Raw genomic sequence first — 57671 nt, forward strand, 5'->3', positions numbered from 1 at the left:
TCCTGTAAGGGGCGTATAAACTCGCCGGTCCTTAGGCCGCGTATTTTGCGGCCTTAGTACCGCTGCGTGTTTATCCGAGCGAAAGCGTCCCCTTTAAGGATTCCTGCATGGCCGGTGCAGAGGGAAGGGGTTCCAAACCGGGCCGACGCCACGAAAACAGGGGCCGGTAGGGACAGGGGCATGTGCGAAGTTTGAGTAAGTAGATTTAGTATTGTGCAATAATAAAAAAAAGATACTGCCAAACGGAGCTGACTGTATCTTTTTCATTAAGGAAAAGTGATATATGTGATATGGTATCAACATCTGATAATCGCATTATCCGGTTTTCTTATCAATCAAGAAGGTCTCTCATTTTTCTCGCAAGGTATAGCGGCATATTGGTAATCAGACCATTTTTGAGGTAACCACGCTTAGAAAAGCGAATAGCATGTTCAGGCTTTTTCTCTATTATATAACGTTTAAAAGACGGCGCAGATTTATCCTCTCCTCCCTTTGTTTCAATGGGAATGATTTCAGTGCCATGCTGGATAATGAAGTCAATCTCACTGTTCTTGTCGGAATAATATCTCGGCTCAATATCAAATTGTCCTCGAAGCTGCTGCAGGACATAGTTCTCAGTTAGCGGCCCTTTGAACTGATAATCATTTTTTAAGAGAATCGCACTGTTGTCCAATCCGGCCATATGCTTGAGAAGTCCGGTATCAAAGACAAAAAGCTTAAAATTATCCAGCTTGTCAAAAGCAGAAAGCGGATGTTCCATCTTGGAGACATTATACACACGGTTTATCATTCCTGCAGAAACAAGCCATTCAATCGCTTCCTCAAAATCTCTGGCTCTCCCGCCTTCGCGGACAGCACCGTACATAAACTTCTCGTTAGGCTTTGCAAGCTGAGAGGCAATGCTTCGAAACACCATAAGGATGCGTCCGCTGTTGACCTTTCCGTTGTGCTTTGAGAAGTCGTTCTCATAGACCTCTATGAGTTCTCTTTGTATCCGGGCTATCCTGGCCGGATCCTTATACTTAACCCATGATGTAACACATTCAGGCATACCGCCAATAATGAGATAATAGTTATAGGCTTCGAGTAAACGATTATGGAATATTTCCTCAATATGCTGTTCCTTTTCAATACTGCAATAGTAGGCATATAAGGGCTCATCAAGCGCCTCCAGGAATTCATCAAATGTCAACGGGAAGATGTCAAGAAGATTGACCATGCCTACCGGATATGACTTCGGCTTTGCAAGCAGTGTTCCAAGAAGGCTTCCGGCGGCAATCACATGATAATCGTTTGCTTTTTCTTTAAAATACTTCAGAGAGTTCAATGCTTCCGGACATTCCTGGACTTCATCAAAGATAACCAGAGTTTCACCTGGAATAATCTTCTCTCCGGCAATCATGGACAACAGTTCAATAATTCTATAAGGATTTTTATTTACCTCAAAAATAGACTTGAGTTCGTCTTCTTCATCAAAGTTGAAATAAACATAGCTATTATAATAATTCTTTCCAAACTCCTTCATCAGCCATGTCTTGCCAACCTGTCTTGCACCTTTTAACACCATCGGCTTGCGTTCTTCACTGGATTTCCATTTTATCAAATCCTCAATTGCATTACGCTTCAAAATTATCACCACCCTTTTTAATCCACATATAACATAACACATTTTTCTGACTTTTTCAATAAAGTTATTTCACATTTTTACAGCAAAATCAGCCATTAAATTCACATTTTTCCGATTTATATATTTAAGCAGATGCGACAGCGCGGTGGTAATCTCCGCAATTCCAGGTGCAATCTGATTTTACCAATATTATTCCCCACACATGCAATATTTTTTTGTATCCAATATCTTTGTATCCACAAAAAAGTCTGTTTTTTCCATATATTCCTCGTTTTTATACATTCTCTTTTTCCAGAAAAGTGTTAAACTAAGTTTATCACCAAAAGGAAAATGGTATAAAGGGGAATTGGTTATGGAACATAAATTTATAACTTTTCAGAATACTCAGCAGATTATTCAGTTCGTCAATATGGTAAACAAGCTGGATTTTGATGTGGATGCCAAATACGGGAGCCGCGTTGTGGATGCGAAATCCATCCTGGGAGTGATATCTCTGGCTTCGTACAAAACCATTGAAGTGATCTTCCACTCTGACGCTGATTGTATCCCGCAGATAAATAAAATATTTGATTTAGCTTCATAAGGTAGATTATATGACTCCAGAAAAAATACATCTGATCATGTTTATGGGCCAGAGTAATATGGCCGGAAGGGGAACTGCCGAACAGGCCCCGGCAGTGCCGGATGGTACCGGATATGAATACCGTGCCGTTACTGCCCCGGATTGTCTGTTCCCGCTGACAGAACCCTTCGGAAAAGAAGAAAATAATATCGCCGGTGTATATGAACCCGGAATGAAAACCGGATCTATGGTATCAGCATTTGTCAATGCTTATGTTGAAGAAACCAAAGTTCCGGTTGTCGGCGTGTCCTGCTCCAAAGGCGGTTCCGCCATCGCAGAATGGCTCCCCGGGACTCCTTACTATCGGGATGCGGTATGCCGGATGAAGCGCTGCGAAGCCTTCCTTAAGAAGCAAGGGATTCTGATCGTACACCGTTTTATGGTGTGGTGCCAAGGATGCACGGATGGGGATCTTCATACGAATCCGGAAGTGTACCGAATACAGACCGCTGACATAATTCAGGCTTTTCAGAAAGAATGCGGGATAGAGAAATGCTTTTTGATTCAAATCGGTAATCACCGTGATGATCCGGATCTCTACCTTCCTGTTCAGGAGGCTCAGCTGCGATTGGCGGAGCAGGAACCTGATATAATTATGGTAAGCCGTCAGTTTGCCTCGTTTGCTGAACGGGGACTCATGAAGGATGAATTTCATTACTGTCAGGAAGGCTACAATCTGGTCGGGGCGGAAGCCGGGAGAAATGCAGGGCGTTATGTGACGCAAATCAAATAAAAAACAGACTGATAAACAGAAAGAGGCCCTCGCTGATTCAACGAGACGGCCTCTTTCCTTCCTTACCTGTTATTCTCCAAATCCAGCAATTCATTCCCTGCAAGCAGGACAATCCCAATCCCATGATTATCATTCACTACCCAAAACAATTCATCTCGGTAATATTCCTTCGTAAATGAAAATCCCGAGCCCTTACACACTCCGTAGACTGACCCGTCTTTATCAATACAGTATTCCGTCAGTCCCTTAAATCCTTTCTCCGCCGCTTCTCTGTAAAGGAACGCCTCTTCCCCATACCACCCATTCTTAACGCCTTTGGAAAAAGCATATGTAAACATAGCGGTGCAGGAAGCTTCTTCATAAGATGAGGAATCCGTAAGCACCTGATGCCACAATCCTTTCTCTCCCTGGAGCCTTCGATAAGAACCGCTCAGCGTCAGGAAAAGCTTCATGAGCTCATTATAATTCTCCAGTTCTTCTGTCAGTCCATCCAGAAAATACGACAGTGAAAACAATACCCAGCCATTCCCGCGTCCCCACGGAATCCCCGTCGCACATTTCCTGTCCAGATCATAAACATGGGAAAACACACCTGACTCCGGCAAAAATAAGTAAGAGGAAAACTTCAGGAACTGCCCGGCAGCCAGCTCCAGCGCCTCCGTATCGCCGGTTATATCATAAAAACACCTTAAAAACGGCGTGCTCATATATAAATCGTCGGCCCAGATTGTTGCTGTACCATGCGGACCGGCGGCAGGGCGGTAAAAGGTTCCATCCTCCAGCTTTGTTAGCTTATGAACGATAAATTCCCTTATCCGGCCGGCGATTTCCAAATATCCTTCATCCGGATCCAGCTTATAGCTTTCCAGCATGGCAAGCCCCATGGAACCGCAGTCATCCAGGCATTCCAGCCTCACTAAATTTTGATCATATGCCGGAGCGCCGTTCAGATCTTTATCAAGAACCGCTGATTCATACAAGGTTACACACGTTTTTATATGATGCTCCACATAGCTTTTAAGTTCTTCCTTTCCCAGGCTCACTGCCGTCCTGAGCAGGCCAAAGAGTGTTACCCCAAGCGGATAATCCCATCTTCCGAAAGCGCTTCCTCCCTGACTGACCCAATACTTATCACCGTAAGAGCCTTCAAAAAAAGTACGGAGGCACATATTTTTTCTGTCAAGAAGCCAGCGTTTTCCGCCCGGCATAGTCAACAGATTAAACAGCCCTTCCCTTTCTGCTTCCGCCTCTGACCCGAAGCATCCCGCATAAACCCAGCTTTCATCCGTTCCATTTATTTGCCCCGGCGGAAGAAGCTCACAGCCTTTTACCTGCACCACAGCGCCATAAGCCGTTCCGCCGCACCTGCTTATAACCGTCAAATCCATACTGCAGCATGGCGGGACAGCAATTGCATGGGTTCCCGTTTCACACACAAGCTGCAGTTTTCCTCCCAGATATACTTTATTATGCCCGAAACTCTCAATTACCAAGGAATACGCATCGTCCCCTCCCGCTCCGGTCCTCAGCTTACACCAGGCAATACAGTATCCTTCTTCTTCAGGAAATATCCGCTGCTGCGGAGTGGCTGCTCCAATCGTTTCTTTTTCCGCATCCGGGTTCCAGTGAATCCTGTCTGCTTCTGCCGAATCCCAATCCAGGCCTTCCGCTGTGCCGTTCCCCCACACAGGCTTTGTCTCCAGCAGATCCGACCATACCCATCCTGCCTGCCCTTGTCTTCCTCTCAGCGGAGACAAAACCGCTGTCCGAGGCAGGGAAAGCTGACAGCCGAAACCGGCAGCCGTCCTTCTGCATATCACAGTAATCATATTTCTTCCCGGTTTCAGCTCCGCATCAATCGAATGCCACAGCTCCTGATTTATTTCATCCGTAAACGTCGACCGGAATAACAGCCCTTCATTCAAATAAAGTTCTGTCGGGGAAAAGCAGGAAATCCCTATCGTCACCGTTTTTTCCAGGCCGCTCATCAGCATGCCGCCGACTATGGAATATCCGTCCGTGCCGGCTCCTGATGCAGAAGCCAGATCAATCTTCCAGCTTCCATCAGATGTTTGTTTAAACTGTTCCGTACTGACCGCACGCACCCGGAAGGCTGCAGGCGGATTCGCCCCCACGTACCGGTCTGCGATTACCGACAGCCGGGATTCAAGTGTTCCGGTATCCTCTGCCATACTCCATTCAGGATCGAAATAGGGAAGCTTCCTCATTTTATCTGATCTCCTTACCATTGAAATCCACTGTCATCGTTTTTCCATGATATGAAATTACATACTCATTTGTATCAAATTCCGCCTGGCAGTATGGATTATCATATCTCTTATAATGATCCAACTTAATCTCACGGCCATCCACAGTAAAAGGCTTATCCCATCCGGACGTGACAAGTCCAAGGGACGGCGACTGATAACGGATGTCAAATGTGTCTCCTTCAATATGCGACGCCGACACCGCCTCCGCAAACCTTTCAAAGCTGCCGTAGGTTTTCTGATCACCCATTTCACAGATCCATACATTGGCATGGCCCGGAACCCAGTAATCATAGGGAAGTGCCCTTTCGAACTCCTCTTCCCAGCTGTCCTTATAAACAGAGCGGAATAATTCCGGATCCTTATCGTTCCACCATCCCTTTTTCAGAGAGTAAAGCGCTGCGTATCCTTCTTCTTTCCTTCCGATAATCCAGCCGTTTTTCATTACAACCTCATCGAATTCCCGCTGCGGGAAATAAGCATGCGTACAGAGGCCATGCGCGCTGTCCGCCGGAATACGGTGAATGGAGATCAGCACATTTTTGTATGCGGCCGCCTTCGGCATACAGCCGTTCCCCACAAAATAATTGGGCCTTCCCTTATATTCCCCGGAACCGGGATGGGTTGCAAACACAATAGCCCGTCCGCCTAAGGATGCCTGCCAGATATGCTGCTGAAAGTTTCCTCTTCCCTTCCTGTAATTCTGGGCGCAGCTTAACATATAATCCTTCGTTTTATAGGAGTAAATCTCCACCTGGGTCAGCGCCGATGAATTGGGATCGGGGTCCGTATATACCCCCGCCGCATCGCACATCCTGAATTTTTCCAAATTAGCCGTAACCGCCGCATCTATATTATACCACTCCGGACAGAATTTTCTGGAATTATTTATAACCGACCGGTGATAAAAGGTATGCAGGCTCCAGTACAGCATAATATTATCAAAATCAGCCGGATCGATGCCATATCGCTCGGAATCCTCCACATTCAGGCTCATTCTCTGCCTGTTTTCTGATTCTTCAGGCGGATTCAGCGCAATCTCACAAATAACGTCACTGCACTGGTAATCATAAACCGCCAGAAGGATCGCCGCAGGCTCCAGCCCTCCGTCCACATAGCCCTTTCCCCATTGTTCTGCCGCCATCGCATTCGCAGAAGAGAAATCCGGATTCATAGTAGGAGCATTGTACATTCTTCCGTTTGTCGCGCAGAAATTTCCTTTCAGGGAATGTACGGCAATATCAAAGAACAGAAGCTCTGTCAGCCCCTCCGCCTGGCTGCGTATTTCCTCCTCTTCAGCAAGCTGGGATAATATCAGGAGTCCCAGCATATCCTCCGCATAATACCCGTTTGACAGCCACTCAGAGAAGCCGAAGCGCTTCCTCCATGTAAGCCATCGTTTCAAATAGGTGCGGCCATGCTCTCTGTGCCACTCTCCGTTTTCTCCATTATTGGTAAAAATCCTGTCACGGTAAAGCTGACCTGCCAGATACTCAATAGAATGGAATAAAACCTGATGGTTTTCCGTAAAATAGCAGGGCAGGTGGATGTCCTCGCCTGGCTCATCAATCCAATATTTAAAGTTGAGGACAGCATCCTCCAGCTCTTGCAGCAGCTCCTCCGTCAAAAGAGAGGAATCCCGGTAACGGTATAATATGGTCAGAAAAGCCGGTATCACAAAATCACCGCAGTCCAACCTTTCATTTACCCGGTAAAGCGACTGTCTGATATAGGGAAGATGAATCGGCCCGGTTTTAATTCCTCTGTTTAAAAGCTCAAGCCTCGCCAGTTCAAAATAAACCGTCTGAAAATTATTCATCAAATCATACTTCAGATACTTATTCGACTCCCCGCCTTTTACAATATGTTCCAGATACGCTGTTGATTTTTTCTTTCCATTCCGAATTTCTTCAAAATAATCTGTTTTCATAATATAGTCCACCTCATATTGTAACCATTCGTAAGACGGTGCGCCCGGAAATGAATCGGGCGCACCGTCAGCTGCATTATTTCATTTTGCCGTTCTCTTCCGGGCTTCAATAATCTGTTTTTATTTATTGCTGAAATAAGCGGTACGTTCTTCATTTACCGTTTCAACACCCGCATCCTTCAATGCCGCCATAAAGGAATCCCAGTTAGCCTCAAATTCACCCTCCGGACATGTTATGACTTTTACCAGCCATTCATCCCTGACAAGGTTGATATCCGCTGCAAGCTTAGCCTGTGAAGGAGATGTGTAAAGGGAATCATCGATATCCTCAATGTGGTCTCCCACTAAAGCATATTCCTGATCTGCGATGAAATGATCTTCATACCCGGGATACTGCTTTGCAGTCGCTTTATTGAAGTCATCCACTGTCTCAAAATAACCCGCATTGCCTGTAAGGAACAGGTCTCCGCGAATCCAGTCTTTATCAGCGGTGTTATAATCAGGGTCGATAACAACAGGAACCCCGTCTTCATCATATTCAAAATGTTCCCCTTCAAAACCGTGATAAAGAGTAAAGCCGCCCTCTTTTGTACACATCCAGTCAAGATAGGTAACACAGGCCTCCACTGTTTCTTCATCTGCCGTCTTAGGGCAGAACGCGATCAGGCCGCCTTCCGAATATGTGGTGGAATACTGCTTGTTGTCCCAGATATTCTTCAGAGGAGGGATTGCCACAAGATCAGCATCCGGGTAGTTCTTTCTCAATGTGGGCAATGCATAGCCTAACCGGGAATCGATATTAGCACCCACATGATCTTCAAACGTTGCCATATTGCCGTTTACAATATAACTGATATAGTCATCCGTGGGCAGTGCATAATATTCAGGATGGACCAGGCCGTTGTTATAAAGCTTATTCCTGAAACGGTAGAACTCCTTCATTCCTTCATCATAGTAATCCCTTGTAAGCTTACAGGAAATAAGGGACTGCAGAGGATCCGACGCAAGCTTTGAAAACGCCGCAAGGAAATAGCCGTCATCCCATGCCGTGGTTCCGATGATATCCGTCCTTCCGTCCGGATTGTTTTTAGTCATCTGTTCAACCAGATTATACAGCTCGTCAACCGTGGTCGGCACACTGAGGCCGAGGGCATCCATCCAGTCCTTTCTGACAAAGAAGTTACTGCGGGCGGTCGTTGCACGTCTGGCCACGATTCCATACAGCTCATTCCCGTTCGTTCTTCCCATATCAATGACGCTTTCCCCAAGATATTTCTTTAAGTTGGCAGCCTGTCCCTCACCGTCAACAAACTCCGACAGATCCCATACGCCTCCCTGATCATAATAATCTTTCGCTTTGGAATAGGTATAGGTCAATACAATATCAGGGGCAATCCCGCCCGCCATCATACTGGTCATCTTGTCAATTTCGTCTGATCTGGGAACAGCAATGAATTCAACATTAATGCCGACCTTTTTCATTTCCTCCTGTACATAATTCGTCCATTTGTTGTCCGTAATGGTTGACCCTGAAGGCGCATTTTCCCGGTCAAACAATTCAACCTGAATCGTTACGTTATCAAACTGCTTCGAACCATATGTAGTCTGATAACCACTGGAGGATGCCTGCTCCTCTCCCGCCCCTTCACTTGCGGCCGCAGCCTCGTTTCCGCCGGCCTCCGCGGAAGAACCGCCCTCAGCGCTTGTTCCTGCCGCTTTTCCGCATCCGGCAAATAATGACGCTGTCATTGCCAACGCGAGCAGACCTGAAAGAACCTTTTTCTTTTTCATAAAATTTTCCCCTTTCTACTATTTCGTAAATCTATATTTTATGACCGTTTCCGGTCAGATTTACCCTTTCACAGAGCCAAGCATGACACCCTTGACAAAGTATTTCTGAAGCCATGGATAAACAACCAGAATCGGAAGCGTTGAAACTACTACTATCGCCATTTTCAGGGACTGCGTCAGTACCATGGTACCCGCAATATTATCCGCGGAATTGGTGGTCAGCTCGCTTCCAAACAGCAATGATCTCAGCCTGAGCTGAAGGGTGTATTTATTAACGTCCTGAATATAAATCAATGCTTCAAAATATGAATTCCAGTACCCTACCGCATAAAAAAGCCCCATGGTTGCAATGATCGGCAATGACAGCGGAAGAATGATTTTAACAAGGATCTGCATATAGGAGGCTCCGTCTATCCGGGCGGCATCCTGCAGGCTTTCAGGCAGTTCCCTGAAAAAAGTCCTCATGACTATAAAATTAAATACACTGATCGACTGCGGAATAAACAGAGCCCCGAGCGTATCGTACAGCCCCACATTCTTTACCACCAAAAAGGTGGGAATCATACCTCCCCCGAAATACATCGTGAACAGGATCATGCCCGTGAGCACCTTTTTGCCCGGCAGATCATTTATGGACAGCGCGTATGCCGCAAACGTAGTGAGCACCAGGCTCAGGGCCGTGCCTAAAAGGGTGATGATAACTGTCGTTCTCATGGAAGTCCAGATCGTACTCCTGCCCAGAATCTGCTTATAGGCCTCCATCGAAAAATCAATCGGATAAAAGGTAACCTTTCCGGAAAGCACCGCATCATAGCCGCTGAAGGAGATGGACAGCACATTCAAAAAAGGATACAGACAGACAAAAGTCAAAAGAATGATCAGAAGATAATTCAGCGCAGTACCTATCGTTATTTTTTTCTTTACCGCTTTTTTCACAGACATGCTCTTCATCCTTATATAATCCCTTCCTCACCTATTAATTTTGCGAACCGATCCGCACCCAGCAGGATAATAATATTTACAACCGACTGAAACAATCCGATAGCCGTTGACTCACTGTACAGAGCCTTTTCAATACCGATCCGGTACGTATAAGTACTGATTACCTCCGACACTCCCATCACCTTGTTATTTCCCAGAAGCAGAGGGGCGTCCAGGCCGATTGACATCATCTTGGACAGAGAAAGAATAAGCATAGTTACTATGACAGACTTAATGCTCGGCAGTGTTATATAAATCAGACGCTGGAACCTTGACGCCCCGTCCAGATAAGCCGCCTCATATAAGCTCTCATCAACTCCGGTAAGCGCCGCCAGATATATGATTGTCCCCCATCCTATTTCTTTCCAGACGTGGCATACAATATATGTAAAAATCCACCATCCTTTTTCGCTCAAAAACGGAATCGCATCAAATCCCAGTCTTTGCAGAAGCATATTAATCGTTCCGTTCTGCAGGGCAAACATATTGGTCGCTATTCCGGCAACAACCACCCATGATACAAAATGCGGCAGGTAAAGGATGGACTGCGTTACCTTCTTGAATTTTGCACTTCCCAGCTCGTTCAGCATCAGGGAAACAATAATAGTCAACGGAAAACTGACTGCCAGTGATGTCAGATTCAGAACAAATGTATTTTTAATGGCAAGCCAGAAATTCTTATTTGCAAAAACTTTTTCAAAAACTTTAAATCCGATCCAGGGGCTGTCGAAAATCCCCTTGAAAATGTTGTAGTCCTTAAACGCAATGGTAATCCCGTACATCGGCGCATATCGGAATACCAGAAAATAAACAACGACAGGCAAAAGCATCAGATAAATCCATTTATAATTCCACGCCTTCACCAATGTCTTTTTTATATCCTTTCCCATCATATCCTCCTCTTTTTTCCATAAAATATTGCACGAACTTTTTATACGCATATCTGTTTTTACAACATATTTTTATAAACCATGCCTCCATTTCATAATTTCATTTGTGCACTATTTATCATTTTTTTCTCAAGGACATTCGAATTATATCAAAAAGGAATATATATGGACATAGAAAAAGTAAAGATAATTTGTAATTATCATTGCCCGTTTTATCATATAATGTTATACTGTAAAAAATAAATAATCGATAGGAGTATTTATTTATATGAGAAGAATAATTTACCCTCTCCCGCACACCCACTCAGATTTCAATATAGATAATGCTTATAACGATGAGTTTACTGTCGATTTAATTTACTATAACCACCGGTATCCAACTCCGGAATGGACTATCCCGCAGAGTATTATTGACTTTACGGATGTTACATATATCCTGGGCGGTGAGGCCGAATATTCTGTCAACGATGAAGTTTATCCCGTGTCGGCAGGAGATTTGATCTGTATCCCGCACGGAAGCAAACGAAGCGCAAAAACCTTTCCGAACCGCCTTATTGAAAGCCAATGCCTGAATATCGTCGTCCACACTCCCAAAGGGGCGCCGTTTTCCCTGCCCTTTCCACTCATCTGCAGGATTGGGAACCACCCGGATCTCTCCTTTCTGTATGACGAAATCCAAAAGGCTGTTTTATTAAAAAAGCCTGGCTGCAGGCTCCATGCCCAGGCCTACATTCTGCTCATTTTAGAAGAATTTTATCAGCTTCTCTATACGAAAAAGGAAAACAGAATAACTGATTTCCGGGTGAGAAAGATTATGGAATATGTGGCTGTCCATTACAATCAGTCGCTGAAGCTTTCCGACGCCGCCAGGATCGTGGATTTAAGCCCTGTCTATTTCGGCAATTTGTTTAAACAGCAGACAGGTATGTCCTTTCGGCAATATATCACCACCATAAGACTTAACCAGGCGGAAAACATGCTTCTGAACGGAGAAAATACAGTGGGGGAGGTTGCAGAATTATGCGGATTCTCAGATGCGTTTTATTTCAGTAAGGTATACCGGGAGCAAAAGGGAATATCACCATCTAAGGTTTCACGGTTTCATGATAACAGATGACCGGCTGTTCCTACTGGGATTCAGATAATCAGTATTCCGCAGCAAAGAAAAAGGTATGGCCTGCGCCATACCTGTCCTTACTTTCTTTGCATGCTTTATGCTATTTCTTCAATTTAGATCCGTTCCACCAGCGCTTTAAATTCCAGTGCCGCCGCAGTCAGGCGCCCTCAATACCAATCATGCTTCTCCCTCCGGTCGAGGGCATTCATCCGCTCCATCTCCTCCTCTGAGAGCGAAAATCCAAAAAGATCCAGGTTTTCCCTGATATGCTCCGGATTGCCGGAACCTGGAATGACCACAACACCCTTTTGCAGATTCCAGCGCAGAATGACCTGCGCAGAGGACACACCATGGGCTGCGGCAATCGCAGAGATGGTTTCATCCCCCAGCAGTTCACTTGTGTGCCCGCGTCCGCCCAGCGGATACCAGCCCTGTACGACAATGCCCAAATCCTGGATAAAGGGAATCACATCATTTTCCTGGTAATAGGGATGTATTTCATTTTGCACCAATGCAGGGGTGACTTTCACTTGCGGCAGGAACTCGGTCAGTTCCTCCACATACCAGTTTGACAACCCGACAGAGCGTATTTTCCCGTCAGCTGCGGCCTGCTCCATTGCTTTATAGGCGTGTACATCATTTTCCCCGGGGTGATGGAGAAGCATCAGATCAATGTATGTAAGGCCCATTCTCTGTAAAGCCTCGTCAATAGCTTCGGCGGCATTGGCGAACTGGTTCGGATAGAGCTTTGTTATGACGAAAATTTCATCTCTCGGCACACCGGATTCGCGGATGGCCTTTCCCACAGCCGCCTCGTTATGATACATATAAGCAGTGTCAATTAATCTGCCGCCCGCTTCCAGCAGGGCGCTGACGGAACGCGCACACTCCTCGTCCGACAGGCTGTAAGTACCAAGCCCCATGATGGGCATCTCATAACCGCTGTTTAGCAACACGGTTTTTGTTTCAAAGTCAAAATACCCAACTGTGTTTTCTGCTGAAATATCCAAGTTATCAATCCACTCCTTTACGCTTTCTTTTGTTGTCCCAGCCGGAAACCGTTCACCCGGCCTCCATGCAGCGGTATCCGGACAGAGACTATGCAGATTGGTATCGCTGGAGCCTATGCCGCTGCTATGGGAGGTGCAAAAAGGAACAATGGTTTTTCCGCTGAAATCATAGCTTTCCAGAAAGGTACTGATTATCCTCGGCGCCTGTCCGTGCCAGATGGGGTAAGCGAGAAACACAGTATCGTAGTTTTGCATATCCCCGACCTCACCTGAAATTGCAGGGCGGGCGGATGGGTCGCTTTGTTCACGATTCGCGCGGCTCGATGAATTGTTATAATCCAAATCCTCCTGTGTATAGGGCGTTTCAGGGACTATCTCATAAATATCGGCCTCTAAAATATCAGCCGCATATTGGGCAATCTTTTCTGTTGTTCCGGAAGCGGAAAAATAGGCGACTAAAATTGTGCTCTGCTTTTTCATATTTGATGTATCCAAAGTGTCGTCATCGGGGATTTCCGTTGGCAGCTCAAGCGCGGTCTGTAAGGCAGCTGATGGTTCCGGCTGCGGTACCTGCGCTCCCTTACAGCAGGCTGCCAGCCCGGGTGCCGTCAGCAGCACACAAAAGCAGGCAATCACTCTCTTCATCCTTGTTCCAAAATCCATATCTCCGAGATTTGCGCTCCGCTTGGAGAGACGTTTCTTATCAAAGCCATGTTTTTTCATACTAAACTCCTTTCCGGCCGGAAATCTGATCGGCTTCAATGAGCCGGATAATTTTAGCCGGCACTCCGCATCATTTTTTTATCTGATAAATCAGGTAATCCAGGCAGGAAATTTTCTTTTCCTCTTTATGTATCTGTGTTAAGAGTTGGTTTCGGTGAATTTCCAGCAATTCTAACTGCTTCTCTTTTTGATTTTCATCAAAATACCGAAGAAAATTCTCTATTATTCCTGCACTGCATCCCGCATCCTTCAGGTTTTGAACAATCGCATCTCTGTAATCCGGATTCATCATTACTTCATACCTCATTATCAATCACCAAACATCGGTTGCTCCTTCTTACCAAATATGTGTTTTTACTTCACGCTTATTATAAAATGGGAAAAGAATAATAACAAATACTTATATTTAATTTACTTGCATAGTTAAATCCTATTGCCATTCGTGTCAGACTTATTTTATGGTTTATTTCATACCTATCCTTTAAGTCGTTTTTTCAGCAATATTCTGAGATACATGAACTGACAAAAAACGGATTACGGATTAGGAGAGTGTCAAACGGAACTATGGGTACTTCAATATTTTCTTGCAATTGCAAGGGTGCAAAGCATTATACGGGCTGCCGAATCAGCTGTCGCTGTCCATGGAAGCATGTTCGGAAGCCCCCTGTTATAACGAAGATTATCCTTCTGATATATATGAGTATAAATGGCAGAAGCTGTGGCCATTACCACTCTCCAGGGGATTATGGCTGCCGGCGCGGAATTTATACGCCTGATTTCTGGCAAAACGGCCTGACCCCGTATGGGAAACTTGTTACATGGGAAATCAATCAGGAAGGTACTTTTATTAATGGAGAAAGAGTCAGTAATCTTAGAATTGAAGAATTGCAGGTAGAGACCGGAGATTATATTAAGTTCAGAATAGAATGCCGTGAAACCAGCAAAAACTGCGGAGGATTTAATTTGTTTGGAGAAAAAGCCGGGGATTATGATCAGCCTATTATACTTAATTTGGAGCATTAGGTTTCAAATTATCGCACATTCGCTTCATTCTGCTTTCATCCACAATCCGGTCCAAAATAAATAAAAGGTATTAAAAAAACAGTAGATGATAACAATATTCATCCACTGTTTTTTAAATATTATTAAATATAAAAACCATATGACACTCTTACTCTCTGTTAAACAGATACAATACATCACTGTTAAAATCATGTACAGTTATTATTGTTTTTCCATTCTTTTCATAGTACACCGGAACCCCAATATTATGCTCCTCTAAAATAATCATCCGCCCATGCCATTTGCTAACATCCACATTAAGGATGACCTCACTGTTATAAGGAAGATAAACTGCAACTTTCCCCTCTGCCTTACAACAATAACAGCCCGGAATAGGATTTTCCAGCAATTCCTGTGCTGGTTCTGTATCATACAGCTTAGCTTCTTCAAAAACAGACTTTGCAAACGAATAATCCCATGCTCCGGGAAAACGAAGAGCTGTTCCAAAATCATAAGGTATCCCGGAAAAAGAAGCATTATTAAAATGATTTTTTCTCCTGTGACATGACCAGATACCATGTGCCCCATAAGTAATTCCGGCTTTGGCACCCGTCATCAAGCTGCTCCATGCATTCCGCCGCACATCTTCCGCCCTGAAACGTCCCTCCCGAAAACCATCCTTATGCCCTTCATAAGAAGGTTCTGTATTAACAATAGGCCGTTTCACAGGCTGCCTTAAAAACTGGGCAGAATATTTTTCCGGATTATCCTGATCTAAAAAACTGTGACCGGACTGATAAGAATAAAAACTCAGGCCGGGATTATAAATCAAACAGTTATCCGGCTGCTCCCCCGGAGCTATATGCAGAGTCGTCAAGGCTCCATTATCCAGTTCATTAATAATTTTCAGTACTTCCATGCAGTAATCAGTAACTGCCTGATTTTCAAAACGAACATCACCTGATATTGCATAAATTGGATGATACTTTTTCACCCGCTCTACTACATAGCTATATATCGGATATAATTGTCTTTTAGGTATTACACGCTCTTCATGCCCCTTAGATGCCCAACTGTCAGGAATGTGGTGTGCCCAAACCAAGTGAAGGGCAACTGTTATCCCATATTCCTCTGCAACTGCAATCATCTTTTCCACCTTATTAAAATAGGCATCATTCCGCAGATAATAATTGGGAGTACCATCCTTATTTTTCATAAAAGGCAATAATTCATTAGCATCTGCACTATTGTCATGATCCAATGGGAAAAGACTAACCTGGACTACATTGAATCCCTGTACTTTTCGGTAATGTAAGTAATCCCTCCATTCGTCTTCACTTAATTTTGAGAATGCCATCCAGATTGTATCAGCAAGATAGAAAAAGGGCTTCCCATCCTTTAAAAAATAATCTTTACTTTCAGAAACAGTAATTTTAGGCATAAACATCCCTCAATTTCTACAATTTATTTTTTTTTAAAGCTTCATGCGCACTGACAATATTTTTTTTAAGATTCAAATCTTTACGGTTAAGCAAATTAATATACAAACTCTCTACAACACACATCTGCGTAATACGTTTTGAAACTATTTCTCCGCTTGAATGTTTGGAAAAAGCGGCTGTAAGAAGCAGTATGTCAGAATTTTTAGCCAACGGAGAAACAGGAAAATTGGTTATTGCGATCACAATAGCTTCCTTCTCTCTTGCATACTTAACAAGATCTACAATATTCTTTGTCTTACCCGAATAAGAAAAAGCAATTACCACATCACCTTTTTCCAAATGACTGATTGAAAGCAGCTGCAAATCCTGATCAGAACTTTCGTATACATTAAAACCTGCCAAAAAAAGCTTTTGATACGCAGATTTTACAACTGCATAAGCATCTCCCACACCGCATAGTACAATCTTTTTTGCGCTGGATATCGCGTCAACTGCCTGCGTATATTGCTTCTCATCTATCAATGCCAACGTATCTCTGAGAGCTGCAATGGAGGATTCAAAAACTACGGCGGCAACTTCTGATGTAGTGCTGTTTTCGTCTATATTATCATAAAATCCTGATTGTTCATCACTATTTTCCTGGTTTCTCAAATATTGGGACATATCAGCCTTCATTTCATGAAATCCACTATATCCCAAACGTTTGGCCAGACGAAACCATGTCGTTTCACTGCAGCCTGACACAGAAGAAAGCTCAACGATAGTATTGGAAGCCACATACTCCGGATTCTCCAGCATGACATCTGCCGCTTGCTTTTCCGCCCTTTTTAATGTTGGATAGACTGCCTGCATCTTCACCAGGCAAGCTCTGGGTAACTTATTTGCATTTGGTAGGCTGAACAAATCAGACAATTGGGAACCTCCTTTTATCGTTATCACGATACTAAATATCATTTCAGATCTATTAAATCACAATTTCCATATTTTGTATATATTTACTATTATCAGGGTATAGAAAGCAGCGGAAACAATAATTTCCTTATGTAACTCCGCCGCTTTCTATATTTAAAACTTATTTTTTATTTTCTGCAAGCCATGTATCAAGCTGTGTTTGAATTTCTCCGACTATTTTTTCAATACCCGCCTCTTTCAATTTCTGCCGGAACATTTCCAACCCTCGTTCAGGATCATCAGGATCTACAAGTCCCTTCTCAAGAGGATCTCCATATTCAGCAGCCACATTTGCCACATTTGCCATTTCAGTTTTTACCGGCTCTGTATCGGCAATAAAACCCATAATTGGTGAAAGTACTGCATTGGACTCCAGCATTTCATCCGTCTTTTCAGCAGTTGCAATATCTCCCTCTGAACGGAAATATTGTAAATATCTATTACCAAACTGCCATGTAGTATTAGGATAGTAACCAACTGTATCAATTGTCTTTCCATCCGCAAAATCAATTACCTTCTTGTCTTCATTCACCCATTTCCAGTGAACATCTTCAATCCCCCAATTAAGAAGGTTATGTACATATTCATTGGTATGCATTTCCTGAATAAACTTAATTGCTTCCTCAGGATGCTGTGAAGCTTTAGTAACCGCATTCCCGGAGCCGGTTGAACCAATTATACTCGGATGCCCCTGAAGAATACACTGCAAAATAGTATCTCCTCCCCATTCTGCCTGTCCCATAGCCGTAGTATCCCATGTGCTTGACATACAATGCAGGAAAGCTGCCATTTTACCTGTAGAACGCAAATTACCCATCTCTTCCTCCGTAGGCGGAGTCTTCAGTACATAACCTTTTTCATACCATTTTCTCATCAGTCGAATAGATTCTTCATATTCTTCTCCAAAAGGTGCTGCAAAAACGTCTGTCTTCCCATTAACCGCATCAATACAGACAAGTCCCTGTCCTTTAGGTGATTGTACATTTCCAACGGATTCATAACCATAATATCCGGGAAACCAGAGCCGTCCCCAGTATTCATCTGATGAAAGAATAGGTGTCACGCCTTCCTCATTCTCAAGAATCGCATCAAAATAAGGTTCATAATCCTCCCATTTCGAACAATTTTCCCAGTCAAATCCATATTTATCTGTTCTCTCTTTTGCGGTCCACATTCCAGGATAGCTGACACCGGGGTAATAGCAAGGTACCATATAAATATTTCCCTTGATTTTTTCAGAATCCCATATTGTTTCATCGTACATCTTATATAACTCAGGCGCTTCCTTCTGCAGAAGATCATCCAAGGCAAGCAAGCCTCCTGTTTGGTAACTGGTTATATAAGGCGCAAACTGGGATATTGAGATTACATCAGCATCATCACCAGTGGTCAGGATCAACGGCAGCTTTGTTGTCACCTCAGCAAAGGATAACGGATTCAATTCTACTTTTGCTCCAATTTTAGAAGCTATCGCTTCATTTAATGCATCTTGTACAAGTTCCACATCTTCCGGATTAGCCTTATCAGCCACAAAATAATACTTTAATGTAGGCAAATCAGCTACATCCTCCTGCTTACTCTCCTCCTGTACTGCCTGCGTATCTGCCCCTCCACCGTTTACCTCAGGCTGTTTGCTGCTTTGGCATCCTACCAGAGAAACGCCCAGCATTGTAACAGAAACAATTACCGCCAACCATTTGTTCATTTTCATAGCCACCTCTCCTTTTCTTTCTTTTTTTGTTTTAAACCCTGCATCCCTTTAATCAGCAGGTTTTATTATTAATCCCCTTTAATACTTCCAAGGGTTATTCCTCTCACAAAATATTTCTGGACAAATCCAAAGGAAAACATAACAGGCAGTAATGCCAATGTTGCGAGTGCCATCCGCAGTGTCAACGGAGACGTGGTTACCCCTGTATACTGCGCGCCTCCCTGTGGAATAATATTGGCATTATAGGTAAGTTTATATAACAAATACTGCAATGGATATAGCTTCTGTTTATCCACATACAAAAGTGCAAGCACCATATCATTCCAATATCCCAACAATGTGAACAAAGCCACTGTTGCCAGGCTTGGCTTTGACAAGGGCATAACAATAGAGAAAAAAATCCTGAATTCCCCGGCCCCATCCAATTTTGCTGATTCAGTTAACGAAGCCGGCAACCCTTTAAATTGGGAACGAAGCAGAAGTACATGAAAGGGTGCAATCATCATGGGCAGAATCAAAACCCATATTGTATTTTTTAAGTGCAGATACCTTGATATCAAAAGATACGTAGGCAGCGTCCCTCCATTAAACAGCATTGTAAAAAAGATAAAAAAATTAAGTTTACTGGCCATTTTAAATCCAGGTCTTGAGACAACATAAGCAAACATCGATGTAATGAATATGCTCAATACGGTACCTACCGCCGTCACAAAAATCGTAACTCCATAAGCTCTCACCACAAAAGCAGGCTGAACCAAAATATACCGATATGCATCTAATGAAAAGTTTTCCGGCCATATCTGAAATCCATTAGATGCCAAGGCTTCTTTATCCGCAAAAGAGGATATAATCAACAGCCAGATTGGTAATAATGCTGCCAGGCATAACGGAATAAACAATATAATAATCGAAGCAGTAAGTTTCTTTTTCCATAAAATATGTAATATATCCCGCATCTTTTCCTCCTAAAACAATGCATTCTCCTTATCAAAGCGATCCACCAGCCAGTTTGAACCCAAAATCAAAATAAAACCACATATTCCCTGGAACAATCCTGCCGCTGCCGCCATATTAAAGTCTCCTGTAACCAGTACAGACCTCATTACATAAGTATCTATTACATCTGTTGTTGACATAATTTGTCCCGTATTCCTTACTACATTATTAAAGAAATCAAAATTCGCATAAAACATTCGTCCCAATGCAAGAAATACATTTGTATAAATCAGAGGCTTTATCATTGGGAATGTAATATAACGCATCTCATGATATTTATTTCCGCCATCCAGTCTGACTGCCTCATATAATTCCGGATTAATAGTGACCATCCCCGCCAAATATATGATTGTAAAATATCCAAGACCTTTCCATACACTAATAATGGTAAGTATGACGGGCCAGTATCCCGGTTCTGCATACCAATTTATTTCTTTTATCCCCATACCATTCAACAGGTTATTAACAAGACCATTATCTGCATTTAAAAAAGCATAGGAAAAGTATCCGACAATAACCCATGAAATAAAATGTGGAAAAAAGAGCACTGATTGATATACTTTGGCGACTTTATACTTAAATATCTCATTTAAAAACAAAGCTGCCAATATTCCGAGAATTTGAACTGCCAGTGCAAACAGGGTATTAAGAAAAACCGTATTGAATACAAGACGTCCCGCCACCCCTGATTCAAAAAAGAAACGGAAATTATCAAATCCTACCCAGGGGCTTTTCAATACACCATCGGAAAAGTTATAACTTTTAAAAGCGAGTATAATTCCTCCCATTGGTATATAGTTAAAGATAATAACCACTACAATGCAGGGCAGCGCCATCAGATAAAGCTCCCAATCTTGCCACCAATGCCTCCCGGTGCCCCTCTTTTCTTTTACCATATCTTGTCACTCCAATCCAAATTTTTGTCCGCCTTCAATATAATTTAGTTCTTCGGGTTTTAAAATAAGATTCCCACAGGAAAAGTTATCAATCACCTGTGCTATTTTATGGGAACCAACAATAGGGAATGTTACAAAATCCGGATTACTGTACAGATAAGATAATACTAATTCAGATATGGATACTCCATATTCATCAGAAACTTGTTTCATACGTTCAAATCTTTCATAGCTTTTTTTCTCATAATAAAAGCTCCGGAACCCCTCATTCATTTGTTCCACCGTTCCTTTTTCAAAACGATGGAATAGTCCAAACGCAGTTGATTGATAAGAAAGCCACGGCAATTTTTTATTCTTATGATAATTAAAACGTGCGGTATTCATATACGCATTCTGAGGATCTCCATAAGGAAATTTTTTTAGCAAAGCGGCGTTCCACAACCCTTGCACTGCACAGAAGGTATTTATACCCTTTTGTTCCGCAATTTTATCTGCTTCTATAATCCTGGACGATGACATGTTTGAAGCAGCAAAATATCTTATTTTTCCTTTCTTTTGCAGATTATTTAATTCTTCAAGAATTCCCTCCATGGGTTCTTTGGGATCATCTCTGTGGATATACCATAAATCAATACAATCTGTACGTAATGTCTGCAAACTCCATTCCACATGTCTTCGTATTGTTTCCGGGCTGCAGCAATTGTTCTCTGCAGTTTCTTCATCCGGCATGCATCCTTTTGTCGCAATTACTACTTTTCCCTGCATGTTACGTTTTTCCATCCATTCGCCGACAGTCTTTTCACTGACGCTGCGTTCTATACCCGGGACCCAATTACCATAGTCCTTAGCGGTATCAATAAATGTTCCTCCATGCTCATACATGGCATCAAACAATTTGAACGATTCTTCTTTGCTGACGCTGCTGCCGATTTCTCCTGTTCCCATACAAACCACTGATACCTCTAAATCAGTTCCTGGAATTTTACAATATCTCATATTTACCTCCTCCTATTAATTAATTTCATTTTTATATTTACTCATCACATAATTTTTGTATTCTTTTATTAAATCCGAAAATTATTTTCTTTTTGCAAATATTTTTTCGAAATTTTTATGACTCATCTGTTGTTTTCAACATAGCATTATTTTTTTAAAAAGTAAATGTTTTTTTGCATTTTCTACATATTATCCAAATTTATCTCTCTGTATTTATTCACTTTTGCTTAATACATTGATTTTTTCATTATATATTTCACTACAAATTATTTTCATTTTAATTATTAATATATTGCTTGACATTTTTACTTTTTAGTTTTAATTTTAAAATATATTCTCAATAAAAACATTTAATGAATGGAGGTAACATATGGAACAAAACTTAATTGTTGCGGAAATAGAACGAACTCTTCGTATAGAAGCTTCTTCTATTTCTTCCTTGGAGAACAGACTGGATATGGACACAATGTACCGCATTGTTAAGGCTATTGCAGACTGCCGGGGAAAAATTATTGTTTCTGGCTGTGGTACTTCTGCAATGGCCGCCAGGAAAGTCGTTCATTCCCTCAACTGCATTGAATGCCCGGCTCTTTTTCTATCTCCTTCAGATGCAGTTCACGGAGGTCTTGGAGTTTTACAGAAAGAGGATATTCTTATCTTAATATCTAAAGGAGGGAATACCACCGAACTATTGAAAATTATTCCTGCCTGTAAAACAAAAAAAGCAGTTTTAATCGGCATATCTGAAAATCCCGACTCTGCTATAGCCAAAGCAAGCAATATTTACCTGAAAGTAAGTATTGACAGCGAACCCTGCCGGTTTAATATGCTTGCTACAGCAAGCACCTTATCTGTCATTGCAGTATTTGATGCCATATGCATTGCACTTATGCAGGAAACCGGGTATACCAAAGAACAATTCGCAATAATTCATCCGGGGGGAGCCGTAGGAGAAAGACTTACAGGAAAGGAGCAAGGATAATGAAAGGAACCATGAAGGCAGCTGTCTTTAAAGATATAGAAAAAATTATTCTGGAAGATTTACCCATACCAGATTGTCCGGCGGATGGAATTCTGCTCAAAATACATGCATGTGGGATCTGCGGCAGCGATGTCCGCAATTATCATAACGGATTAAAGGATGGGATTAAAAACCAGATTCCAGGGCACGAAATAGCTGGCGAAATCATAGAAGTCGGAAAGAACACAACAAGATATGAAATAGGGGATCGTGTCGCCTTAGCACCCGATGTCAGCTGTGGTTCCTGCTGGTTCTGTAAACACGGCTTGGTTAATTTATGTTTAAATCATAAAATGCTGGGAACTCATTATCCGGGCGGTTATGCACAATACATGGCTGTCCCCGGTGAGGTACTGACAAATGGCTTTATAGAACTTATACCTGAAGACATGTCGTATGAACATGCCGCTTTTGCAGAAACTGCTGCTGCTGTTGTAGCATGTCAGAAAAGGATCAATGTGTCGCTGGGTGATCGAGTCCTTATTATAGGCGATGGTCCGGTCGGATGTCTTCATGCTGAAATTGCAAAAGCACATGGTGCCTCACTTGTTATGATGGCTGGTATGGACAGACTTACTCTGGCAAAAAAAATGGGCTGCGAACTTCTGTTAGACAACAGAGAACCTTCTAAAGTAAAAGAGAAAGTTATGGAGGCCACAAACGGACTGGGGGCCGATATTGTCATCTGTGCTGTTCCTACTATTTATGTGCAGCAGCAGGCATTGGAGCTATGCCGAAAACGAGGTACTGTGGTTATTTATGGCGGCGTTCCCAAAAGCAATGAGATGTCCCCCCTGAACTCAAATCTTATTCATTATAACGAACTAACTGTGACTGGATCCTTTTCTTATCCGGCCATCGGCTTGTCAGATGCTCTTGATGCAATATACCATAAGCACATCCATGCAGAATATTATATTAACAAATTTGTCCCTTTAGACAAAATCAAAGAAGGTATCGAAACAATAGAAGCCGGGGAAGCCCTCAAGGTTATCATATCTCCATGGATTCAGTAAATAGAAAACAAAAAAGGAAGGAGTATTACACATGTATGAAATTGATCGGAAATTAAAAGAACTGTCACAGGCAGGAACTCCTGTACGTATTGCCCTCATCGGAGCCGGCCAGATGGGAAAGGATATTGTGTCCCAAATCAGTAAAATGGAAGGAATCATATGCGATATAGTTGTTGACGTTGATTCCTCAATAGCACTGGAAGCCTATCATCTCTCCGGTAATTATGACAATATTGTCACTACAGATTCTTTAGAAGAAGCTGAAGCAGCAATAAATTCCGGTAAAAAAATCGCCTCTTCCAGCTACATTATTGCAACTCGTTTATCTTCTGTACAATGTGTAATTGATGCCACCGGTTCTCCTGAAATGGGCGCCAGAATTACTATGGAGTGTATCTTTTACAAAAAACATATTGTAATGATGAATGTAGAATGTGATATCACCATAGGCCCCATTCTCAGAAAACTATGCGAACAGGCTGGTATCGTTTATTCCCTTACTGCAGGTGATGAACCCGGTTCTATTATTGAAATATACCGTTTTGCCAAAGCACTTGGTTTTGAAGTTATTGCCGCAGGAAAAGGGAAAAACAATCCTCTTGACATTTATGCCAATCCTTCAATGCCCGAATGGAAAGAGAAAGCTGAAAAACGTGAAATGAACCCGCGCATGCTTATAGAATTTGTAGACGGTTCCAAAACCATGATTGAAATGGCAGCCGTGTCCAACGCGACCGGATTATTACCTGATATTCGCGGCATGCATGGCCCTAAATGTAATGTGAAGGATCTTGCAAAAGTTTTTTCCCTGAAAAGCCAGGGGGGCATCCTGGAGCATACCGGAGTTGTTGACTTTGGCATTGGGGATATTAATCCTGGTGTATTTGTAATCGTAACTACTGATAACCAACGTATCATCGATGGCCTTGTACAAAGAGATATGGGAACCGGGCCTAATTACCTGCTTTATCGCCCTTATCACCTCTGTTCCATTGAAACCCCTATTACTGCTGTTCAGGAAGTGGTCTATGGAGAGTCTACTGCCCATCCTATGGATCATCTGACTTCCGAATGCATCACTATTGCAAAGAAAGACCTCAAAAAAGGAGAGATTCTTGATGCAATTGGAGAATATTGCTATCGTGCAAGCATTGATTCCCATGAAGTAGCCAAAAGGGAAAATATGCTTCCGATAGGCCTGGCCAAAGGGGCAGTATTAAATTGTGATGTGGATAAAGATGAAGTCATCACCTATGATATGGTATCACTGGACGACAATTCGGTGCTGCTGCAGCTTCGCAGACTGCAGGATCAATTATTAGGTTAATTTACAGGAGGAATCATTATGGATTATAAAGTTAAAATTGGTTTTGCCCCTACCAGAAGAAGAATATTTTCAGTAGAGGATGCTTTAAAATATAAAAAGCTCATCGCTGATAAGCTCAAATCGCTCGATATCACCTTCGTTGATATTGAAGATATTAATGAAGAAGGGCTGCTGCGGGGCGCTGACGATGTCCAACCAATTATAGACAAATTCACGAGAGAGAAGGTGGACGCTCTTTTTATTCCCCACTGCAATTTTGGTTCTGAACATTCATGCGGTAAACTGGCACGGGCTCTCCAGGTACCGGTTCTTCTCTGGGGTCCCCGTGATGAAGCCCCCCTTCCTGACGGAAGCCGCCTGAGAGACAGCCAATGCGGCCTTTTTGCAACAGGTAAGGTATTACGGCGTATGCAAGTACCTTTTACATATTTACCTAATTGCAGCGTGGATGATTCCTGTTTTACAGAAGGTATTAGAAGATTTGAAGCAACAGCAAATGTAGTACGGGAATTCCGTCGGGCAAGAATTCTTCAAATCAGCACACGACCGGCCGATTTTTGGACCATGATGTGTAATGAAGGTGAATTGCTGGAACGCTTTAATATTCAGTTATTCCCTATTTCTATGACCGAGCTTACTGATCGCGTCAGGCAGCTGGCTGAATCTAAGGATGCACAGGTAACAGCTACAATCAACTATATCTATGCACATATGGATGTTTGTATCAGCGAAGAAGAAGTAAAAAAAGTAGCTGCGCTAAAAACAGCTATGAAATATTATGCAGAAGAAAACGGCTGTAATGCAATTGCCATACAGTGCTGGGATTCTCTTCAGCAGGCACTGCATGTTATGCCCTGCTGCGCTAATGCATTGCTGACCGAAGAAGGTCTCCCTGTAGCCTGTGAAACGGATATTCATGGTGCCATTACTTCTATTCTGGTTCAGGCCGCGGGAATGGGGAAAAGTCCCAGCTTTTTTGTAGACTGGTCCATACGTCATCCCCAAAATGACAACGGGGAACTCCTTCAGCATTGTGGTCCCTGGCCGCTTTCCCTCGCAAAAGAAAGGGCCCGGCTGGACAGACCTTTTGCCTTTCCCGAGCATTGTCCCGGAGCGGTTGTATCTGAAATACGCGGCGGCGAAATCTCTATATTCCGCTTCGATGGAGACAATGGCGAATATGGACTGCTCATGGGCACTGCGACAGGAATTGAAGGACCTAAAACTCAGGGAACGTATCTATGGATAGAGGTTCCTGACTGGCCCAGGGTCGAAAGCATGATCGTGCGCGGCCCATATGTCCATCATGCAACTTGTATCCACGGAAACCTTCTCCCCGTAATATATGAAGCCCTTGCCTATTTGCCTGTCATCAAAGCTGACTTCTTTGATGACAGTCAAAAGAAACAGACGCTCGACACTCTTCACAGATAAGGGAGGAATTTTTATGCTTGTTATGGGAATCGATATCGGAACAACAGGTGCCAAGGCGGCGGTTTTTGATTCAGTCGGGAAACAGTACGGTTATGATTTTGCTGAATACAGTGTACTTACCAGGGCGCCGGGGATTGCAGAACAGGATGGAGAAGACATATGGCGAATCACAAAGAGGGTAATCGCAGGCGCCGGCAGGGAATGCGGAGGAGACATTATTGCCCTAAGCCTCTCTGTTCAGGGTGACGCAGTGACGGCCGTAGACACCTCTCTGCGTCCTCTCATCCCATTCCTGTTGGGTATGGATTATCGCTGCGCATCACAGGCAGCTGCATTTGCCTCGGAGTATGGAGAAGAATATTTATTCCGCCATACCGGCATGTCTCCTCATCCAATGAATACGATTTGCAAGATACGTTATATATACGAGAACATGCCTGATATCGCTGCTAATACCTATAAATTTATGACTTATTCCGATTTTCTGCTTTCAAAACTCGGAGCCGATTCCCCTTCAATAGATTATACGATGGCAAGCAGAACTATGGCTGCCGACATTTTAACTTTGGATTGGATTCCTGAGATCCTGTCTTCCGCAGGCATCACAAAAAATCAGTTATCCGAACCGGTTCCCTGTGGAACTGTTGTGGGCCGTCTGGCAAAAGAACTTTCAGAGGAACTTGGGATCCGCCCGGGTGCATTACTTGTCGCAGGCGGTCATGATCAGGCTATGGCTGCTCTTGGCGCTGGACTTTTATATACCGGTACTGCCCTCGATTCCCACGGAACAGCAGAAGTAATTTCTACTCCCCTTACTGTTCCTAAATTAGATATAGATATGCTAATGCATTCTTTTCCCTGTTATTCCTATGCTCTACCCGGAATGTATTTTACGTTTTCCCTAAACCATACCGCTGGGATTCTTTTGAAATGGTGGGCTGAAGGCTTTTGCCAACAGGATTATACAGCTGCTTCAAAATTAGATAAATCCATTTACAGCTATCTCATTGAACAGGCTGACGAAAAACCATCCCAACTCTTAGTACTTCCCGGATTTCAGGGAAACGCAACTCCAAACTGTGACTTAAATGCCAGAGGAGCTATCCTGGGCCTGACGCTCTCTTCTACACGGCAGGAAATTGCCAAAGCAATTTTAGAGTCATTATGTTTTAATATGAAAGAAAATATAGCTGCGTTGCACTCCTCCGGCATTCCCATTGAGGAGTTAAGATGTGTTGGCGGAGGAGCGCGTACCCCATTTGGTCTTCAATTGAAAGCAGATATATGCGGATGTCCTATTTATACTCTGCGTATTCGGGAAGCAGCCTGTTTAGGTGCCGCTATACTTGCCGGAACCGCAGCTGGCGTATGGAAAACCCCACAGGAAGCTTCAGAAATTATACATCTGGATCATGAATATCTTCCCGATCCGGATAAAGGGAAAATTTATAATGCACGTTACCAATACTATCTGGAGGCAATACAGGCTAACAGGAAAATCTTTCACTATTTATCAGGTTGCACCCCTGAAAATGCATAAAGGAGATATTTATGAACAGTACTGATTTAAAAATGGAAGTAATCGAAGCCATAAATAAAATGACATTTTATTCTGATAGAAGAGATTTTAATAATTTAGCTGAATGCTATGATGATATTGTGTATCAATTTGACTCAGATGGTCAACCTGTCTCATCTCAATCCCGAGAAGAACTGATTAAGGGAGCTAAAGAAACTTTGCCGGGCTATGATATGTTAATGCATTTACTTACAAACCATCACATCAATTTATTATCTGAATCAGAGGCATTGATTACTGTCAATATGTACTGTATCCATGCAATTGACAATGAACAGATGATCAATTGCTCATGGTTAACCAGTTATATGTGCAAAAATAATGGACGCTGGGTTATTTACGGAAGCCATAGTGAATTTATCAAACAATTCGGCAATCCCTCTATCTTTGAAATGGCAAAAGAAAAAGTCAAATTGAAAAAACAAAAAATATAGTCTTTCCTATTAACCACATTTTAGTACTATTTTGATAATCATAAAAGGCCTGCGTATTTATGCAGGCCTTTTATGATTAACCTTTCCAGAAATTTTCCAGACGTACACATGCTACCAAGGAAAGAAAATACCACACTATTTTCTCAAGTACTTACCGGTAATACTCCGTGGATTGGCCGCCACCTCGTCAGGCGTTCCGGCGGCAGCAATGCGCCCCCCGTCCATGCCTCCCCCGGGTCCCATATCGATCACATAATCTGCATTTGAAATGACATCCAAATCATGCTCTATCACAAGCACCGTAGCGCCACATTCCACCAACCGGTCAAAAACCGTCAGTAGGGTGCGCACGTCAAGCGGATGCAGGCCTATGGTCGGTTCATCAAACACAAAAACCGTCCCCTCCTGCTGCCTGCCCATCTCAGACGCCAGCTTCAGCCGCTGGGCTTCGCCGCCGGACAGACTGGGCGTTTCTTCGCCAAGAGTAAGATAGCCAAGCCCCAGCTCCTCAAGAACCTGCAGACGCTGCCTTACTGTTTTCAAATCTTCACACGCCGTCAGCGCATGCTTTACATCCATAGCCATGATTTCCGGCAGGGAATATTCTTTTCCGGCCTTATTTGTACGCTTAATCCGTTCCGCTTTCCCGGCATATCTTGACCCCCGGCACTCCGGGCAGGGTATTTCCACATCCGGCAGGAACTGCACATCCAGACTGATGCTCCCTGTCCCGTCACAGGTTGGGCAGCGAAGCCCTCCAGTATTATAGGAAAAATCGCCGGCCTTATATCCCAGCGCTTTAGCGTCCGGCGTTCTTGCATAGATTTTCCGCAGCTCATCGTGTACGTTTGCGTAGGTAGCTACAGTGGAACGCACATTTATCCCTATCGGGGCTGCATCGATCAGCTTAACCTGCCGTATCTGCTCCGCTGATATTTCCTTCACATGAGCGGGAAGCTTTTTCCCGTCGATAACAGCTTCCAGGCCGGGGATCAGGCTTTCCAGAATCAATGTGGTTTTACCAGAACCGGACACGCCTGTTATGACCGTCAGCCTGCCTTGCGGTATATCGACTTCCAGTGGTTTTACTGTATGAATCTCACCGGTGGACAAATGGATGTTCCCCAACGCAAACAGTTCCTCCGATGAAGTCCGTTTTCTCATCCTGGGCCTATATTCCCCGGAAAGAAACGGTCCGATCTGGGAAACAGGGTTCTTTTTCATCTCCGGGACGGTTCCCTGCGCGATAACCCGTCCGCCATCCGCGCCCGCCTCCGGCCCCATTTCAACAATCCAGTCCGCCTCCGATAAAATCTGTGTGTCATGATCCACCAGCACAACGGAGTTCCCATCTGCAATCAGATCTCGCATAACACCGGTAAGTCCGACGATATTGGACGGATGCAGGCCAATCGACGGCTCATCCAGAACGTATAACACGCCGGTAGTGCGGTTGCGGACCGCCCGCGCCAGCTGCATCCGCTGCCGTTCTCCGGTAGAAAGCGTGGCAGCGGCTCGGTCAAGGCTGAGGTAGCCAAGCCCCAAATCCATCAGCCGTTTTGCCACGGTCTGAAACGATTCGCAGATTGCCCCGGCCATAGGACGCATTTCCGCCGGCAGTTCTCCCGGTACCCCGGCTACCCACGATACCAGCCGGAGAAGCGGCATCCTGCAGGCTTCATCCAGGGAAATCCCCCGCAGCTTAGGCATCCTCGCGGCGGCAGAAAGCCGGGAACCGCCGCAATCTGGGCATATCCCCTGCTTCAGAAATTTTTCCACCCGCTTCATTCCCTTTTCGTCCTTTACCTTGGCAAGGGCGTTTTCTACGGTATAATTGGCATTGAAATAAGTAAAATCCAGTTCTCCCGCCTGGTTGCTGCCATTCTTAGGTTTATAGAAAATATGCTTTTTTTCCGCCGGGCCATGAAAGACGATCTCACGCTCCCTGTCAGTCAGCTGGGAAAAGGGGACATCCGTGCGTACACCCATCTCGCGGCACACATCCGTCATCAGCGACCACATCAGGGTATTCCACGGCGCAACCGCCCCTTCATCGATTGTCAGGGATTCGTCCGGTACCAGGGTATCCTGATCAACCGTGCGCACTACCCCGGTGCCGCCGCAGGTGCGGCAGGCCCCCTGGCTGTTAAAGGCCAGCTCTTCTGCCGAAAGACCGAAAAACCGCTCCCCGCATTCAGGGCAGACAAGCTCCTGTCCTGCCGCCACTGCCAGCGACGGTTCCAGATAGTGTCCATTCGGGCAGCGATGGCTGGAAAGCCGGGAATACATCAGACGCAGGCTGTTCAAAAGTTCCGTTCCCGTTCCGAATGTACTGCGGATGCCCGGTACGCCGGGACGCTGATGCAGTGCCAGCGCCGCCGGTATATAAAGTACCTCATCCACCTGCGCCCTGGCCGCCTGCGTCATACGGCGCCGGGTATAAGTCGAAAGCGCGTCAAGATAGCGCCGCGACCCCTCGGCATACAAAACGCCAAGCGCCAGCGATGATTTCCCGGAACCGGAAACACCGGCGATACCCACAATCTGATTCAGCGGAATATCCACATCAATGTTTTTCAGGTTGTGTACTCTTGCATTCCGTACCTGAATCTGTCCGGGAATTTTATTTTCTCTATGTATTGTTTGAAAGCTTTCCTTTTTTTCATCCATCTTCTGTCACCGATCCTGTTGTTTTTTCTTATTATACCACCTTTTCTTCTAAATCATTTTCAATTTTCCGAATCAACCCGGCGGGAACTACTTATACAATATATTCACTTCTGCTTTTTTTAAATAACGGCTTAAATTTATAGAACTGTCACCATACTTTCCATTCATGCCGTAAGAATAGGAATAATAGATTTTGTTTTCATACTTAAAGTATCCTGTACTTTTATAATCGGAAAGAATATCCAACAAAAACGTTTTAGCTTCACCAATCAAAAGGTTCCCTCTTCCGGAGAATTGCGGTTCATTACATACAAACCGAAATGCCTTCTTGGGTATATCAAGAAAATACATGTCACCCATATAATCTGCGGAATTAATATACTTTGACAATGTATTCTGAAGAAGATATGCCGTACCATGCCATTTGAATTCTGATATATCATCATGTCCGAGTTTTTCATAATTCACATCTTGTGCACATCCTTATTCTAATTAAGTCTACTCTTAGATATATCAAGTGGCGACTGGCGATCTGCCTTTATAAACAACGAATAACAGACCGGATTTATCTATAAAAATCCGGTCTGTTATTCATTCTTCCTGCCTTTTTATATCACTTTCTGCCAATTCCGATAACATCATGGACAAAATACAATGCCATCGCCTCCATCCGGCGGTTTCCGTTCTCCGTAAAGCCATGTATTTCTCCGGTAAACACCTCCAATTTCCCCTGGGCATATTCCTCCGCCGCATTTTTACCATACTCTATCGGCACGATCTCATCCTGATCCCCATGCATAATCAATACCGGCTGTTTAAACTTTCTGATGTATGTATGGATATCAAGCCCCCTCAAGGTACGGAAAAACTCATTTCCAAGTTCCATCCCCCAAAATTCCAGTTTTGGAGGAATATCCTCTTCCTTTTCAAAACGTGTATTCCAGTTATCGGGAATACAAAGTGCAGGATACAGCAATATCAGGCCTTTTACATGCTCTCTTCTGTCAGCGGCCGCCATAGCGCTCACAAACCCTCCCTGACTTCCTCCGAAAAGGAATATCCGGTCTTTTTGTACCTGCTTCCATGTAAGAACCTCATCCAAAACAGCGCACAGATCCTCTTCCTCCGTATACAGGGTCATTTCCGTCGTAGAGAAACCACTTTCATCCCGTACGCTCCCGCCGCAGAAAGTATAGCACACCGTACCGATTCCATTCTCAGCAAAATACTCCGCTGAAATTTCAAAATCAGATTTATGTCCGTTATATCCATGGCTCATAATGATAAGCGGATATTCCTTAGCATCAGGCTCGTAAAAAAAGCCGTATACCGTTCTTCCGTGATGTGTAACCAATACCTCTCTCTTTTTCATCTTCTCTCCCATTTTTCAAAAATATAATCTAATGCTGGGCTTTCTCCGTAATCTTATCCCTGTTCTTTTCAAATACCGGCTGCATATACTTCTTAAAAACCGGCATAAGTTCATGATCATAATTGCAGCGAAGCTCCGCTTTTACATCAAATACCATTGTCTGCTCTTTCTCAGGTATGCTGGCAGGCCAAAAAGGCAGATTACCATGATTCGGATCGCCACTCCTGGCAAAAGCCATTACCGTATCAAAAATCAGTTTCTCCAGACTTTCTGTACATCCTTCCTGTGTGGATGGTACAAATTCAGTATTATGGAATACGTAGGGAATATCAGAACAATGCCAAGGTGTCGAACCGCCTTCTATAGGCATGTCGTGATTAAACATATAAGAGTAGGTGCACTGGTTCAATCCGCTTCTTAAACGAATATATTTGTGTATGCCATTTCGGAAAATGTAGTCCATTCTCACAATATCGCTGATATGTCTTTCAGGATATGCTTTCTTAAACATGGGAACAAGCTGCGCAGCAGCTTCAGTACCAAGCATTTCTTCCACAATCCGGATTTCCGCTTCCTCTGACATTTTCTTTTTATCCGCATTTCCCGGAACAAAAGAAGCCATCTCACCGAACACGGATCCCACCAACATGGGAATATGAGCGGTTTCCTTCCTGAATCCATAAAGCAGCGGATCTCCTGCGTAAAACTCGTTACGGAAAGGTAAATCTCCCACATACCTGTTTTCTTTTGCAAAATCAGGACGCACCTTCAAATAGGCATCCGCCAGTCTCTGATATGGAACCTCCTCAAGCTCTTTTACCTTACTGACGGACAATTCAGCCATAATGCTTTCAGCCAGGGCTTTCCCGCTTTCTTCTTCAGCCGGCCTTTCCACATCAAGGACACCGCTCATAGAATACCCTTTCGCATATAATCCATCCGCTCCCGGAGATTGCAGCAAGGTAGTTACTTTCCCCCCGCCTCCGGACTGACCGAATATAATCACATTATCCGGATCTCCTCCAAATTTTTCCACATTTTCCTGAATCCATTTCAGTGCTGCAATAATATCATCTCCTCCTGCATTTCCGGAATTCATATATTCATCACCAAAATCAGAAAGATCAAAGTATCCTATAATGTTCAGCCTGTGATTAATAGAAATTGTAACCACATCTCCAAATCTGCTCATGTTTTCGCCTTCATACGCTATATGTTCAATGGCAGATCCCGATTCATATCCGCCGCCATGAAGCCATACCATAACCGGGCGTTTCTGTTCATCACAGGCCGGCGTCCACAAATTCAGATTCATACAGTCTTCGTTCATAGGCCAGTAGCGGTGCGGTACAAATATTTCCCCGTTCGGTTTTGGCAGATACAGCTGAGGACAAACATATCCATAGCTTGTGGCATCAAACACATCCTTCCAAGCCGTAACAGGCTCTGGCGCATGGAATCTCTTCGCCTTCGCATACGGGATCCCTTTAAATACATAAATATCCTTCAGTATATATCCCCTTACTTTTCCTTTCGTAGTTTCTACTACTGCCGTTCTGTCATCAAATTGAAATCTTGTCTCCATCTTCCCCTCCATTAACCTTTTATTGATCCTATCATAACACCTTTTACAAAATATTTCTGTACAAAGGGATAAATACAAAAAATCGGAAGTGTACCCACTACGATAACAGCATATTTTACCACTCTTGTTAAAAGAAGTGTTGCCGCCGAGCTTGCACTGTCTCCTGCCGCCAGCATAGCAGCCCCCTGCTGAGATGTAATTAAATCCTTTAATACAAGCTGAAGCGGCCACAAGTCTCTATCCTGAAGATATATCATAGCTATAAAGTAACTGTTCCACTGTGCAACAATCAGGAATAAAGCGATTACGGCTAAACTGGCTTTGGACAAAGGATAATAAATCCGGAATAATATTGTCCATGCGCCGGCGCCATCCAGCTTTGCACTTTCTTCCAGGCTATCGGGAATCGACAGGAAAAAAGTCCGCATTATGATCAGATTCATTGGAGTAATGCATCCCGGAATAATAATAGCCCATATGGTATCCAGCATATGCAGGTTATTCATAAGTATATAGTTGGGAATCAGGCCTCCGTTAAACATCATAGTGAAGGTGATCAGCAACATCACCGGATTTTTCAGCTTCAGATTCTTTCTTGACAGCACATATGCACCAATTGATGTAAAAAGCACTCCAAGCAATGTCTGCACCGAAACATATATCAATGTATGCAGGTATCCATTCCAAACTGTATATGATTTCAGGACTTCTCTGTATCCGATAAGTGAAAATTTTCTCGGCCATAATACAAGCCCCTTGCTCAGGGCAAGAGCTTCCGGCTCCGAAAAAGAGGACATAATTACATGAATAATCGGCAGGATGCAGATAACCGATATTGTGGTCAGCAGTATTGCATTGCATACCGAAAACACAGTTTTTCCCACACTTTTTGATTCAACCATAGTCCCTCCTAGAACAAGTTCGTGTCGCTGAACTTTTTCGCCAGCTTATTTGCCACAACAATAAGTACAAAATTAATTACAGAATTAAACATTCCGACTGCCGTTGAATAACCGTAGTTGAACTCTTGCAGACCTTTTCTGTATACAAATGTGGAGATTACATCTGCCGTTTCATAAATGTTTGCATTATACAGAAGTATAATTTTTTCTGCGCCTACAGCTAACATAGTTCCGCATTTCAGTATAAGCATAATAATAATCGTAGAAGAAATTTCCGGTATTGTAATATGTATCGTCTGCTGCCACCTGTTTGCGCCATCTATTGCGGCGGCCTCGTACAATTGCTGATCAACTGCAGATAGTGTAGCGACATAAATGATACTGGAATATCCCAGCCCCTGCCAAAGCTCGCTTACTGTCATTATTGCCCTGAAATATTGAGGATCAGCAAGAAGATTTTTGCTTTCTCCTGTCAGCGCTGTCATTAACGTTCCTCCCAGAATCCCGTCTGAAGAAGTAAAATCAATAATAATGCCTGCCAGTACCACCAAAGAAATAAAATATGGCATGTAGGTGATTGTCTGCACTGCCTTCTTAAACCGCAGCCGCCTGACTTCATTCAGTAACAAGGCGAATATAATTGGTAGCGGGAAGCAGATTAGTAGGCTTAGCAGGCTGATGATAACCGTATTTCTCAGTACACGGCCAAAATACACGCTGTTAAAAAAATCTATGAAATTTTTTAAGCCCACAAAGCTGCTTCCGAGAATTCCGCTTGCCGGCCGGAAATTCTGAAAGGCTATTACCAGTCCCCCCATAGGGATATAGGAAAACACGATAAAATAAATGAGTACCGGAAGCAGCATCAAATAGTAAGCTTTGTTTATTTTAATATCATGGAGTAAGCCTTTTTTCTTTTTCACATCCATCTCTCCAATGTCATCTGTCATTATATCTGTCATAGCCAGTCTGATAGATACTCAAGGCATCTTCAATTCCCATAGAGTAAATCTGCCGGACGGTATTATCCCAGTTTGCCAAAGCCGCACCGTCAGTGATTGCCTTGATGGTTTCCTCCTGCACATAGGTGGAAATATCACTCATAATTGTTGATACCTGCTGCTCTTCTTCTGCTGTCAGAGACCAGATCGTATTATACTGTTCTGTCGATTCTGTCCAGATTCTATTCCATTCCTGATTCTCTTTTGATTTAAATTGCGCATTCCGGTATTTCGCTTCATCCGATACTGCAAAAACACACGCTACATTCAGGCGAAGCCCATCAGAAGAACCTGAGGGATAATTCAATATTTTATCAGTAAACGTCGGTTCACCGTCAACTAATGTATAAGTTTCTCCTTCAATACCCAAATTGCTTATTCTTACACCAGCATCAGAACATAAATAGTCAATAAAATTCATGGCAAGCTTGGGATCGGAACAATTCGATGTAATTGCAAACCAGCTGCCATTTCCGCAGTATAATTCCTTAATGGATACTTTAGGTATCGATCCATCTGTAACCTTTTTCGGATATCCCACTGCAACAGCCTCTGCGCCTGGAACTGTATTCTGCAAAGTCATCACCATAGAAGGCAGCGGGCCATCTAATGTATAACAGGCTCCAATCTTTCCTTCACCAAACATTGCAAGAAAAGTATCCATTGTGGAGAGCAAAGATCTTGTCATAAATTCCTTATCCAGCAATCCTTCCTGATACCATCTGTTCATTGTTGTCAGATACTCCTTGTACCCAGGCTCAACTGCGCCATAGGTCAGTTTGCCCTCCTCCCCAGGATATATGCCAACATCATTGCGGAAGTCAACCGGAGCCTTCTCTATTCCATATGCCGCCAGCAATGCCTGATCCATTCCTGTCGTGTTCAACATACTATATGGTACCTCAATGCCCATATCTTTAAATGCCAGGAGAGTTTTTTCCCATTCTTCCACTGTTTGCGGTACATCCAGACCGGCTTTATCCAACAGATCCTTTCTGATAACCTGTCCCCACCACTGAAGTTCCTTTCCTTCAAATTCAGGCATATATTTTGCATAGGCAACAGCCATCCTGTTTTCAAGGGTCGTAGCTTCCTTATATGACTGCTCATTTTCCTTAATCAATTCCAGATAATTGGGCATATATTCTTCCGCATAAGGTGCAAGGTCGATAAAACAGCCATCTTCCACCGCCTGATCCATACCTCCCGGATAAGAAATGCCTGCATTTCCCACAATAATATCCGGATAGTTACCGGATGCAATCAAAAGGTTAAACTGTGCCGCTTCCTCTCCTACAGCCGGAACAATATAATTAATTTTAATGTTGGTATTTTCCGAAAGCTTTTGATAAGAAGGATTACTGTCAATCAACTGCTGCGTGAAGGTCTGTGCCCCTGAAAAATTGGCGCCGCCTATGGCAAAGAAAACATCGAGTTCCTTCTGTTCTTCACAAAGCGGTCCAACATAATTATTATTTTCATCTCTGTTATTTAAAGCCGCCGTGTCACTATCCTGCACTCCCTGTGTGGTATCTTCCGTTTCCAAAGGAACCGGCATATCTGTCACTGCCTGACTCTCCGGCGTTTTTTCGCCTGTTTTGCAGCCTGCCATTGCTGCTGCCATTAACGCCATAAGTCCCAATACTGCAATTCCCTTTCTTATTTTACCTTTCATTGCTGCCTCCTGTTCTTTTCCTAATAATTGAGGTACCTGTCATCAGTTTCCTTTCCAATACAAATCTATCCGGATCCAAAACAAATCTGTGTAACAGAACATTAGCACAGTTATTATCCTGTTGAAAGTTCCTTTTACAAGCCGTAGGAAAAGAAAAAATGCCATTTTCTGACCTTTTTCGGTGAAAATGACATTTTCCGCACAAAATTAAAACAAAACTGACATATGAAAACTCCTGTTATTCCTTCTTCTCACACCTATTTTGCTTTCTATATTCCGTGGGCGTAATTCCTTCCGCCTGCTTAAAAGAACGAATCATAGTTCTGTATGAGCAAAAACCTGACTGCTCCGCAATATCATTAATATTCAAGGAAGCATCTTTCATCAAAAATTTCACCCTCTCTATCCTCATTTCATTCACATACTGGCTGACTTTCATATTATATTGTTTTTTCATCAGGCGAGTAACATATCCTTCCGATATCTGAAATTTCTCCGCGATTGATGAAAGAGAAAGACCCGGGCTTGTATAATTTGTGTCAATGTAATCTTTTATTCTTTCTGCCTTCGGTCTGAGAGGCTCATTTGCTGCCAGATTATTTTTTAGCATATACAGAAGTTGTGTCAGCCAATCGGCAATTCGATTATTATCACAGCAGTTCATTATGCTCATTATTTTTTTATCACAATCAGATGAGAATTCAGAACTGTCGGACACAGCATCTCGTATCAGGAAAAGAATATGGAACAGATATAATCTAATCCCTGCGTCATCATTATCCAAATTACTGACATCCTGTATCAGTTCCTTTACTAATTTTTCCGCATTATTATAATCTCTGCTTTTCAGAAAATTAACAAGCCTCCATTCTTTTCGGCTCTGAATATTTGAATCAATCTCCCTGTCTATATTTTTTCCCCAGTCCCCCATTACCAGTAAACATTCACTGTAACTGCTGCGTAACTCTGTCAGACGAATACATTCAAAACTGCAAAACCAGGAAACAGAAATCCCCATTCGCTCTTTCAGAAATTCCTTGGTTTTATTGCTCTTCTCCTCTATCAGCGCTTCCGCTTTCCGTTCTTCCTGATTGCTGTAATTAATCAGCAGTACAACAAAATTATCACATTCAACTGGTTCTACCACAGGAAAGGCTTCTTTCATACATTCGGTTGCAATATTCTTTATCAAAAAATGAACCAGATCATAAGTATCTACCCTATTCTTTGCATCATTATCAAAAAAAAGAGTTGAATAGTCTTCTACAGAAAAAAGAACCATGCGAAATATATGATGTGGAAAATGAATACAGTACTGGTCCAGCACGTTTTCGATTTCTTCTGATGAGACATAATAACCTTTTATAATCCGGCTTAGAATATTATTTACAATAACATCCCTCTCTTGATCCATTTGATTTTTCAGTGCATATCGATCCTCCGCAACTTCCTGGAAGGCCTTCTGCAAATATTCAAATTCACCTTCCGACACTTCAATGGGATGCTGCCTGCCAATTGTCTGAATTAGCTTCAACACCGGATTATACTGTTTTTTTACCAGGTAGCGGGCCAGAAGCATGCTGGCGACTAAGCTTACCAATATGAAGCATATATAAGCGTTCCTGCTGTGGTAAATATCCTGAAACAGCGAAGTCGTATCTATCCCGCAATAATACTCCCAGTTTTCCGTCTCCGATTTTACTTTGGCGATAAATATATCTTCTCCCTCTTTCTGCATCCTTGTATAAGAGTCCATTCTCATAAGTTCTTCTGCGCTTTCACCATCATAACTTTTTCTCCGGCCTATATCATAGAAAATACCGGAATCAGTCATAATACCTTCCAGTGCCCTTCCTGAATTTGAATTGCCGGCTTCGAAATCCAGCTGAATCAGAATCCAGCCATCAGGATTCCTGATATCCTTAGAAGTAATCACGTTATAATAATACAGGTGCGATTGACCGATACCGTCTTCCAGAACTAAAACCGACTGCCCTGAATGCTCCAGAAGATCCCATAATTCTTTTTCGCTTTTGTTAAAATGCCTTTCATAGTCAAAACCATTAGTTCCTCTTTCATTAGATGCCTGTCTGGGTGATATCAGATACCTGCTCTTTCTGGAAAACACAAAAATGTCTTTGATACAGACTTCGTTTGCCATCTGAGCCTGTAAATACTTAAACACCGCCTGTATTGCAAGTTTGCTTTCTCCGCTCTCCGTTGTTTCATGTCCCATGAAACCAATCACATAAGGGTTTTCCGCTATCTGCCTGCTTATAATATGAACTGTCTCCATCTTCCCATCGTATACATATTTTAGCTGGTTCACACTATTCTCCTGCATTTGCTGAAGCTGTTCGGAAAGGACTTTCCCAATATAGGAAAACATAAAGAAACTGAGAAGGATAGGCACACAAATCACTGTCATATAAGAAGCAAACCATAAAAGAAAAGTTTTGCTGCCTTTCCTGTATTTCTTCAATGTCTCTTTTTTTGATAACCCACTGATAATTCCTCACCCCCAAAAGACAATTAAACCATCAATTCCTAATCCTCTGCCTTTTTTATTGCCTTAATCCATTTTCCGCTGCGCAGCCGCCATACGCACCAGACACATTTTATAATCTGATCAATCTTCATGAAAAAATAAATCCAGAATGCAGGCATCTTCCATACCAGCCCTGCTAGAATCCCCAGCGGAACAGAGGCCAGCCAAAGGAACAGAATATCGGCAAACATTAAGAATTTCGTATCCCCACCACCGCGGAGCACTCCTTTTGTCAGTATGGAATTGGCCGAAGTAAAAATCAGGATAACAGCAACCGATTCCATCAGCTGCTCCGCTATCCGACGGGTTTCCTCCTGAATATGGTACATACCGATTACAGGCCCGCTTATAGCCAGAATTACCACACAGGCCGCTACGCCTAACAAAGCGCCGAAAATCAGGAAGGTATACCCTTCTCTCTGCGCCTGCTCTCTTTTTCCTTCTCCCAGGGTATGACCTGTGATTATGCATCCGGCCTGGCTGATCCCCTGTGTGAGAACCGTAGTCATCTGCTGGGTAACGGCGGTAATGGAATTAGCCGACACAAAAGCGGCGCCGATCCTCCCCATAATCATGGCGATTGCACTGTTTCCCAACGCCAGGAGGGAATCGCTTATCAATACCGGTATACAGATTTTTAAATATTCCGGTACCAGTCCATGGCAGTCCATAAACAAATCCTTAATCCGATAACCTATGTTTTTATCCCGTAAAAAAAAGTAGATGGCAATCGCTGAAAATTCTATGATTCTCGCCAGCAGTGTCCCCAGGGCCGCTCCGGCAACTTCCATACGCGGCGCACCTAAATTTCCGAAAATGAAAACCCAGTTAAAAAACAGATTCGCCATAAAACTGACGCTGGAACAGATAAGCGGTATTTTAGCCTGCCCCACACTTCTGAGTACAATCGTGCAGGTAAGTGACAATCCCAGTAAAAGATAAGTGGGCACCGACCAATTGAAATACCGGATCCCTTCCCTGATAATATCCGCATCCGGCGTATATATCCGCATCAGCGCCCCCGGAGCCAGAATCGTAGCCGCCATAAACAGCAGACCGAAAACAATGCATAATCGAAGCATGATGGTAATGGACTGCTTCAGAGAACAGGAATCCTGCATTCCCCAAAACCTGGCTACCATAACCGAAGCCCCCATGCCGATTCCCATGCAGCATACATGATAGATATTAATGAACTGGTTTGCCAGGGAGGAAGCCGATAGAGCTACTTCCCCTAACGCTCCCAGCATTACGGTATCCATCATATTCACCCCTATGGAAATCAGACTCTGCAGGGCAATAGGAATAGCTATGATTCCCACCCGTTTATAAAATTCCGCAGTTCCCAGATATAATCTCAGTTTTCTATTCAAATGCATTCCATCCTTTCTCATCCTGTCATTGTTCCTTTTTAATTCCGTCTTTGAAATACATCCTGTAAAAATGCATCCGCCAGCTGCAGCCACAGTTGGAAATTGGGATATTGATTTTCTCCCATAATTGTAATTCCTCCCTGGCCATGCGGCACACCGGCAAAAGTATGTACCTCTACTTCCACACCATGGGCTAAAAGATCCGGAAGCGCCGCATTCAGATTATCCAGTGCTATGTCCTCTCTTCCCACCGCAAAAAAGACGGGCGGATATACCACATCCGTATAATCAAACTCCGCACCTTTATAACGCGGTCCGTATATACACAGAAAAGCATCCGGCGCTCCATAATAGCTGTCCAAATCATCCTCCCTGTAGTCCGGAAAATGATCTGTTGTTTTTTGTGTCCCGGAATAATAGCGGATACATGCTTCTCCGGTAAGGCCCCCATTGGAAAATCCGGCAAAGGCTACCTGATTTTCCCTGATTCCATAAGAGCCTGCCGCCGCCCTGACCATACGTATCGCCCTCGCCGTATCAGCGCCGCACTCCTGCTCTGTCCATGGATTTCTGTTCGGACGGTTCAGCAGGAGGAAACTGTGATATCCCATTTTATTAAAATCCAGGCAGGTCTGGTATCCTTCGCTCACAACACAGTCTCCATGGTCTCCCCCGGCACAGACTATGATGGCCCCTTTCGGCTTCCTGTCAGAAGGCAGCAGCATCTCATAAAGATACGGCCTGAAATCAGGATTATGGTTATACCTGCAGCCATAATTATCTTTATACTGTGTCATTACCGGCATTTCACCCTCAGGCCACAAATAAATCCGTTTCGGTGCATTCCCTTTTCGTGTAAGGGAATCCCTCAGCGTACAGAATTCCTGCAGCAGTCCTTTACGTCTCTCGTTGTCTGCGTCAATCTCCATCTGCCGTCCCAAATTCCGCAGACGGACCAGCTGTTCCGCCGGATAACAGGGTGCATCTTCAAAAAAAGGAACCGCTTTCAATCTCTCCACAGCTATTGTTTTTTCCAGCAGTTTCTTATCTTCTTTATTTTCCATTCTGATCTCCTTTTCTTTTCAACTCTCACATCAGGTTTCAAATGTATGAAAAAACTGCCTCCCGGCATCGTCATCTATAGATTATTTTGCTAAAGTTTAGCAACATTTTATATAAAAAGCGACGCTATCCTTAGATAGTCCGCCGCTTTTTACAGGAACATGCCGTGGAATCCCGGGCACCCTTTCTTTTCATGGAGTCCGTTCACTCTGTTTTTCCTGAAAGCTTTCTCCGTAAATCAGTTTCGTTACATGCAGCTTGGAAAGAGTCATATGAAGATCATTCTGCAGGATTGTCAACACCAGATGCATGGCATTCGCCGCCATTTCCGCTACCGATACATGAAGCACCGTTACGGTGGGATAAAGATATTGGCTGAAATCCCCGTCTCCGTATGCGATGATTTCCATCTGCCCCGGCACCTCAATATTTCCATCACGAAGCGCCGCGAGAATGCCGCTGCTCATCCTGCTCGTCTGAACAAACAGCGCGGTAGGCAGTTCCCTGCACTGAAGCATCTGCCTTACCGACTCATAACCGCCAATCCCATTCCCTTCCCCGGTCACCTTCCATTCATCCTTCAGCTGAATACCACATTTCCTGCATTCTTCTGCAAAACCATTATATCTCAGGACACTTGCGGCGCTGCGGTTTTCTGATGACACAATTCCCACCCGCTTATGTCCGTTCCTGTAAAAGAGTTCCGCACACTGCCTGCCGGTCTGATAGTCATCCACATAAACACTGCTGTAGTTTTCCAGGGTCTGATTAATCAGTACAATCGGTATTTCAAACGTGTTTTCTCTCAGATAGCCGCTGTCAATCTCCGACAGTCCGCCGATGATAGCACCATCATACCTCTTTCCTGAAAACGCATCCTCCAGCAGGTTCAGATGATCATACTCAAAAGGCTGGAGAACAATTTCCACTTCTGCATGGTACTGCTTTATCGTCTCCAAAAAACCGGAATAGAACTGTCCCAAAAGGCCGCCCATATAATGCAGGTTCCAGAATACACCAATACAGAATTTCTCTCTCCTGGCGGCTGTCTTCTGATTTTTTTTCTGATTTTTGCCGGACTGATAGTTCATCTCCCTGGCGGTATCCAATACAATTTTCTGGGTTTCCTTGGATATCCTCAGTTCGTCCCCCCGCCCGTTCAGGACAATGGACACCGTGCCGGAGGACAGCCCCAGATGCTCCGCTATCTGTTTTACCTGTACACCTCTGGTATTTTTAGGCATTCGCTTCCGCTCCATTTACATTTCATTATTTTTGATTCCGTAAAAATAAATTTCTCCCCGGACAGTTTACCGTACCGTCATTCAGAAACGGGCTCCATCTGCATGCCGGCCGGCAGTGCAGGCATTTTCCGCATTCCTTTCCTTCCAGAATGTCATTTCCGAAAGCAGGATTTACCAAAAATCCTCTTCCCACATCTACCATGTCTATCCCTGCATGCAGAAGGGCATTTTCCGCCATCTCACCATCCGTTATGCCGTCCACGCCGAACACCGGCATATCAGGCATCCGTTTTTTAATTTCCTGCGCTCCATAAATGGCATCTGAAAAGGGATACCCTTCCGGGCTGTACGAAAAGCTTTCGCCGGCAAAACCATAGGATATATCCAGAAAATCTGCTTTTCCGTTCAGCGCCAGAGCATTTTGAATTCCATCCTCTAACGCAGGTTCGAAAGCCCCGAGCCGGATTCCCGCCACAAAATCATCCCCACAGCTTTCACGTATTCCTTCCAGTATATCCAGGGCAAATTTTTCCCGGCACTGCCCATAAATATCATCCCTGCGGTTGATATTACGGTTAAAAAACTGGCAAATCAGATAACTGTGGCAGCCGTGGAGTTCAATTCCGTCCAGCCCTGCCAGCTGTGCCCGTCTCGCGGCCTGAACAAAATCATCAATCACTTCACGGACACGGGACATAGACATCCCGCAGCCCCTCGCCCGCAGTTCCCCATTGCTGTCCCTGAGGATATAATCGCTGGGGCAGTCGGCCTCTTTTTCTATTCCCGAAACCCCGGCATGCAGCAATTGTACAAAAAAGGGCACGTCATACCGGTGCACAGCATCTGCCAGCCGCTTCCAGCCTTCCGTCTGTTTATCTTCCCATAGCCCCAGCTGTGTTTCATGCAGCCTTCCCCGCTTTGACACCGCCGTGGCCTCACCGATAATCAACCCTGCCCCTCCTGCCGCAATATCACGGTAATGCTGCAGATTCTTATCTGTCACATAACCGTTGTCATCCGACCAGTGAAAACAAACCATGGGCGGAACGGCAATGCGGTTCTTCGTCCATATGTTCCTTATTTTTACCCGTTCTCTTATTTTATCCACACAATCCCTCCCGCGATGTATGCAGGGCAGTCCTGCTTTTCCTTTTTCCGCTATCCAAACCTGTCTCTGATACTATTCTTTTATAATATACTTTTTTGAAGCCGCTGGCAATCTGTTAATTGATTTTTTAGCAAAACATTCAAAATTTAGCTTTACTTAATCTTTTTCCGCAGCAGTTATACCCGCGGACCGCCTCCAAAAAATTCCGCCGTTATGGAACGATCCTGCTGTATCATCTTAAACGGATGCTGCGACATAAAATTAACCAGTTCTTCCTCCGAATCCGCTGATTTTACCTCACATTCCTCATCAAAATACATCATTGCATGCTGATTCTGCGTATAGGGCAGCCATACAGGCGCACCAGCTGCCCCCGGCCTCCCCTTTTCCGCAAAGCTGCACCAGCATTCACATACAATTGTCTGGACAAGCTCTGTAATTCCCGGAATGTAGGAAGGTTCTATATAATCTGCATTATGGAATACGTAAGGGATTTCCGCATTATGCCAGGGAAGCGTACCGCCATAAACCGGCTGTTCCATTTTGAACATATAGCCATATGTATTTTTAAGACCGGCCTGAGCCCGTGCTTTCAAATAGTCGAAGGTTCCCGGTCGGAATACCCTGTCGGTAAAAAGCAGATCTTGTATTCGGTTCCCGGGATAGGCTTTTCGGAATAATTCCATGGCTTCTTCTGCCGGCTCACCCAGTTTTTCACGAATCAGCGCTTCCGCCTTCTCCTCCGACCAGCTGTTTTTCCGTCCGTCATCGCAGGTTACAGCAAAATTCTGACAGAATTCACCCAAAACATTTCCTATAATCACCGGTATCTTTTTTGCATGCTCACATATTCCGGCTTCAAAAATACTGCCACTGTAAAAGTCATCATCCCTCCCGGGCCCGAAATCCATAAATGCATGCGGCCCTAAATCAGAGATGATTTGCTGGAAACGATAATAAGGCACCTCTTCGATTTCCCTGATCCGTTCCGGAGTTATTTCCAGCTTTCTTAACAGCAGTTCCGTCATATCCGGGCCTTTTTCTTTTCCGGCTCCTTCCCGTATGATACCGCTTTGAATCACAGCCTGGTGGAACAATCCGGCTGCCGATGGTATCTGAAGAAGGGCGGCAACCTTTCCTCCTCCTCCGGACTGTCCGAAAATCGTAACGTTTTGGGGATCACCGCCGAAGGCTTCTATATTTTTCTGCACCCAGCGCAGGGCTTCGATGATATCCGCCATCCCTGCATTAGCGGAATATCTGTATTCTTCTCCATATCCGGAAAGGTCCAGAAATCCCAGCACGTTCAGCCGGTGGTTCAGTGTAACCACCACAACATCACCGAAACGGCTCATATTTTCCCCGTCATATGCAAAATGTTCGATTCCGGATCCGGTTGCGAAACCGCCTCCGTGGAGCCATACAAGAACAGGCCTCTTTCTTTCAGGATCCGGTGACTGTGTCCAGATATTCAAATACTGACAGTCTTCATCCTGAGGGTAAAACACATGCGGCACCGTATAATTGTCACTTGGCTGTACGGTCTGGATTTCAGGACATACCGGCCCGTAAATAATAGCCTCCTTCACTCCCTCCCAGGCCTTTACCGGTGTTGGCATATGAAACCTCCTGGCATCGGCATATTTGATTCCTCTGAAAATATAGGTGCCGTCAACAATTAATCCGCGGAGCTTACCGTTTGGTGTAGAAACAACCGGTTCATCCGGGTTACAGATTACCTGTTTTGTCAATTTTTTTATAAACATATAAGCCTCCTGCCGGTAACGGTTCAGACAGTGCCGAACCGTTACTCCTGCTGCTAACTATTTTTTTGAACCCATCAGCTTTGAAAAATCAACCGTCCGCGAAGGGCAAAGCCTTATCAGCTCCAAATCATGATCCTCTCCCATCCTGCATTCTCTGTCAAAAATCATAGTCCGGTTTTTTCCCCCGCCAAAGGGTGTCCACTGCGGGACGCCGCAGCCGTTGGGATTTCCGTTTTCGGCAAAATTCACCCACGCCCGGCTCATGATATCCTGCAGTTTTGGAGTGATTTGCGGAATAAAAGAGGCTTCAAGATATTCGGCATTGTGGAATACATAAGGAATCTCGGCGTTATGCCACGAAACCGTACCTCCGTTAAAAGGGAATTCCAGATTAAACTGAAAATTATAGACACCCGCATCCGTAAACCCGGCCCGCAAACCGGCAAAGGCCGCTGCATTCCGTCTCATTTCCACATCCATAAAAAGAATATCTGCAATATTTTTATCCGGATATGCCTTTTGGAAGGCGTTTATTATTTCCTCTGTTTTTTCTCCGTATTCCTCATTAAGCAGTACTTTTTTATACTTTTCCGTCCAGGAATTTTTACTTCCAATTCCAACAGGAGATGCAAAATTATTCATAAACTCCCCGAATACAGAGCCGCAAAGCACGGGCACTGCCTTCGTTTCCCTGATAAAACCGTTTTCAAAGGGATTCCCGAAGTAAAAATCATTATCCTTAACGGGGCCGAACATGACGGGCCGGCCTTCCTCCCCGTAAAGCCGCCCGGCCGCATAATCCGCGGCGCGCGCCAGCTCGTCGTAATATACGCTCTCCAGCTCCCTTACATGCTCCGGCGCGATTTTCAGATATTCCAGCACATATGCCGCCAGCTTACCGGAAAGCTCCTTCGTCATGTCATTGCCCGGCCTCATTCCGCCGCTCTGCAGACATGCCCGGTGGAAAAGTCCTGCCGCCCGCGGGGACTGGAGCATGCTCATTACCTTGCCCCCTCCGCCGGACTGTCCGAAAATCATGACCTTATCCGGATCGCCCCCGAAGGTTTCTATATTCTCCTTTATCCACGCAAGGGCAGCCACCAGGTCCGCCATCCCCGCATTGCCGGAATATCTGTATTCCTCCCCATATGCGGAAAGGTCCAAAAATCCAAGTACATTTAAGCGGTGATTCAGGGTAACCACTACAACATCCCCGAATTTTGACAGTTCCTCTCCGTCATAGGCATAATGCTCCACGCCGGAGCCGGTCATCATCCCGCCTCCGTGAAACCATACCATTACCGGTCTTTTCACGCCTCTTTCAATATTCTGCGTCCATATATTCAAAAACTGGCAGTCCTCACTCTGCACGGTAAAATAATGAGGAACCGTATACTGGTCATGGGGAACGCAGGTAAAGACCTCCGGGCAGGCGTTTCCATAGGTAATAGCCTCCTTTACGCCTTCCCAGGGCGTCGGCGGAGCCGGCATGTGAAACCGCTGCGCCTGCGAATAACGCACGCCCCGGAATATATAGGTTCCGTCAGAGATGACCCCGCGGAGCATCCCTGACTTTGTACACACCTCAGCCTTACCGTAATCCAAAATAACCTGACGGGTTAATTTTCTTATATACATAATAATCCACTCCCACATCTATTCTGCATAAAAGTTCACGGTTGTCATCAGCCCATCTTCCGTAGTAAAGGTAACACGTACCTCTCCCTTATCCTCAGGCATAACCGCCGCGAGAAGAAGGCCGTGAAACATCTTCCTCTCCGGCTTCCCATATACCGAAAGGTCAAGAAGATCACCCGCATCCATCCCCACAAGATGAGCAGGCCCTTCAATCTTACAGGAAACCAAAGGACAGGCATCCGATACAAAACGGCACTCATTATCCTTTGCCGAAAGTTCTATCTGCACAAGAGAATCAACAGCAAATTCCGTGTTATAAATCTGCGCTTCAAGAGAAGCCATTTTTCCCGTCGTGTATACCTCATCCACCGCTGTCAGTTCTCCGTTTCTGTAGCCCTCCGCACGCAGCACTCCCGGCTCATATGCCACATCCCAGGAAAGATGAAGATCATTTGTCGTGGAACGTTTATGGAATCCTTCATTCCAGGCACGCACCGCTCCGTATCTGGGACACTGATATCCTCTGCTTCCCACATAACGGCCGTTTATGTAAAGCTTGACTTCCTCACAGTTGGTATAGCAGATCACCTGCTTGTAAACGCCCTCCTGGCCCTCAAAATTCCACTGGGGCGCAAGATGAAGCGTAGTTTCCTTCGTATTCCATATAGAACGGAAATAGTAGAAGGTATCCTTCCTGAAACCTGCCGTGTCAAGAGGCCCACACGGCGCGCCTCGTCTCGGCCATCTGGTTTCTCCCAGATAATCAATGCCGGTCCACAGATAATCTCCCGCCACAAAATCATGGCTGGCCGTATAGCGCCACAAGGCTTCATGATGCAGCGAAGCGGTCGCGTAATTCCCAAACCATCCCTCCTGGGAATAGTCTCCCCGGATGCCTCCTGCGGAAGGGTTTTCCGTGCCGATCATACGGCGTTCCGGGTACTCCTTCCTATCCTCCTCATAAAAGGTTTCCGCCCTTTCTCTCCACCGTCCCACATAGTTATAACCCACCACATCCAGGGCGTTCTCAAACTCACGCAGGGTACGGATCGGCTCCACTGCCGCAATATTATCGCAGGCGGACGTAACCATGCGGCTGGAATCCTCCTGATGACAGATATCCTGTAAAAATTTCAGTATTTTCACACCGTCCACAGACGACTGCTCGGGAATTTCATTGCCGATACTCCAGATGACCACCGAAGGATGGTTGTAATCGCGCCTGAGCATGGCGGTTAAATCCTCTTTCGCATGATTTGTAAAGAACATGCTGGAACCGTATGCCAGGTTTTCCGAATAATAATTATCCATCTTATTCTTCGCCAGGAGCCATTCGTCAAAAGCCTCGTCCATCACCAGAAAACCCAGCTCATCACAGAGATCCAGCAGCACGGGAGCCGGAGGGTTGTGGGAACAGCGGATTCCGTTGCAGCCCATATCTTTAAGCTCCTTCAGCCTTCTCTCCCAACTCTCCCGATATCCCACAGCGCCTGTCAGGCCGCAGTCATGGTGGACACACATTCCCTTTATTTTTACAGTCTCACCGTTTAATAAAAAGCCCTGATCCGAGTCAAACACCGCCGTTCTTATACCTGTTTTGCAGGCAAAGGAATCCAGCTCCCGGCCGTCCGATACTACGGTGCTCACCAGCGTATACAGATAAGGATCCTCATCCGTCCATAAGTGGGGTGATTCCACAGTCGGGCGCACCATACAGTCGCTGCTTTCACCCGGTTCAAGATACAGTGCAATTCCGGATGTGGAAACGAGCTTCCCGTCACGATCGTAGATTTTATGGAGAACCCCCACATTTCCCGCCGTGCCGCCGTCATTGACAACCTGCGCACGGATCTGCAGCAAAGCGGTATCCTGCTTTGGATAAATACCGTTTGTTGCGCAGCGCACTCCGAAATGATCAAAATGGATTTCATTGGTGCGCACCAGGTAAACGTCCCTGTATATACCGGAGCCGCTGTACCAGCGGGAGTTGGGCACAAGATCGTTTTTCACGCGTACAGCCGCAACATTCTCCCCTTCCCTGACAAGCTCCGTCACATCCACATAAAAGGAGGTATAGCCGTAGCCGTGGCCGCCTGCCTCTTTTCCGTTGACATAGACCGTGGAATCCATATAGATGCCTTCAAAATACAGATAAAGCTTTTCCCCTTCGGAAATATTTTCCAAAGTAAAATGTTTCCGGTACCAGCCAATGCCTGATTTACCGTAGCCGCCTCCGCCGCCTGTCTTTTCCTTTTCCTCCGGCGCATAATCAACGCTCCAGTCATGGGGCAGGTTCAGGGTTCTGAAGGCGCTCTCATCTGCATCCGTCCGGGAAAAACACTCCCTGTCTTCAAGGATAAACCGCCAGTTTTTATTAAAGTTTATTGTTTTACGCATATTGATGTCCTTTCCGGCCTGTCGGCCTGTCATATCCCCCGGCGTTATATTTTAAAATGACAGCCGGTGATATCACCGGCCGTCACCTTACGCAATGGGATTTTGCTATTCCTGTCCTTTCCTTTCACAGAATGCCTCATACTGAACCCGGCATTCCTCCATAACTTTACTCAGTCCGGCTTCTTCAAGCTTGCCGATAAACTCCTGATACTTCGCTTCCGTCTCGTCACCGAACAGTCCAATATTAAAGCTTGCGCCATACTCCTGGACGATAGAGGTAATTACAGCCAGTTCCGCTTCCACGTTCTTTTTATCAAAGGTAAAGCCGGATGCAACAGGCGTATATTCCTTCGCCGTACACATTTCATCCATAATGCTGCTTCTGGGATCATCACTGTAAAGCTGAGGACTGTCTTTTCCGGTAATTCCCCAAGCCCAGTTACCCCATCCGTATCTGTCGGCTGCTTCGCCCAGTTTTCTTTTTCCGTCATCCGTCATTTCATAATGAACACCTTCAATTCCTCCGACTACCAGATTGTTGACCTCCGGGAAGCCCTTCAGGCAGTCCAGGACAAGCGCCGCTCTTTCCGGGATTTTTGAAGCATTCGGAATCGCTATGGTATCGTCCGCATAGCTGCCCCTCTGCGCCTTTGTATTCGGTGTAACATCAAAAATTTCATATGTGCCTATGCCGGCTTTTTCCAGATTTTCACCTGCGCTCACAATAGTGCTGTTCCAGATAAAGCTCGCTGTTTTTCCGCTTTCAAAATTGGTCTGGGCATCCGATGTATCGTTAATCTTATTGGGGGACCATACATTTTTCTTTGCCAGCTCCGCCATTTCCATATACAGCTCCAGACATTCCGGCGCGGTATATTTATAGAACACATCCTTATCCCAATCCGGAAGCTTTTCCTCTCCGTGCGTAAAATACATGAAATCAAATCCGCTTGCCAGCGGTTCCGCTTCTATGTGCTGCCACCATACATGGTCTGCAAACTCCGCATTGCCTCTCTGTCCATTGGCATAGATGCCGTTATGTGTCTCTTTTTCCGCCAGTGTAATCAGAGCCTCCTTCATGGTATCCCAGCTGTTGATTTCCCCGATACCATGTTTTTCCATTAAGTCTTTTCTTACGGCTATCATATTATAGTTGTTAAATACGGCGTAATTCTTTGGTATCGCAAAAATTTTACCGCTGATCATTACCTGATCCCAGCTTTCCGGGGCCTGGATTTCATAGCTGTAAGGAAGGTAAGTCTGCAGGAATTCCGGCGTCAGCTCCTTAAATGCGCCTTTTCCCGCTTCTGAATTGTAATTGCACCAGGAGGAGGTGTACATCAGATCCACCTTTTCACCGCCTGCCAGAAGCAGGGAGTATTTCGTCTGCACATCGCTCCAGCTTAAGAATTTCATATCCAGGGTTGTGTTGAGCCACGGCTCCAGATATTCTCCGTTCAGCTTCTCAAGCACCATATCCATGTCTTCCGGCCTGTCGCCGATCGCATACATTACCACGTCCTCATGCTTGGAAAGATCGAAGCCTTTGTCCCTGTAGGGACTGTCTTCGGAAATTCCCTCATTACCTCCGGCGCCCTGATTTTCTCCAGCCGCCGCGCTGCCGCCGACTTCAGTCCCCGCAGTTCCGGAAGTATTTGCCTTCCCACATGCCGGAAGCATACAAAGGACTGCAGCCAACCCCAATGCCATCACTTTTTTCCATCTTTTACTCATTTTCTTTCCTCCTCTGCTTTTTTATATATAATTTTTATTCAAAAACTATCCTTTGACTGAGCCCACTGTCATGCCTTTTACAAAATATTTCTGCAGGAACGGATACAGCAGTATAATAGGCCCAATGGCAACCACAGTCATAGCCATTTTCATGCTTTCCGCCGGCAGCGAAGCCACCTTCATTCCCGTCTGGCTTGCCATCCTGTTCAGCGCCTCCGAGCTGTTCAGAATATTCTGTAGGGTATACTGCAGATTCCATTTGGAGCTGTCGTTAATGAACAGCATACAGTTATACCAGTCATTCCAATAACCGAGAGCGGTAAACAGGGACAGCGTGGCTATCAGCGGCTTCGATAAGGGAACCATGATACGGAAATAAATCAGACACTCACTCGCCCCGTCCACCTTGGCCGATTCCACCAGCTCATAGGGGATTCCTTTCATAAAGCTCTTGGCGATAATCATATTCCATACGGAAAACAATCCCGGCAGAATCAGCGCATATAAATGATTTGTAAATTTCAGCGTCTGCGTACATAGCAGATACCACGGAACCAGCCCTCCGTTAAACAATGTGGTGAAAAAGAAGAAAAAGGAAAAACCGTTTCTCCACGGAAAGTCCGGCCTGGACAGCACAAACCCTGTCATCGTTGTTATCAATATCGCAAGCACCGTACCTGCGACTGTGACAAAGGTGGTAACTCCGTATGCGGAAAGCACCGCTTCCGGGCTCTTGAATACAATTTTATAACCTTCCGTGGAAAAATTCTCCGCGTTAAGGAAGAAGCTGTAGCCCTTCGTAAGAATCCATTTTTCATCCGTAAACGATCCCGTCAATACCAGGTAGAACGGTATGAGGCACGCCAGTGCAAAAAATACTACCAGTATTGTTCCGATCAGGTTAAAAACCATCATGTCCATGGATGCCTTCATGGGCTTATTTTTATAAATTTTTTGTCCGCTCATATATTCCGCCTCCTAATATAACGAATAATCGGGATCAACCTTTTTAACAATGAAGTTAACAAGATTAATCGTAAAGAAACACAGCACCGACTGATACAGGCCCGCAGCAGCAGACATCCCCATATTGGAGGTTGACATCATGGAACGGTAAACAAAGGTATCAAGCACGTCCGAGGTCTGCAGCAATATCTGGTTATCTCTCACCAGCTGATAGAACATACCGAAATCCCCTCTGAAAATACCGCCCACCGCAAGCAGCACCATAATGATAATTGTGGGCTTCAGACACGGAATCGTAATGCGGAATATACGCTGCCAGATGTTTGCGCCGTCAATTTTGGCCGCCTCATAGATTTCCTGGCTGATTCCGACGATAGCCGCCAGATATACAACGCTTCCGTAGCCGGTTGACTTCCACAGCTTTACGATAACCATGACAATCGGCCATTCCTTTGCCTGATTATAGATATTGAACTTTTCCATTCCCATAGATGTGAGTATGTTGTTGAGCACGCCATGATCCCCGAAAATATTCAGCATAATGGTCGCAACAACAACCCATGAAATGAAATGGGGAAGGAACATCATTGACTGGGCTACTTTTTTAAAATGCTTCCTTGTTATCTCATTCAGTATAATGGCAAAGCCCACCTCAAATAAGACACCGAAGGATATAAATGCCACGTTATATAAAAGCGTATTTCTTGTCAAAGGCCACAGCTTATTGGATAAAATCATGTAACGGAAGTTTTCAAAGCCCGACCACGGGCTCCCCAGTATTCCATCCTGATAGTTGTATTGCTTAAATGCGAGAATGATTCCTCCCATCGGTATGTAGCTGAATACAATTACCAGAATCAGCGCCGGCAGCAGCATCAGAAGAAGAGCATAATTCTTTTTGATTTTTTTCAGCAGCGGCTGTTTTCCCATACTGACAGCTTTTTCTTTTTTCAACTCATTTTCCTCCCTAATAATTGTCTGTTGATTCCCGGAATCTTATTTCATAGTTTACCTCCGGCACACTCTTAAAATCCCGCCCTTCCATCCTGTTTATCAGCTCCAGGCATTCATATCTCCCCCTCTCTTCATCACAGAAATGAATTGCCGTAATGGATGGATTGTGATGCACCAGGAGCGAATTGTCATAAAAGGATGCCAGTTTAATATCACCCGGGACCCGGCAGCTGCTCCGGTCCAGCTTCTGGAAAACATATCTGCAGATACAGTCATCCATACACAAAATTCCTTCCGCTTTCCCGCGTACGGCATATTCGACGGCTTCTTCCGCCATTTCCCGGTTCAGCGTCTTCAGCAGAACGATATCTTCCTGCGGCCTGAGCCCCCTCTGCCAGAATGCTTTTTTAAATCCCTTGTATCTGCTTATGGTTACTTCATGACGGATATCCCCGCCTATCAGCGCCAGCCTTTTTATTCCTCTGTCCAACAGGCTTCCGGTCATTTCACAGCACCCCTGAATAATCTTCTTCTCATTCTTACTTCCGATTACAACATAGGGCAGCCCCGTCTCTTCCAACAGACATACAGCCGGATCCTCCCGAACGGCCCGGGTAATAATCACTCCATCCACCTTTCCTGATGAAATCACCTTCCTCAACTGCCTGATATCTTCTCCCCATGTATAAATCAGCAGGATATCATAGTCATTCCTTGCTCCTTCTTCCGTAATTCCCTGAAGACAATCCTGGAAAAAGGACATTTCTTCCATTTTGGCATCTCCCGGAATTACGACCCCTATATTGAAGGTCCGACTGCCTGACAGCGCCCTTGCAAATTTGTTGGGACTGTACTGCACCGTTTCTGCATATTCCAGAACTCTTTTCCTTGTGGCAGTGCTGATACGTCCTTTCCCTGACAATGCACGGGAAACAGTGGTAATTGATATCCCCAGTGTCCTGGCTATATCCTCCATGGAGAGTTCGGTATCTGCCGCTTTCTTTCTCACTTGATCACCCTCTCGTGTTTGATTTGTATTTAGCGCAAGCGTTTGTTCATTTAGCTAAATTATATATCCTTTTGCTAAATTATTCAATTATCATATTTTCACAATTTAGCAATTTAATTTTTAGCAAATATCACGTTTTTAGCTATTTGCAATATTTTTACTTGTTATTCAATTGAGATAAATATATATTATAGGGATACAGTAATTCTTTTTTAGCATCATTTCTCATAATGCAGATATTTACTATGATATACCTGCCAGGATGCTAAATCTTTGCCAAATCATTAAAGGAGGGTTTTATGGGAACTTTTAAAAATCTTGACAAGCTGCTGGACTCTTTTACACAGGGATCTATCCCCGGCTGTGCATGTGTTGTCATGCAGAATCATGACATCATCCATGAAAGCTATTCCGGTTATGCCGATATTGAAAAGGGGATTAAAATCAATGAACGCTCTATTTTCAGACAGGCGTCCACCACAAAGCTTTTTACCTATGCCATCGGCATGATGCTGTTCGAAGAAGGGGCGTTCCGTTTTACGGATCCTGTCTATGATTTTCTTCCGGAGTGGAAAAATACCACAAAATACGTACAGGTTCCGGGACGCGCCGCGGAGATTGTCCCTGTGGAGTATCCCCTTACCGTAAAAGATGCCTTCACCATGTCCTGCGGCCTCCCCTATTGTATGAGACCGCTTGACCATGTGACGGATAATCCCACCGTCAATGCCATGTCCGAAGCGGTCAGGCCCTATTGCAAAGACGGGAAAATCCCCACACTGCGGGATGAGGTCCGCGCAATGGGCTCCGTTCCGATCATGTTTGAACCGGGAACGCATTGGCTTTACGGGCTGGGAAGCGAAATTGTGGGGGCCATTGTGGAAGTGATAACCGGAAAGTCCGTACGGCAGAATATGAAGGAAAGGCTGATTGACCCTCTTGGCCTGAAAGATACCGCCACCTTCCTGGATGATGAGATGATGAGCCGTCTTGTTACCTGCTACTTTATCTCCCCGGATAAAAGAAAAGAGCCTATGCCAGCAGATATGGACGACATCCTGAAGATCGGCGGTGCCCCGGAATATTCCAGGGCAAATCTGAACTGCAGCTGCAGAGATTTCGCTGTATTTATGAGTATGCTGGCAAACGGCGGCCAATACAGGGGTGAGCAGCTCCTGGGCAGAAAGACGATTGATCTGATGAGGACCAATCAGCTTGGACCGGAACAGCTCAAAGATTTTTGGCATTATAATGGTGTGGACATCCTGGGATATGGCTATGGAATGGGTGTGCGGACACTGCTTGACAAAGCTCCCGGCGCGTCCAATGGATCTGTCGGCGCTTTCGGCTGGTCCGGCGGGTACGGCTCCTGGGCGGAAGCTTCCCCCGAGGATCATCTTTCCATCGTTTATATGCATAATACACAGGGTGAACACAATGAGCTGTTTCATGTGAAGGTAAGGGATGTTGTATATGGGTGTATTGAATAGAATGATGTAAAAAACAGCGGAGCCGGGGACTTTTCTCCCCAAGCTCCGTTATTTTTATAATCAATATGCAAAGACTTCTTCCATCATCAATTTTCCTAATTATTTAGAGGCCATAAATTCATCAAACTGTACCTGCATGGCAGAGATAATTTCATTGATTCCATTCTCTTCCAATTCTTTATTAAACTTGGCAAGATAATCATCCACATCCACCTGCCCCATCAAAAGCGCAGTCCTATATTCATCTACAATTGCACTGCAGGCAGCCATTTGATCATAAACCTCCGAATTGTCAAATACAAATCCCATACCATTGGAATACTGAATACTATCATCGGTCCAAAGCGCTTCCATTCCGGAAAAGTATTCCTTATAGTCAGTTTCAAAAGGAAGGCTCAGACATTCATTAGGATAAAACCAAGGCGCGGACAGGTTCCATCCGGCCGAATTAACATCAACCCCATCTGCATACCATGCACAGCCATTCTCATCCACTTTATAGGTCAACCCCTCAATCCCCAAAGTAAAGAACCTTGCCACTGTTTCATCCGTATACATCAGATAAAGCAGCTTCATAGCAGCATCCGGATTTTTACATACGGATGATATCTGCCATCCATTATATAAACAGGAGTTATCACCCGCAAGATCTGTTAATTGAAAAATAACCGTATCATAATT

44 protein-coding genes (1 of these 44 running past the window's edge) are annotated in these 57671 nt (G+C 44.5%); 10 read left to right on the top strand and 34 right to left on the bottom strand.

The window, feature by feature from the left end; translation table 11 throughout:
- Positions 1-331: 331 nt before the first annotated feature.
- Positions 332-1627, bottom strand: a complete 1296-nt coding sequence (locus BLA28_RS08690; protein ID WP_069156936.1) for an ATP-binding protein — start codon at positions 1625-1627, stop codon at positions 332-334.
- A 352-nt stretch (positions 1628-1979) separates the two neighbouring features.
- On the opposite strand from BLA28_RS08690, the gene BLA28_RS08695 reads away from it, so the two are divergent.
- Together BLA28_RS08695 and BLA28_RS08700 are read left to right on the top strand one after the other, a co-directional pair.
- Positions 1980-2210: an HPr family phosphocarrier protein gene (locus tag BLA28_RS08695; RefSeq protein WP_069156935.1), complete on the top strand. Its 231-nt coding sequence runs from the start codon at positions 1980-1982 to the stop codon at positions 2208-2210.
- A gap of 10 nt (positions 2211-2220) precedes the next feature.
- The gene (locus tag BLA28_RS08700) at positions 2221-2982 is read left to right on the top strand and encodes a sialate O-acetylesterase (protein WP_069156934.1); all 762 of its coding nucleotides are present in this window, start codon (positions 2221-2223) and stop codon (positions 2980-2982) included.
- 62 nt (positions 2983-3044) lie between these two features.
- On the opposite strand, the gene BLA28_RS08705 is transcribed toward BLA28_RS08700, so the two are convergent.
- The 5 genes from BLA28_RS08705 to BLA28_RS08725 all read right to left on the bottom strand — a co-directional run bounded on the left by BLA28_RS08705 (position 3045) and on the right by BLA28_RS08725 (position 10844).
- Positions 3045-5210, bottom strand: coding sequence for a glycoside hydrolase family 88/105 protein (locus tag BLA28_RS08705; RefSeq protein WP_071699004.1), 2166 nt, complete (start codon positions 5208-5210; stop codon positions 3045-3047).
- A gap of 1 nt (position 5211) precedes the next feature.
- On the bottom strand, positions 5212-7179 hold the full coding sequence (locus BLA28_RS08710; protein ID WP_071699005.1) for a hypothetical protein: 1968 nt from the start codon (positions 7177-7179) through the stop codon (positions 5212-5214).
- Between the two features lie 120 nt (positions 7180-7299).
- Positions 7300-8970 carry an extracellular solute-binding protein gene (locus BLA28_RS08715; RefSeq protein WP_071699006.1) on the bottom strand — a complete coding sequence of 557 codons (1671 nt, stop codon included), beginning with the start codon at positions 8968-8970 and terminating at the stop codon, positions 7300-7302.
- Between the two features lie 60 nt (positions 8971-9030).
- Positions 9031-9912, bottom strand: a complete 882-nt coding sequence (locus tag BLA28_RS08720; RefSeq protein ID WP_044968773.1) for a carbohydrate ABC transporter permease — start codon at positions 9910-9912, stop codon at positions 9031-9033.
- Positions 9913-9923: 11 nt separating this feature from the next.
- Positions 9924-10844: an ABC transporter permease gene (locus tag BLA28_RS08725; RefSeq protein ID WP_242877432.1), complete on the bottom strand. Its 921-nt coding sequence runs from the start codon at positions 10842-10844 to the stop codon at positions 9924-9926.
- 265 nt (positions 10845-11109) lie between these two features.
- On the opposite strand from BLA28_RS08725, the gene BLA28_RS08730 reads away from it, so the two are divergent.
- Positions 11110-11958, top strand: a complete 849-nt coding sequence (locus BLA28_RS08730) for a helix-turn-helix transcriptional regulator (protein ID WP_071699007.1) — start codon at positions 11110-11112, stop codon at positions 11956-11958.
- Positions 11959-12125: 167 nt separating this feature from the next.
- Here BLA28_RS08730 and BLA28_RS08735 read toward each other — a convergent pair whose 3' ends face one another.
- From BLA28_RS08735 to BLA28_RS08775, 8 genes are all read right to left on the bottom strand, one after another.
- Positions 12126-13691, bottom strand: a complete 1566-nt coding sequence (locus tag BLA28_RS08735; RefSeq protein ID WP_071699008.1) for a flavodoxin — start codon at positions 13689-13691, stop codon at positions 12126-12128.
- Positions 13692-13761: 70 nt separating this feature from the next.
- A complete protein-coding gene (locus tag BLA28_RS08740) occupies positions 13762-13998 on the bottom strand; it encodes a hypothetical protein (RefSeq protein ID WP_242878271.1) in 237 nt (78 codons plus the stop codon).
- An 864-nt stretch (positions 13999-14862) separates the two neighbouring features.
- Positions 14863-16134 (bottom strand): apiosidase-like domain-containing protein, encoded by a 1272-nt coding sequence (locus BLA28_RS08750; protein ID WP_071699010.1) that lies wholly within the window; start codon positions 16132-16134, stop codon positions 14863-14865.
- 16 nt (positions 16135-16150) lie between these two features.
- Positions 16151-17047 (bottom strand): MurR/RpiR family transcriptional regulator, encoded by an 897-nt coding sequence (locus BLA28_RS08755; RefSeq protein WP_071699011.1) that lies wholly within the window; start codon positions 17045-17047, stop codon positions 16151-16153.
- A 160-nt stretch (positions 17048-17207) separates the two neighbouring features.
- Positions 17208-18797 (bottom strand): ABC transporter substrate-binding protein, encoded by a 1590-nt coding sequence (locus BLA28_RS08760; RefSeq protein ID WP_071699012.1) that lies wholly within the window; start codon positions 18795-18797, stop codon positions 17208-17210.
- Between the two features lie 68 nt (positions 18798-18865).
- On the bottom strand, positions 18866-19753 hold the full coding sequence (locus tag BLA28_RS08765; RefSeq protein WP_071699013.1) for a carbohydrate ABC transporter permease: 888 nt from the start codon (positions 19751-19753) through the stop codon (positions 18866-18868).
- Between the two features lie 9 nt (positions 19754-19762).
- Positions 19763-20689, bottom strand: a complete 927-nt coding sequence (locus BLA28_RS08770) for an ABC transporter permease (RefSeq protein ID WP_071699014.1) — start codon at positions 20687-20689, stop codon at positions 19763-19765.
- Between the two features lie 6 nt (positions 20690-20695).
- The gene (locus BLA28_RS08775; protein WP_071699015.1) at positions 20696-21685 is read right to left on the bottom strand and encodes an aldo/keto reductase; all 990 of its coding nucleotides are present in this window, start codon (positions 21683-21685) and stop codon (positions 20696-20698) included.
- 370 nt (positions 21686-22055) lie between these two features.
- On the opposite strand from BLA28_RS08775, the gene BLA28_RS08780 reads away from it, so the two are divergent.
- Genes BLA28_RS08780 through BLA28_RS08805 form a run of 6 tightly spaced genes read left to right on the top strand, consistent with a single transcriptional unit; the run spans position 22056 to position 28496 of the window.
- Positions 22056-22667, top strand: a complete 612-nt coding sequence (locus BLA28_RS08780; RefSeq protein WP_071699016.1) for a KpsF/GutQ family sugar-phosphate isomerase — start codon at positions 22056-22058, stop codon at positions 22665-22667.
- The gene (locus BLA28_RS08785; protein ID WP_081365590.1) at positions 22667-23722 is read left to right on the top strand and encodes an alcohol dehydrogenase catalytic domain-containing protein; all 1056 of its coding nucleotides are present in this window, start codon (positions 22667-22669) and stop codon (positions 23720-23722) included. Before BLA28_RS08780 ends, BLA28_RS08785 begins: the two co-directional genes overlap by 1 nt.
- Positions 23723-23753: 31 nt before the next feature.
- Positions 23754-25049, top strand: a complete 1296-nt coding sequence (locus BLA28_RS08790) for an NAD(P)H-dependent oxidoreductase (protein ID WP_071699017.1) — start codon at positions 23754-23756, stop codon at positions 25047-25049.
- Between the two features lie 18 nt (positions 25050-25067).
- Complete coding sequence (locus BLA28_RS08795) at positions 25068-26483, top strand: L-fucose/L-arabinose isomerase family protein (RefSeq protein ID WP_071699018.1); 1416 nt, start codon at positions 25068-25070, stop codon at positions 26481-26483.
- A gap of 13 nt (positions 26484-26496) precedes the next feature.
- Complete coding sequence (locus tag BLA28_RS08800) at positions 26497-28023, top strand: FGGY-family carbohydrate kinase (RefSeq protein WP_071699019.1); 1527 nt, start codon at positions 26497-26499, stop codon at positions 28021-28023.
- A gap of 11 nt (positions 28024-28034) precedes the next feature.
- On the top strand, positions 28035-28496 hold the full coding sequence (locus BLA28_RS08805) for a nuclear transport factor 2 family protein (RefSeq protein WP_071699020.1): 462 nt from the start codon (positions 28035-28037) through the stop codon (positions 28494-28496).
- Between the two features lie 135 nt (positions 28497-28631).
- Here the strand turns inward: BLA28_RS08805 and BLA28_RS08810 are convergent, their stop codons facing one another.
- The 19 genes from BLA28_RS08810 to BLA28_RS08900 all read right to left on the bottom strand — a co-directional run bounded on the left by BLA28_RS08810 (position 28632) and on the right by BLA28_RS08900 (position 55500).
- Positions 28632-31166 (bottom strand): excinuclease ABC subunit UvrA, encoded by a 2535-nt coding sequence (locus BLA28_RS08810; protein ID WP_071699021.1) that lies wholly within the window; start codon positions 31164-31166, stop codon positions 28632-28634.
- An 87-nt stretch (positions 31167-31253) separates the two neighbouring features.
- Positions 31254-31634, bottom strand: coding sequence for a hypothetical protein (locus BLA28_RS08815; RefSeq protein WP_071699022.1), 381 nt, complete (start codon positions 31632-31634; stop codon positions 31254-31256).
- A 145-nt stretch (positions 31635-31779) separates the two neighbouring features.
- A complete protein-coding gene (locus tag BLA28_RS08820) occupies positions 31780-32538 on the bottom strand; it encodes an alpha/beta hydrolase family protein (RefSeq protein WP_071699023.1) in 759 nt (252 codons plus the stop codon).
- Between the two features lie 28 nt (positions 32539-32566).
- Positions 32567-34123, bottom strand: a complete 1557-nt coding sequence (locus BLA28_RS08825; RefSeq protein ID WP_071699186.1) for a carboxylesterase/lipase family protein — start codon at positions 34121-34123, stop codon at positions 32567-32569.
- An 11-nt stretch (positions 34124-34134) separates the two neighbouring features.
- Entirely contained in the window at positions 34135-35025 is an 891-nt protein-coding gene (locus BLA28_RS08830; RefSeq protein ID WP_071699024.1) for a carbohydrate ABC transporter permease, read from the bottom strand.
- A gap of 8 nt (positions 35026-35033) precedes the next feature.
- Positions 35034-35948, bottom strand: a complete 915-nt coding sequence (locus BLA28_RS08835; RefSeq protein WP_081332536.1) for an ABC transporter permease — start codon at positions 35946-35948, stop codon at positions 35034-35036.
- A gap of 16 nt (positions 35949-35964) precedes the next feature.
- Positions 35965-37701, bottom strand: a complete 1737-nt coding sequence (locus BLA28_RS08840; RefSeq protein WP_071699025.1) for an extracellular solute-binding protein — start codon at positions 37699-37701, stop codon at positions 35965-35967.
- Positions 37702-37939: 238 nt separating this feature from the next.
- Positions 37940-40030: a helix-turn-helix domain-containing protein gene (locus tag BLA28_RS08845; protein ID WP_169897218.1), complete on the bottom strand. Its 2091-nt coding sequence runs from the start codon at positions 40028-40030 to the stop codon at positions 37940-37942.
- A gap of 218 nt (positions 40031-40248) precedes the next feature.
- A complete protein-coding gene (locus BLA28_RS08850) occupies positions 40249-41622 on the bottom strand; it encodes an MATE family efflux transporter (protein ID WP_330393272.1) in 1374 nt (457 codons plus the stop codon).
- Positions 41623-41660: 38 nt separating this feature from the next.
- Positions 41661-42686, bottom strand: coding sequence for an alpha/beta hydrolase (locus BLA28_RS08855; RefSeq protein ID WP_071699027.1), 1026 nt, complete (start codon positions 42684-42686; stop codon positions 41661-41663).
- Positions 42687-42875: 189 nt separating this feature from the next.
- Positions 42876-43928 carry a LacI family DNA-binding transcriptional regulator gene (locus BLA28_RS08860; RefSeq protein WP_071699028.1) on the bottom strand — a complete coding sequence of 351 codons (1053 nt, stop codon included), beginning with the start codon at positions 43926-43928 and terminating at the stop codon, positions 42876-42878.
- 25 nt (positions 43929-43953) lie between these two features.
- Positions 43954-45036 (bottom strand): NADH:flavin oxidoreductase, encoded by a 1083-nt coding sequence (locus tag BLA28_RS08865; protein WP_071699029.1) that lies wholly within the window; start codon positions 45034-45036, stop codon positions 43954-43956.
- Positions 45037-45212: 176 nt separating this feature from the next.
- Positions 45213-46802 (bottom strand): carboxylesterase/lipase family protein, encoded by a 1590-nt coding sequence (locus tag BLA28_RS08870; RefSeq protein WP_081365595.1) that lies wholly within the window; start codon positions 46800-46802, stop codon positions 45213-45215.
- A gap of 57 nt (positions 46803-46859) precedes the next feature.
- On the bottom strand, positions 46860-48440 hold the full coding sequence (locus BLA28_RS08875; RefSeq protein ID WP_071699189.1) for a carboxylesterase/lipase family protein: 1581 nt from the start codon (positions 48438-48440) through the stop codon (positions 46860-46862).
- A gap of 18 nt (positions 48441-48458) precedes the next feature.
- A complete protein-coding gene (locus BLA28_RS08880) occupies positions 48459-50837 on the bottom strand; it encodes a glycoside hydrolase family 2 TIM barrel-domain containing protein (protein ID WP_071699030.1) in 2379 nt (792 codons plus the stop codon).
- 105 nt (positions 50838-50942) lie between these two features.
- On the bottom strand, positions 50943-52571 hold the full coding sequence (locus BLA28_RS08885) for an ABC transporter substrate-binding protein (RefSeq protein ID WP_071699031.1): 1629 nt from the start codon (positions 52569-52571) through the stop codon (positions 50943-50945).
- A 45-nt stretch (positions 52572-52616) separates the two neighbouring features.
- Positions 52617-53537: a carbohydrate ABC transporter permease gene (locus tag BLA28_RS08890; RefSeq protein ID WP_071699032.1), complete on the bottom strand. Its 921-nt coding sequence runs from the start codon at positions 53535-53537 to the stop codon at positions 52617-52619.
- 12 nt (positions 53538-53549) lie between these two features.
- Complete coding sequence (locus BLA28_RS08895; RefSeq protein ID WP_081365596.1) at positions 53550-54491, bottom strand: ABC transporter permease; 942 nt, start codon at positions 54489-54491, stop codon at positions 53550-53552.
- 13 nt (positions 54492-54504) lie between these two features.
- Entirely contained in the window at positions 54505-55500 is a 996-nt protein-coding gene (locus tag BLA28_RS08900; RefSeq protein ID WP_081365597.1) for a LacI family DNA-binding transcriptional regulator, read from the bottom strand.
- A 299-nt stretch (positions 55501-55799) separates the two neighbouring features.
- Here BLA28_RS08900 and BLA28_RS08905 point away from each other — a divergent pair, with 299 nt between their 5' ends.
- Positions 55800-56990: a serine hydrolase domain-containing protein gene (locus tag BLA28_RS08905; protein WP_071699033.1), complete on the top strand. Its 1191-nt coding sequence runs from the start codon at positions 55800-55802 to the stop codon at positions 56988-56990.
- Positions 56991-57089: 99 nt separating this feature from the next.
- On the opposite strand, the gene BLA28_RS08910 is transcribed toward BLA28_RS08905, so the two are convergent.
- Positions 57090-57671: the end of an ABC transporter substrate-binding protein gene (locus BLA28_RS08910; protein WP_071699034.1), read on the bottom strand. It continues 972 nt past the right edge of the window; 582 of the gene's 1554 nt are visible here — the last part of the coding sequence; its start codon lies off the right edge, out of view; its stop codon occupies positions 57090-57092.

Source organism: Eisenbergiella tayi (assembly GCF_001881565.1).
In the GTDB taxonomy this organism is placed as follows: Bacteria; Bacillota; Clostridia; order Lachnospirales; family Lachnospiraceae; genus Eisenbergiella; species Eisenbergiella tayi.

Excerpts from the sequence above, each read along its gene's own strand:
- BLA28_RS08695 (WP_069156935.1), top strand. The coding sequence starts at position 1,980 with ATGGAACATAAATTTATAACTTTTCAGAATACTCAGCAGATTATTCAG.
- BLA28_RS08700 (WP_069156934.1), top strand. The coding sequence starts at position 2,221 with ATGACTCCAGAAAAAATACATCTGATCATGTTTATGGGCCAGAGTAAT.
- BLA28_RS08705 (WP_071699004.1), bottom strand. The coding sequence starts at position 5,210 with ATGAGGAAGCTTCCCTATTTCGATCCTGAATGGAGTATGGCAGAGGAT.
- BLA28_RS08710 (WP_071699005.1), bottom strand. The coding sequence starts at position 7,179 with ATGAAAACAGATTATTTTGAAGAAATTCGGAATGGAAAGAAAAAATCA.
- BLA28_RS08715 (WP_071699006.1), bottom strand. The coding sequence starts at position 8,970 with ATGAAAAAGAAAAAGGTTCTTTCAGGTCTGCTCGCGTTGGCAATGACA.
- BLA28_RS08720 (WP_044968773.1), bottom strand. The coding sequence starts at position 9,912 with ATGTCTGTGAAAAAAGCGGTAAAGAAAAAAATAACGATAGGTACTGCG.
- BLA28_RS08725 (WP_242877432.1), bottom strand. The coding sequence starts at position 10,844 with ATGATGGGAAAGGATATAAAAAAGACATTGGTGAAGGCGTGGAATTAT.
- BLA28_RS08730 (WP_071699007.1), top strand. The coding sequence starts at position 11,110 with ATGAGAAGAATAATTTACCCTCTCCCGCACACCCACTCAGATTTCAAT.
- BLA28_RS08735 (WP_071699008.1), bottom strand. The coding sequence starts at position 13,691 with ATGAAAAAACATGGCTTTGATAAGAAACGTCTCTCCAAGCGGAGCGCA.
- BLA28_RS08740 (WP_242878271.1), bottom strand. The coding sequence starts at position 13,998 with ATGAGGTATGAAGTAATGATGAATCCGGATTACAGAGATGCGATTGTT.
- BLA28_RS08750 (WP_071699010.1), bottom strand. The coding sequence starts at position 16,134 with ATGCCTAAAATTACTGTTTCTGAAAGTAAAGATTATTTTTTAAAGGAT.
- BLA28_RS08760 (WP_071699012.1), bottom strand. The coding sequence starts at position 18,797 with ATGAAAATGAACAAATGGTTGGCGGTAATTGTTTCTGTTACAATGCTG.
- BLA28_RS08765 (WP_071699013.1), bottom strand. The coding sequence starts at position 19,753 with ATGCGGGATATATTACATATTTTATGGAAAAAGAAACTTACTGCTTCG.
- BLA28_RS08770 (WP_071699014.1), bottom strand. The coding sequence starts at position 20,689 with ATGGTAAAAGAAAAGAGGGGCACCGGGAGGCATTGGTGGCAAGATTGG.
- BLA28_RS08775 (WP_071699015.1), bottom strand. The coding sequence starts at position 21,685 with ATGAGATATTGTAAAATTCCAGGAACTGATTTAGAGGTATCAGTGGTT.
- BLA28_RS08780 (WP_071699016.1), top strand. The coding sequence starts at position 22,056 with ATGGAACAAAACTTAATTGTTGCGGAAATAGAACGAACTCTTCGTATA.
- BLA28_RS08785 (WP_081365590.1), top strand. The coding sequence starts at position 22,667 with ATGAAAGGAACCATGAAGGCAGCTGTCTTTAAAGATATAGAAAAAATT.
- BLA28_RS08790 (WP_071699017.1), top strand. The coding sequence starts at position 23,754 with ATGTATGAAATTGATCGGAAATTAAAAGAACTGTCACAGGCAGGAACT.
- BLA28_RS08795 (WP_071699018.1), top strand. The coding sequence starts at position 25,068 with ATGGATTATAAAGTTAAAATTGGTTTTGCCCCTACCAGAAGAAGAATA.
- BLA28_RS08800 (WP_071699019.1), top strand. The coding sequence starts at position 26,497 with ATGCTTGTTATGGGAATCGATATCGGAACAACAGGTGCCAAGGCGGCG.
- BLA28_RS08805 (WP_071699020.1), top strand. The coding sequence starts at position 28,035 with ATGAACAGTACTGATTTAAAAATGGAAGTAATCGAAGCCATAAATAAA.
- BLA28_RS08810 (WP_071699021.1), bottom strand. The coding sequence starts at position 31,166 with ATGGATGAAAAAAAGGAAAGCTTTCAAACAATACATAGAGAAAATAAA.
- BLA28_RS08820 (WP_071699023.1), bottom strand. The coding sequence starts at position 32,538 with ATGAAAAAGAGAGAGGTATTGGTTACACATCACGGAAGAACGGTATAC.
- BLA28_RS08825 (WP_071699186.1), bottom strand. The coding sequence starts at position 34,123 with ATGGAGACAAGATTTCAATTTGATGACAGAACGGCAGTAGTAGAAACT.
- BLA28_RS08830 (WP_071699024.1), bottom strand. The coding sequence starts at position 35,025 with ATGGTTGAATCAAAAAGTGTGGGAAAAACTGTGTTTTCGGTATGCAAT.
- BLA28_RS08840 (WP_071699025.1), bottom strand. The coding sequence starts at position 37,701 with ATGAAAGGTAAAATAAGAAAGGGAATTGCAGTATTGGGACTTATGGCG.
- BLA28_RS08855 (WP_071699027.1), bottom strand. The coding sequence starts at position 42,686 with ATGGAAAATAAAGAAGATAAGAAACTGCTGGAAAAAACAATAGCTGTG.
- BLA28_RS08860 (WP_071699028.1), bottom strand. The coding sequence starts at position 43,928 with ATGCCTAAAAATACCAGAGGTGTACAGGTAAAACAGATAGCGGAGCAT.
- BLA28_RS08870 (WP_081365595.1), bottom strand. The coding sequence starts at position 46,802 with ATGTTTATAAAAAAATTGACAAAACAGGTAATCTGTAACCCGGATGAA.
- BLA28_RS08875 (WP_071699189.1), bottom strand. The coding sequence starts at position 48,440 with ATGTATATAAGAAAATTAACCCGTCAGGTTATTTTGGATTACGGTAAG.
- BLA28_RS08880 (WP_071699030.1), bottom strand. The coding sequence starts at position 50,837 with ATGCGTAAAACAATAAACTTTAATAAAAACTGGCGGTTTATCCTTGAA.
- BLA28_RS08885 (WP_071699031.1), bottom strand. The coding sequence starts at position 52,571 with ATGAGTAAAAGATGGAAAAAAGTGATGGCATTGGGGTTGGCTGCAGTC.
- BLA28_RS08890 (WP_071699032.1), bottom strand. The coding sequence starts at position 53,537 with ATGAGCGGACAAAAAATTTATAAAAATAAGCCCATGAAGGCATCCATG.
- BLA28_RS08905 (WP_071699033.1), top strand. The coding sequence starts at position 55,800 with ATGGGAACTTTTAAAAATCTTGACAAGCTGCTGGACTCTTTTACACAG.